29 protein-coding genes and 1 pseudogene (1 of these 30 only partly in view) are annotated in these 48,428 nt (G+C 63.2%); 7 read left to right on the top strand and 23 right to left on the bottom strand.

Annotated elements, in window-relative coordinates:
* The 5 genes and pseudogenes from G3446_RS04355 to G3446_RS04335 all read right to left on the bottom strand — a co-directional run.
* A partial coding sequence (locus G3446_RS04355; RefSeq protein WP_164451182.1) for a GDP-mannose 4,6-dehydratase occupies positions 1-371 on the bottom strand: 371 nt, incomplete at its 3' end.
* A gap of 61 nt (positions 372-432) precedes the next feature.
* Positions 433-4,425, bottom strand: coding sequence for a glycosyltransferase (locus tag G3446_RS04350; protein WP_164451181.1), 3,993 nt, complete (start codon positions 4,423-4,425; stop codon positions 433-435).
* Between the two features lie 424 nt (positions 4,426-4,849).
* Positions 4,850-5,692: an Rpn family recombination-promoting nuclease/putative transposase gene (locus tag G3446_RS04345; protein ID WP_164451180.1), complete on the bottom strand. Its 843-nt coding sequence runs from the start codon at positions 5,690-5,692 to the stop codon at positions 4,850-4,852.
* 20 nt (positions 5,693-5,712) lie between these two features.
* Entirely contained in the window at positions 5,713-6,021 is a 309-nt protein-coding gene (locus G3446_RS04340) for an RpnC/YadD family protein (RefSeq protein ID WP_164451179.1), read from the bottom strand.
* 439 nt (positions 6,022-6,460) lie between these two features.
* A pseudogene (locus tag G3446_RS04335) lies at positions 6,461-6,697 on the bottom strand (Rpn family recombination-promoting nuclease/putative transposase); the annotation flags it as partial.
* Here G3446_RS04335 and G3446_RS04330 point away from each other — a divergent pair.
* Positions 6,674-7,150 (top strand): transposase, encoded by a 477-nt coding sequence (locus G3446_RS04330; RefSeq protein ID WP_483414733.1) that lies wholly within the window; start codon positions 6,674-6,676, stop codon positions 7,148-7,150. The pseudogene G3446_RS04335 and the gene G3446_RS04330 sit on opposite strands and share 24 nt — an antisense overlap.
* Before the next feature lie 76 nt (positions 7,151-7,226).
* Here the strand turns inward: G3446_RS04330 and G3446_RS04325 are convergent, their stop codons facing one another.
* The 3 genes from G3446_RS04325 to G3446_RS04315 all read right to left on the bottom strand — a co-directional run bounded on the left by G3446_RS04325 (position 7,227) and on the right by G3446_RS04315 (position 11,517).
* Positions 7,227-8,183, bottom strand: coding sequence for a sulfotransferase (locus tag G3446_RS04325; RefSeq protein ID WP_164451177.1), 957 nt, complete (start codon positions 8,181-8,183; stop codon positions 7,227-7,229).
* Positions 8,183-9,811: a hypothetical protein gene (locus G3446_RS04320; protein ID WP_164451176.1), complete on the bottom strand. Its 1,629-nt coding sequence runs from the start codon at positions 9,809-9,811 to the stop codon at positions 8,183-8,185. The genes G3446_RS04325 and G3446_RS04320 overlap by 1 nt, the downstream gene beginning before the upstream one ends.
* Before the next feature lie 125 nt (positions 9,812-9,936).
* Positions 9,937-11,517 carry a coiled-coil domain-containing protein gene (locus tag G3446_RS04315; protein ID WP_164451175.1) on the bottom strand — a complete coding sequence of 527 codons (1,581 nt, stop codon included), beginning with the start codon at positions 11,515-11,517 and terminating at the stop codon, positions 9,937-9,939.
* 694 nt (positions 11,518-12,211) lie between these two features.
* On the opposite strand from G3446_RS04315, the gene G3446_RS04310 reads away from it, so the two are divergent.
* The gene (locus G3446_RS04310; protein ID WP_164451174.1) at positions 12,212-14,356 is read left to right on the top strand and encodes a glycosyltransferase family 2 protein; all 2,145 of its coding nucleotides are present in this window, start codon (positions 12,212-12,214) and stop codon (positions 14,354-14,356) included.
* A 3-nt stretch (positions 14,357-14,359) separates the two neighbouring features.
* Positions 14,360-16,669, top strand: a complete 2,310-nt coding sequence (locus G3446_RS04305) for a glycosyltransferase family 2 protein (protein ID WP_245232293.1) — start codon at positions 14,360-14,362, stop codon at positions 16,667-16,669.
* Here G3446_RS04305 and G3446_RS04300 read toward each other — a convergent pair.
* Positions 16,636-17,601, bottom strand: coding sequence for a glycosyltransferase family protein (locus tag G3446_RS04300; RefSeq protein ID WP_209262256.1), 966 nt, complete (start codon positions 17,599-17,601; stop codon positions 16,636-16,638). The two genes, G3446_RS04305 and G3446_RS04300, sit on opposite strands and share 34 nt — an antisense overlap.
* Before the next feature lie 256 nt (positions 17,602-17,857).
* On the opposite strand from G3446_RS04300, the gene G3446_RS04295 reads away from it, so the two are divergent.
* Complete coding sequence (locus G3446_RS04295) at positions 17,858-19,948, top strand: capsular polysaccharide biosynthesis protein (protein ID WP_342450034.1); 2,091 nt, start codon at positions 17,858-17,860, stop codon at positions 19,946-19,948.
* 257 nt (positions 19,949-20,205) lie between these two features.
* Here G3446_RS04295 and G3446_RS04290 read toward each other — a convergent pair whose 3' ends face one another.
* The 5 genes from G3446_RS04290 to G3446_RS04270 form a co-directional block, all read right to left on the bottom strand.
* The gene (locus tag G3446_RS04290) at positions 20,206-21,285 is read right to left on the bottom strand and encodes a chain-length determining protein (RefSeq protein WP_164451172.1); all 1,080 of its coding nucleotides are present in this window, start codon (positions 21,283-21,285) and stop codon (positions 20,206-20,208) included.
* Entirely contained in the window at positions 21,282-21,971 is a 690-nt protein-coding gene (locus G3446_RS04285) for an ABC transporter ATP-binding protein (protein WP_164451171.1), read from the bottom strand. The genes G3446_RS04290 and G3446_RS04285 overlap by 4 nt, the downstream gene beginning before the upstream one ends.
* A 477-nt stretch (positions 21,972-22,448) precedes the next feature.
* Positions 22,449-23,279, bottom strand: a complete 831-nt coding sequence (locus tag G3446_RS04280) for an ABC transporter permease (RefSeq protein WP_342450033.1) — start codon at positions 23,277-23,279, stop codon at positions 22,449-22,451.
* A gap of 9 nt (positions 23,280-23,288) precedes the next feature.
* Positions 23,289-24,968, bottom strand: coding sequence for a polysaccharide biosynthesis/export family protein (locus G3446_RS04275; protein ID WP_164451170.1), 1,680 nt, complete (start codon positions 24,966-24,968; stop codon positions 23,289-23,291).
* Between the two features lie 11 nt (positions 24,969-24,979).
* Positions 24,980-25,381, bottom strand: a complete 402-nt coding sequence (locus G3446_RS04270; RefSeq protein ID WP_342450032.1) for a DVU3141 family protein — start codon at positions 25,379-25,381, stop codon at positions 24,980-24,982.
* Between the two features lie 290 nt (positions 25,382-25,671).
* On the opposite strand from G3446_RS04270, the gene G3446_RS04265 reads away from it, so the two are divergent.
* Positions 25,672-26,133, top strand: a complete 462-nt coding sequence (locus tag G3446_RS04265; RefSeq protein WP_245232292.1) for a hypothetical protein — start codon at positions 25,672-25,674, stop codon at positions 26,131-26,133.
* Positions 26,134-26,623: 490 nt separating this feature from the next.
* Here G3446_RS04265 and G3446_RS04260 read toward each other — a convergent pair whose 3' ends face one another.
* The 4 genes from G3446_RS04260 to G3446_RS04245 all read right to left on the bottom strand — a co-directional run bounded on the left by G3446_RS04260 (position 26,624) and on the right by G3446_RS04245 (position 33,594).
* The gene (locus G3446_RS04260) at positions 26,624-27,925 is read right to left on the bottom strand and encodes a capsule biosynthesis protein (RefSeq protein ID WP_342450031.1); all 1,302 of its coding nucleotides are present in this window, start codon (positions 27,923-27,925) and stop codon (positions 26,624-26,626) included.
* 274 nt (positions 27,926-28,199) lie between these two features.
* The gene (locus tag G3446_RS04255) at positions 28,200-28,418 is read right to left on the bottom strand and encodes a hypothetical protein (RefSeq protein ID WP_342450030.1); all 219 of its coding nucleotides are present in this window, start codon (positions 28,416-28,418) and stop codon (positions 28,200-28,202) included.
* Between the two features lie 128 nt (positions 28,419-28,546).
* The gene (locus G3446_RS04250; protein ID WP_164451168.1) at positions 28,547-29,326 is read right to left on the bottom strand and encodes a SapC family protein; all 780 of its coding nucleotides are present in this window, start codon (positions 29,324-29,326) and stop codon (positions 28,547-28,549) included.
* 80 nt (positions 29,327-29,406) lie between these two features.
* A complete protein-coding gene (locus tag G3446_RS04245; protein WP_164451167.1) occupies positions 29,407-33,594 on the bottom strand; it encodes a DUF4214 domain-containing protein in 4,188 nt (1,395 codons plus the stop codon).
* 861 nt (positions 33,595-34,455) lie between these two features.
* On the opposite strand from G3446_RS04245, the gene G3446_RS04240 reads away from it, so the two are divergent.
* Together G3446_RS04240 and G3446_RS04235 are read left to right on the top strand one after the other, a co-directional pair.
* Positions 34,456-35,121, top strand: coding sequence for a hypothetical protein (locus tag G3446_RS04240; protein ID WP_164451166.1), 666 nt, complete (start codon positions 34,456-34,458; stop codon positions 35,119-35,121).
* A gap of 106 nt (positions 35,122-35,227) precedes the next feature.
* Complete coding sequence (locus G3446_RS04235; RefSeq protein ID WP_164451165.1) at positions 35,228-36,850, top strand: DUF4214 domain-containing protein; 1,623 nt, start codon at positions 35,228-35,230, stop codon at positions 36,848-36,850.
* Positions 36,851-37,367: 517 nt separating this feature from the next.
* Here G3446_RS04235 and G3446_RS04230 read toward each other — a convergent pair.
* The 5 genes from G3446_RS04230 to G3446_RS04210 form a co-directional block, all read right to left on the bottom strand.
* Positions 37,368-39,542 (bottom strand): DUF4214 domain-containing protein, encoded by a 2,175-nt coding sequence (locus G3446_RS04230; RefSeq protein WP_164451164.1) that lies wholly within the window; start codon positions 39,540-39,542, stop codon positions 37,368-37,370.
* A 1,503-nt stretch (positions 39,543-41,045) separates the two neighbouring features.
* Complete coding sequence (locus G3446_RS04225; RefSeq protein WP_164451163.1) at positions 41,046-42,935, bottom strand: glycosyltransferase family 4 protein; 1,890 nt, start codon at positions 42,933-42,935, stop codon at positions 41,046-41,048.
* Positions 42,936-42,939: 4 nt separating this feature from the next.
* Positions 42,940-46,329: a glycosyltransferase family 4 protein gene (locus tag G3446_RS04220; RefSeq protein ID WP_164451162.1), complete on the bottom strand. Its 3,390-nt coding sequence runs from the start codon at positions 46,327-46,329 to the stop codon at positions 42,940-42,942.
* On the bottom strand, positions 46,326-47,447 hold the full coding sequence (locus G3446_RS04215; protein WP_164451161.1) for a glycosyltransferase: 1,122 nt from the start codon (positions 47,445-47,447) through the stop codon (positions 46,326-46,328). The genes G3446_RS04220 and G3446_RS04215 overlap by 4 nt, the downstream gene beginning before the upstream one ends.
* A protein-coding gene (locus G3446_RS04210) for a class I SAM-dependent methyltransferase (protein WP_164451160.1) crosses the window boundary here: on the bottom strand, positions 47,444-48,428 show its 3' portion. Its footprint extends 599 nt past the window's final position; the window shows 985 of its 1,584 coding nt (coding positions 600-1,584); its start codon lies off the right edge, out of view; it ends in the stop codon at positions 47,444-47,446. Before G3446_RS04210 ends, G3446_RS04215 begins: the two co-directional genes overlap by 4 nt.

Below are 48,428 nucleotides of genomic sequence, written 5' to 3'. Positions count from 1 at the left end.
TCGGTGAGGCCTAAAAACCGGATGGCCTCGAGCAGACGTAGGGTGCCGATGGCATCGACGTCGGCGGTGTATTCGGGAGCCTCGAAGCTGACCGCAACATGGGATTGGGCGCCGAGGTTGTAGACCTCGTCGGGCTGCACCTGTTGGATGATGCGCGTGAGGTTGGAGGTGTCGGTGAGGTCGCCGTAGTGCAGGACGAACTGTTGGTCTTGCTGGTGCGGGTCTTCGTAGAGGTGGTCGACGCGCTGGGTGTTGAACAGCGAGGCCCGGCGCTTGATGCCGTGGACTTCGTAGCCTTTCTCGATCAGGCATTCGGCGAGGTAGCTGCCGTCTTGGCCGGTGATGCCGGTGATGAGGGCTTTTTTCGACATCTAGGGCTGTCCTTGGGCTGGATTCAGGGTCTGAATGATACCAATTTCGCGGGGCGATCGATCACCAGCGCGCGGGGGTTGGAGGGTCATCAAGCGGCGGTGGCCACGCTGGCGGCGGGGCACCTGCATTTGGGCTTGCGCTGGCGGCACTCTGTCGGTTGGCCAAGGCGCACAGGAAGTTGTACAAGTGTTCGCCGCGCTCGCGCAGCGCCTGTTGGTAGAAATCACGGGCACCGGTGGCCAAACGGGCCTTGAGCGCCGGGTCTTGCATGATGGTGCGCACGGCGTCTGCGATAGGTGCGGCGGTGGCGTCATTCAGCACGAAGGCATGGCGGCAGTGAACGGCGCGCAGACCCAGATGGCTGCGAGACAGCACCACGGGCCTGCCTACCGCGAAGGACTCCGGGAGCTTGCTTGGGAGGCGTTGGTCGTTGAAGACGCCGGGGCTGCCGGGCTGGACCAGCACGTCGGCGGCGGCGAGGATCGCTGGCAGCTGCTCGCGTGGCACCCAGCCGAGCTCCAGTACCTGCGGCGCGGGGCGGATAAGATCCTCGGTGCCCTTCTTGTTCAGGCCGGTGCGCAGCAAGCTGGTGGGATGACCCTGGCGGTTGAGCTGCTGCACGGCATGATAGAGCTCAGCGACCTCGGCCTGGTTGGCGGCGTGGACGTTGCCGGTGTAGACCAGCACCCAGTGGCTCTCTGGGATCTGGTGGGCGCGGCGCAGGGCGTGGTTGAGCGGGCGCGGATAGAACAGGCGCTCGTCCACCGGCGCGCCGAGGCGCAGCAGCGGGCGACCGGCGGTGTTGAAGCGCGCGAGCGGGTCGACGATCACAGTAACACCGGCGGCTTGTTCGAGCAGGCGATGCCCATGGCGCGGATGGTAGCGGTGACCGGGGATGAGGCGGTCGAGCTCAGCGGTTGGGAGGCGCTCCAGCTCGGCGAAGGGCCGGCCGACGGCGACCTCGGTGAGGTGTTCTTCGTTGTCTTCCAGGTGCACCAGGTAGGGGCAGTGATAACGTTGGCACAGGGCGTCGACACAGCGTCTGACCTGCTCGCGCGGTGTCCAGGCGTAGATCAGGTCTGGCCCGCAGCCGTTGGCAAACAGGGCTGAGGGCAGACCCTGCAGCGCATCGGTGTAGGAGCAGATGCGCACACTGGGCCGAGACCTGGGACCGATGAGTGCAGTGGCTGGGTTGGCGCTGCTGAGGGGCTGGTGGTCCTTGTCCGGCACCGCGAGGATGCACGCAACACCTTGGGCTTGCAGGTTCGCGGCATGGAGCTGGACGTGGTAGCCGTTGTTGCTGTCCGCGGCCTGGGGCAGGACGAAGAGCAGGTTGAGACTGGGTGCAGGCGCGGTGGTCGGCGGCTGGCTGGCGAGTACCTTAGTGTGGGCGGCCCAGCGCGCTTTGAATTGCTGGTGGTTGCGCTGGATCCGGGCCTTGGTCTGCGCTTTGTCGCGGTTGCGGGTGGTCATATGGCCATGCCGCAACGCCAAGCCGATGAGGCACTCGCTGCGCTTGTCCAGCTCGCGCTGCAGGCGCAGGCAGAAATCGATGTCTTCCAGACCATAGTCATAGGCGCTGCTGAAGCCACCGAGGCGGTCGAAGTCATCGCGCCGACAGAGCAGGAAGGCGCCGGTGACGGCGGGCTGGGGGGTACTGGTCGTCTCGGCCGCGCTGGTTGTTGCCTGATGGTCGTTGTGGCTGTGGCTACTTACGTAGTCACGGCTGGTGCCGTTTGTCGGAAGGGCGCCGACGTGGCGGGCGCGGCCCTGGGTCTGCTCGGCGTTGTAGGCGCGCGAATCCGGGTGGCGGATTTGGCGCGGCTGATGGTAGCCGCGCTCGTCGCTCCAAACGAATTCGATGCCTAAGTGCTGCACGCTTGGGGTCTGGCCGGGTGGCAGGCGCTCGGGGTCGTCGTCGAGGCGGATGCCGACGGCGCCGATGCTCGGATCTTGCAGCCGATGCAGAGCGGCCGGTAGCGCATCGGCGGTGTAGCGGATGTCGTTGTTGAGGAACAGCAGGTTCGGGTAGCGCGCAAGCGCGGCGGCGAGGTTGCAGGAGTCCGAGAAGCTGTGGTTGCGCCCGCGGCGCAGGTGCCAGATCGGCGTTGGGCCGGCCGCTTGGGGCGCTGGCTGCGATGACGGCGCCTGGTGGCGGGCGATGACGGCGGCGGTCTGGTCCTCGGGGTCGTCGAGGGCGCCGTGATCGACGATGATCAGCTCCACCGGCTGATGGCTGTTGGTGGCCAGAAAGCTCACGAGCAGGCGCCCGAGCAGCTCGGCGCCGTTGAGGCTGAGAATGATCACCGAGACGCCCTTGCGCTCGCTTGGCGGTGCCTGTTGCAGGGCGCGCCGCAGCGGGTCGAGCGCGGGGAGCGCGCTGAGACGCTCGAGCAGCTGGGCGGTATTATCAGCGGCGGCTGGGTACCCCAGGGTGCGGCTAGAGGCCAAATAAGCGGCGTGCGCTGCGGCCGGGGTGGGATCGGGCGCTGCCCTGGCCGCTGAGGCTAGCGGCTGTGCCTTACCGGGTGCTGCGGTCCGCGCGGCGGCGATCAGGCGTTGCAGGCGCTGGCGGTTGACCTGCAGGCTGAGCTCGCGCTGGAAGACCGGGTGTGGCTGTGGCTGGCTGGCGCTGGCGGGCGCGGACTGTGGCGCGGTGGCGGACGACGGCGCAGCGCGGTTGGCGAGGTGCGCGCGCAGGGTGGTGGCGAGGGTCTCGCGGCTGACGGGGATGAAGGCGCACTGCTCGGCCAGGTCGGCCAGACCGGGGGTGGGCTCGGCGAGCACGGTCAAGCCCATGGCGAGCGCATCGCTGAGCTTGGCCGGGGTCTGCGCGCGGGCGGCGGCGGAGTCCGGGTCTTGCAGAAAAATGGCGATGTCGGCGGCGGCGAGCAGGTCGGGGATGGCGGCGAAGGGTTGGTCGTCGAGCAGGCGCAAGGCGAGCCGACCGCGCGCCTGTTCGGCTTCCAGGGCCGCGCGCAGCGCTTGCTCGGAGGCCGGGAAGCGCCCGGCGATGAGGAACAGCAGATTGGGCGCGGCCTCGCTGAGGCTGGCGAGGGCTTGGGCGGTCTCAAGCAGGCCTTTGTGGCGGCGCGGGGTGCCGAGGAAGAGCACCACCTGTTGCTCGGGGGCGATCTGCCAGTGCGCGCGGGCGCGGCGGCGACGCTCGGCGGAGGGTCGGAATTGAGCCAGGTCGCGGGCGTGGCGGATGATGGTACCGCCGTGGCGCTGCTGCAGCGCGCGGTTGGCGACGCTGAGGCCGTCAAAGGCGTGGCAGAGGCTCATGCTGAGCTCGGTCCAGGGGCGCCCGGGGAGGTTAGTCCAGTCGGGCAGGCCGTCGTAGCGCTGCAGCCAGTGCTCGAGCACCTGCTCGGCGCTGTGCGTGGCGAGATCGGGCAGCGGCTTGCCCTGCACGAAGGCAAGCTCGTCGTCGTCGATGTCGACCAGGACGCGGGCGTCCCAGAGCAGTTTGTAGAGCAGGCCGAAGAGGATGTTGGGCCAGCGGGGCTTGCACAGGTGCACCAGGTCGGCGGGATGGACGCTGACCAGGTCGATGGCCTGGGACATGAAGGTGCGCTCGTCTTCGACCAGGAGACTGTGGATGGGGATCGGGCCTTGCTCGGCGAGCTCGCGCAGCGGCGCCCAGAGTTGGCGGCCGCGACGGGCGAACAGGCTGCCGATGAGGCTGACGTGCTCGATGCCGGGTGCGGGCAGCTGCGCTTCGCTGGGCTGGTCCTGCTGATCGGGATGCTCGGCCAGGTCTTGATAGAGGCTGGCAAGCGTGTAGGCGCGCCCGGCGGGGTTTTCGGACAGTGACCAGCAGCTGACCACCACCTGCAGCTTGCCACCGGCCTGAAGCTGGGCTTGGCGCTGGCGGCGGCAGCGCTTGCGGGCAAGCAGGAGATTTTGGGCGTGCTGGTGAGTGATTGAGCCAAGGTGGCTCGGCGTGTCTTCATCCAGCAAGCCAAGCGCGTAGTGACGGATGGCCTCTGGGTATTGGCCGGCGCGCAGCGCAGCGTTGCCTTGCTGAAGGGCGGTCGGCGGTGTTGGCACGCTACCGCCTTGCCCTGTGGTTCGCGAGCATTGGCTGTGAGGTTGACTGTTGTGCCGCCTGGCATCGAATCGGCCGCGCTTTGCGGGTTGGCTAAGGCGCAAATGGTAGCACGGCTGGGGGTTGTTTGGGCCGGTGGTCTGTGCGCGAGCTTAGCGCTGCCGACCCTGCCGCGGTGGCTGGCGATGACGGGCAATGACGGGCTGGGGGGTTCTGGCCGGGCTCATCAGGCCGCATCGCACGGAGCCTTTTCGCGCGCTTCGACGCAGTGGCGTTCTTCTTCATCGGCGCTCATCTTGCGCCGCTTGCCGATGGGCTTTTTGCACGGGGGGATGGCTTAGGGTGCTCATGAGAGTCTCCTCGTGTCAGTGTTCGAAGTAGGCGTTCCAGGCCGAGAGAGGCTCGGTTGGTCGTTCGCAGCCGGGCTCATCCGGCCGCGCCCCGCAGCGCTTTGACCGCGGCCTCCGTTAAGCCGGCGGCGGTTGCAATCTGCTCATCGGTGAGCAGACTCATCGCGATGAGATTACGTGCCACTTCTTCGCGGCCTTCTTCGCGGCCTTCCCGCTTGGCTTCATTCAGAAACGAGACTTCATCGTTCAACGCCCGCTCGCGCACGAAGGCGAGGCGGCGGGCCTCCTCATCGGCGCTGAGTTGACGGATGCGGTTCATGGCTTGCTGGACGGGTTCGTGGGCGACGGTGGCCATAGTGAGCTCCTCTTGCCAGTGCTTGAAGAAGGTGATCCAGGCGCGCAGGGGTCCGGGCGGTAGCACGAGGCGGTCGGCCTTGTTGAGCTCGACCAGGTTCATCTGCGGGATGTTTCCGAGCGAGACCTGGGGCTGGAGCTCATCGCGCATCTCGAAGCGCCAGAGGGCTTGTTGGCGTTGGCTGTCGGTGGCGGTGAAGAGATCGAAGTCGAGCAGGTGCAGGCCGACCGAGGCGCGCAGCTCTTGATAATCTTCGCCGGCCGTGAGCTGTCCGCCCAGGGTGCGCGCCAGGTAGAACAGGCCGCGCTTGTGCCAGGCGCCGTAGCGGCGGACTTGGACCTCGACATTGTAGCAATGGCCGTCGGCATCGCGGGCCAGGACATCGAGGATGATGTATTTGCCGGTGAGCTCGGTGGGCTTGATGTTGGGGTTGAGGACGTCGACTGACGTCATATCGGGCAGGTCAGGACGGAGGTCGTTGATCAGCGCAACCAGCAGCTCGGGGGCTTCGGCGAAGATGCGCTTGAAGACGTAGTCATTGGTGGGGCTCAGGAGTGCGTGCATCGCTGATCGCTCTGCAGGCTTTAGCGTCCATCCTCCCGGGCGATAGGGATTGGGTCACCGTGGGCCTTGAGCTGGGCAAGCCAAGCGTCCCCGTCGGGGCTGAGCAGGAGTTGATCGGCGAGCTCTTCGAGCTGGTCGGGATCGCTGATGCGGGCCAGCAGCGGCTGGCTCTGCTCGGCCACCCCGGGACCAAAGCGGCGGCGGGCTAAGCGGGAGAGGATGTGCCGGGTGGTTTCACGACCTTCCTCCAGGCCCTGCTGCTTCCATTGGTCAGTCCAGGTTTCAACGTTGTCGGCAAGCATGTGATAGACCTCGCTGAGATCGCTCATAGGAGTCATTGAAACACCGGGTAGGCGCTGGGGGAGGAACACCCGACCGAACCAAACGGCGAACGCGCGACGCCGGCTGCTTTGCTCGGGCTCTTTGAGCCAATCGACCAGAGTCCGCACGATGGCCAGGGCGTCCTCGGCACTGCGGCTGGCTTCGAGACGAAAGAGCGCGGCGCTGAGATTGCGTTGTTGGCCTCTGTTCGGCCTTCGCCAAGCGTTGTTCGTCGAGCAGCAGATAGGCTTGCTGGGGACGATAGGCGGCCAGGACGGGTGGCGCAGGCTCGATCAGGGGATCTAGGGTCTCGGCGGCGTTCCAGACTTGGGCACCATTGAGTCCACTCCGAAAAGTCAAAACCCGGCGACGAAGCGCAACATATAGTGCCCCAGAACAGAGCGAATCTCCTGCATGGTGTGCGGCTTTTTCGAGAACGGGGTTTTCGGAGGGGACTTTCCATTGTAGAGCACGATCGGCAGCACCGGGGGCAGGCGTCCGTGAGCACTGAGCTGTTCGGCGCGGATGAGGTCTTGATAGAGCAGGCCGAGGTAGGTCTGGATGCGCACCGCCATCCAGGCGTCGATGATGGATTGGAAGTCGAGCAGCAGGTAGACGTAGAGCCAGTCCTCCCCCCCAGCGTAGGCGCCAGATGAGGTCATCGGCGCGGTCGCGCAGGTCTTCGACTGGCAGAACATCTTTCTCGACCAAGTCACCAAGCAGATTCCCGAGGAGCGTTTTGCCGTGCTGTTCGATGACGAGGCGGGGCGCCCAAATGCGCCGATTCGCGTCCTGGTAGCGATGCTGATTCTCAAGGAGGGCTTTGGCTGGAGTGACGAGGCGTTGTTCGAGGCGGCGCATTTCAACCTGCTCGTGCGTCGTGCGCTGGGACTGGTGAATCTCACCGACGCGGTTACGGTCGAATCGACCTACTACCTGTTCAAGCAACGCTTGTATAGCCACCAGTTGGAGACCGGCAGCAACCTGCTCGAAGAACTCTTTCAGGCGCTCACGGGCGATCAAGCGAAACGCCTTGGTGTGATGGGGGATCGCCTGCGCATGGACAGCACCCTGCTCGGCAGCAACCTGGCGGCCTGCACCCACCTGCAGCTGATCATCGGGTGCCTGCAAGCGTGAGCGACATCATGCCGAGGCCCCTCTGTAGGCATGTCCTTGGCCCACTGGGGGAGCAAGCCCATTCATGCCGGAGCCGTCACGCGCCCCCCATGGCGCAATCCAGGCTGTAATCGAGGCGGGTAAGCAGGGCCATGAAGGACTCGGAGTCACGGGCTTCTTGTTCGAGCGCTGGCGGGTGGGCGCGGCGCGGACGCGAGCTGATGACATCGCCGCGGCGACCGCTGTCACCGGAGAGCTTGATGGCGAAAAAGGTGTCCGGAAAGTCCAGGCTATATCCGAGCGCGAGGGTATTGCAGATGTGCTGCATGGTAGCCGGGGGATCCGCAACGAAGTCTTCGTAACGGATGCACTCGCAGTGCCGATAGGCGTCAAGAAAGGCGTGGTAGCGGCGCGCGTACTCATCGAGAGTGGGTGGCGTGAAGTGCTGCACCCAGCCGCTGTCTTGCAGGCTGAGGTAGGAATCGAGCGGATGGCGGACGCTAATCAGGGCTTTGACCGGAAAGGCACGGCCGACGATCTCGTGCAGAGAGGCGCGCTCTGGAACGGTGTCGCCGAAGTTGAAGTGGCCGTGCGTGTGCTCGCGCAGGACCAGATGCAGGCCTTCGCGCGCGGCCTGGTCGTAGAGTACACGCAAACCAGCGAGGAATAGCTGGATCTGGGTCTCTTGATCGGCCGGGCGCGAGCTGAAACGACTGAGCCCGATGAGATCGGTGGGCCCAAATCCGCTGGGCACGAAGGGGCTGAGCGGGTCGACCTCGCTGAGCACCTGGGTGTTGGGCTGGGCGGCGATGCAGCGGCTGATCAGGGTGCCACCAGTGCAGGCGAGGTGATGCAGAGTACGCACCGGCGGCGGGTCTTGGACCTCGGCCTCCGCGAGCAAGCCCTGGCATTGCTCGAGCAGGCTGGGGAGCGGCTGCGCGAGGACCTTGGCATCAGCGGGAGCGCTTTGGTCGCCATAGTCTTTCAACAGCCCGAGCGCACTGTCGATGGCCGCGATGAAATCTGCGGGGGTTTCGTCGGTGCGGTGGCTCATTAGGGCTGACCGTGCTCGGCCTCGCCAGCGGGAGCCGCACTTGTGGAGGCGGTGTATGCTGCTGCTTGCGTGCCATGGTGGCGGTCTGTTGCTGGAACTGCCGGCGATGCTGCGCCCTGCGCGGTGATCGCGACGCGCGATTCGCTTTGCCTTCCCGCCTTGTCTCCGGCACTTTCACCCATGTGCTCAAGCTGATGAAGGTAGCTGGAGGCGACGGTGAGGCGCTCCGTAAGCTGCTTGAGCAGCATGGCTTGTTTGTCTTTTTGCTCGACCACCTCGGCGTGGCGTTGCTGCAGATCCTTGAGGTCGGCCGCCCTCAAGGCTTGCATGCGCAGGGCGATAGCGTTGTCACGCTGGAGCATACTCTGAGCCTGCTCAGCGCGGTCGAGTTGCTCGGCACGCTCGGCAGCTAGCTTAGCCTGCGTGTCTACTTCGGTCTTGTGCTGAGCGGCGAGCTTAGCGTGTTTGTCGGCCTCTGCCTTGGCTGCCTCGAGCGTCTTGGTGAGCTCTTCGAGCTTGGCTTCGACCTGCTCGCGCGCACTCGTCTGCTGCTTGAGCTGCTCGGCGGCCAGACTGGCTTGCTCGTCGCGAGCTGACTGGAGCGCGGCCCGCTCCTTGATCAAGGTCTCCTTGTCGGCCCCGAGAGCCTCGAGCTGCTTCTGGCGCTCGGCGGCTAGCTTGCCTTGCTCGTCGCGAGCCGACTTGAGCGCCGCTTGCTCCTTGACCAAGCTATCCCGCTCGGCTACGAGTTTCTCGAGCTGCTTTTGACGCTCGGTGGCCAGCTTGCCTTGCTCGTCGCGAGCCGACTTGAGCGCCGCCTGCTCCTTGATCAAGCTATCCCGCTCGGCTGCGAGTTTCTCGAGCTGCTTTTGACGCTCGGCGACCAACTTGACTTGTTCGTCGCGGGCCGACTTGAGTGCGACTTGATCCTTCGCCCGGGCTTCGTTATCGGCTTTAATTGCCTGGATCTCTCGCTGCAGCTCGCGTATCTGGAGCTTCGCTTGGTCGAGCCGCAGGATCCAACAGGGCTGATCGGGATCTTGGCGGTCTTCCTTAGCGATGAGGCTGAAGCATTGGGCTTGGAGCCATTCCAGTACCGGCTCGGCAGAATGGCTCGATTGATAGAGTGGCTCGATGCCGCAGTAGAGATGGATGTGATGAAAGCGCCGCAGATCCCTCGAGCGCAGCAATGCCTCAAGCACAGGCATCTCTTCGCCGGGCAGGTCGATCACCAAGAGGTGCTCGCGATCGGCGTCCAGACCTAGCGGCCCAAGCAGAGTGGAGGGCTCCAGCGCCTCCGTGGGGAGCTGCTCACGCAGCTTGAGCCCCGGGAAAAGCTTCAGCAGCCCCTCGGCAGGATGCAGACTGTTGGCGTCCGGCAGGTTGTAGCGATGCAGGGTGACGGGACCGGCTTGCCCCGCCACGGCCGCGTTGATGACCTCGGCATGAGGGTGCTCGGCCGTACGGGCCTGGAGCTGCTCGCAGGTCTCCGGGTCGGCCTCGATCAGGATAAGGCGCTTCGGGTGCAGCGCCAGATGCGCATCGAGCTCATGGCATCGGCCGGCCCCCAAGTGGATAAGAGTATCCAAATCGCCCAAGGCGAGATTGGCGCTATCGGGTATGAACATGGTCGATTGGGTCTAAATCGGGTTCTGGATCAAGGCCCCGAGCAGCCGGGCCGAAGTCGGTCAGGCGATGCGTCGCCGCGACGCTCTACGGGCCCATAACAGCGACTCAGCAGCCACTTCGCGCATTACCATCCGGGCCGCGTCGGCCGCCCCTCCGCTTTACCGAAACGGTGATAGTGAACCAGGGGGTTCATAATGGAGGCGGCGACGTCCGGGTTACTGTCGAGGTAGAAGCGAGTATCGAACCAAGGCGCAGGATTGCGTCCGTCCGGGACACCGTGGCAGACATAATGCTCCACAGCATCGAAGCCGGCCGCGAGGACGTCCGAATACTGGCGCAGGTACCACTCCTCGTCGAAAAGCCCAGACTCCCGGATGATCGCAACATAGCGCTCAAGCCGGCGGCGCTCCTTGCGATTCTTGGCGAACGGGCCGCGTGGCTTGAGGGCCGGAGGCCGTTTCCGCTGGCCGCGCTTGCGTGTCCGCGACTGAGTTGCTGCCGCAGCCCCGCTAGAGGAGCTCGCTTCCGTTGCAGAAGTGACTTCAGCCGCCTCGGCGCGCCCCTGATCGCTCCTTGCCGCCAGCTCCTGGTACTTGAGGAAATATTGCTCGAGCTCTTCTTGCACCTGGTGCAGCTGCAAGAGCAGCAGCTCGTTCTCCTCTTTGGTATCTTGGTGCTGATCTTCGAGCGCCTGGAGCTTCCGCTGCCGCTCTGCCGCCAGATGACGCTGCTTGTCGCGCTCGGCCTCAAGGGCCGTCTTCTCTCGCTCGAGCCCGCTCTTTTCGGCGCTGAAGGTATCGCGCTGCCGCTTGCCCTCGAGAAACTGACTTTCGAGCTCTTCCTGGACCTGATGTAGCTGCGAGAGCAGCAGCTCGTTCTCCTTGGCAACCTCCTTGAGCCGCTTTTCGAGCGCCTGCAAACGCTCCTGCGCTCGCTTCGATTCTACCTCAGCCTCAGCGAGCTGCTGCCGCTGCCGTAGCTGCTGATGGCGATACTGCCGAAGCAGCTCCTCAGCGCCCAGCTCGGGTGTCGGCGGAGGCTCGCCCAATGGGTGGGCGCAGGCCTCGAGCTCGGCCTGCAGAAGCGCAAAATCACCTTGGGTCGCGAGCCAGCGCCTAGCGAGCAGACGCTCGAGGACATGCTGGTCCCGTGCCGGCGCCTCATGAGGCTCAACTGGCAGGATCAAGCCGATGCGTTGCGCGGCGACTGCCATGGCTTGCGGGTCCAGACGAGCCGCCTCGGCGTCCAGCAAGACCGAGCGGCGTCGATGGCGGCGTTGAAAACGCATCAGGTGCTGCGCCGCGGCCTGCCAATCGGCCATAGACCGCTGCGGCTCTTCACCTTGGAGCAAGGCCTCAACCAGGGCGGCCTCGGGCGCTGTGTAGAAAAGCAGAAATCCTGCTTCTGGGCGATGCTCGGCCCAGAAGTCGAGCAGCCAGAGATCACGCTCATCGGCAAGCAGCAATGGCTGAGCGCCAGCCTGCCGTGTCAGCCAAGCATCCAGGGCCTCGATAAGATCGCGCGACGGACGCCGGAAGCGGGAATCGTAGCCGACCCCAGAGGGCTCGGGCTGGGCGGCCAGGTCGCGGCGCCATTGCTCAAGGGCCTCGACATCGCGCAGCTCGAAGTGCGCGCGTGCCGACACCCCCAGCGCCAACGACCGCCCATCCCCCAAGTAACCTGTTGAAATAAATAATTTTTCCATCGAAACGACAAGCATCGATCAAGAAACGCTACTGCAGCCGTTCATGATACCATGCGCGCCGCTCCAGTTATTCACCGGTCCCAATTGATTGATGCTTGGATTTCGCTTCAATCCGTCCTCAGGTCAGCGCTGGCTTCGCCCCAAGCTCCTCGCCAGACAACGAAAATCAGCGGCCTTGATCGGCCAGAGCCAGTATTTCGACGCCGATTTCTACCTGAGCCACGCCCCAGATGTCGCCGCGGAGCCATGCTGGGCTCGAGATCCAGCCATGCATTACTTGCTGCACGGCGGACGCGAGGGGCGACGACCGAGCCCTTGCTTCGACTCTGCGTGGTACCTCGCGCAGTATCCGGACGTCAAAGCCGCCGACATGAACCCGCTGCTGCACTTTTTGCGCTTCGGCCGCGACGAAGGCCGCATGCCTCGCGCGCTGCAGGCACAGACATGGCATGAGCGCCTCTGGTCCGGCGCCGGCGAGTCCGAGACAACCGCGCTCGCCGGGCTGGAGGCACTCCTGGAGTCGAGCAGTGCGTGCGCGGAGCAGGAGGCAAGCCTCGCCGCTTGGTCGTTGGGGCGCTGGTATGCCTGGAGGGGGCAATGGCCGGACGTGGCGCGCGTGATGGCGCGCTTTCGCATGGTCGAGGACTCCGTCCCCGGACACCTGGCGCCACGGCTACTGGACATCGATGCCGCCATGCGCACTGGCGATCTGGGGGGCGCCCGCGAGCGGCTCGACCAGATGCTCGCGCTCAGGCCCCATGAGGCTGACCTGCATCTACTCGGGGCCAACCTCATACTAGTCGAGGCAGACGGTCAAGAAACGCGCGAGGTCGCGCATCAGCGGCTAGCATGGATCAACCGGGTGTACCTGGCCAACGATCTGGAGCCCCTGCGCAGCGCAACCGATGCGGCAGGCGAGAACGGCAAGCTATCACTGGATGAGCTGGAGACGAGCGAGCCGAAATCACGGATGCCACGAGATAGCCGCAGGAAGAGGCAGCTTGAAGCCCCTCAAAAAGTGTCGGTCATCGTTGCCGCCTGGAATGCGACAGAGACATTGGAGACGGCGCTCAAGAGTCTTGCGCACCAGACCTGGACAAATCTCGAAGTGATCGTGGTAGACGACGCGTCCAGCGACGACACGGCGGAGCTGGCCGAGCAATTCGCCGCGCGCGATCCGCGCTTTCGCCTGCTACGTCACACCAAGAATCAGGGTGCCTACGCGGCGCGCAATACCGGTGTCGCTGCAGCACGAGGAGCTTTCATCACGACTCACGACAGCGACGACTGGTCGCATCCGCGTAAGATCGAAACGCAGGTGCTCCCTATGCTTGAGTCGCATGAGCCCGTGGCAACCTTGTCGCATTGGGTACGCACGCGCAGCGACCTCTGCTTCGGACAATGGAGCACGCCATCCGGCTGGATGGGGTGGATCCACCGCAACGTCTCGTCCTTGATGATCAAGCGCTCCGTCTTCGAGCAGCTTGGCTATTGGGACCGGGTGAGCGTAAACGCGGATACGGAATACTACTACCGGGTCATCCAGGCCTTCGGCACGAGCCGGGTGAAAGAGGTCCTTCCCGGTGTGCCACTGGCGTTCGCGCGTCATCTTTCGACGTCTTTGACACAGAATCCAGAAACCAACGTGCAATCGGTCTTCGGCGGCGTCCGCAAGGCCTACCAGGACGCAGCGGATCAGTGGCATACACAAGCGCGAACGGCCGATGATCTCTATATGCCCGCCTATCCGGAAACACGCCCGTTTCCGGCGCCGCCGGAGATATGCCGGAGCGCAAGGTCGCTGCAAGCGTCAGACGATTCCGCCTCCACGCGCACGACCAGCCCCAATTGCTCGTCGATCATTCTGCCCAACACGCTCTTTTTCGTGCACATACCGAAGACAGCCGGGACGAGCTTTCGCCAGGCCGCCAGCGATTTCTTGGGTGAACCCGCGATCCAATGCGACTACGGCATAAAGCAACGCCAGACAAGCCCCCTTGTGCGGACGTGGGTGCACGAAACCGCAGATCTATTCGAGCTCGCTCAGCAGCTCGGTAAGACGCGGTGCCGGCTGATTTGCGGACACGCCCCCCTCGAGCGCTTCGGCCCGCTCGTCGGACTGCTCAACACACTGACCTTCGTTCGCAGCCCGGTAGAGCGCGTCGTTTCCCATTTCGAGCACAGCGTCCGACACGCCGGCTACGAAGGCACCCTGGATGACTTCATTACCCAACCCACCAACCAGAATCTTCAGAGCCGCTTGCTCGGCGCTGCGCCGCTGGAAGCCATTGGGCTAGTGGGTGTGACCGAGCGCTACGAAGAGAGTCTTGCCCTGATCAACCAGACCTACCACCTGCGCCTGTCGGCTCTGACGATCAACTGCCACCCAGATCGCGACGAGCAAGACGGCTATGCCCTGACGCCTGAGCTCCGCCAGAAGATCGATCAGCTGAACCGGTCGGACGTCGCACTGGTCGCGCGCGCCAACCGTTTGCTCGACGCGCGACGGGCGGCCTTCGAGTCAGGCCAGAGTTTCGTGCACGGGACTATCCAGTCGGTGAAACCGAAGGCGGTGTCCGGCTTCGCCTTCACGCATCATCATGGTCTGCCGGTCATGGTTCAGTTGCTGGTCAATGGTGCAGCCGTCGCCAGCTCAAACGCGACCGCAATGCGTCCGCCACTGCGCGGGCTGGGGGCGCCGCGCCATGGCTGTGTCGGCTTCGACTTCATCCTCGCGAAGCCACTCGCACGAGGCGATCACGTCGAGTGCATTGCACAGCCGAGCGGCCAGAGCCTTGGGACACGACGATGGCAGCCGCCCGCGAAGAAGGCCAAGTAAAGGATGCATAGCGGTCGCTCGGGACCTGCAGTAGCGCTCCACGCCGGGGCCGGTGAGAATGTCGTCGCTCAGAACGGAGGCTGGCGTGTCGCTGCCCTACCCGCTTGGATCGAGCTCACTTGGGACGGCGACCTACCGGCCGGATGGGTGCTCCTAAGGGGACGACTGATCCGTCGCGGGCGGGATTTTTCGGCGCGACTCTTCATCGAAACGGCCGCCTTGGAACATCAGCAGGACCTACCCGTCTCGCTCAAGGGCACCCTGCTGGAATTGATCCGGCTGCCCAAGGCCGTCAAACGCCTCCGACTCCAGCCGATGTGCTCGACCGGTGAGCTCGAGCTGCATCAGTGGACGCTCGAGCCGGTCGGCTGGCTGAAGCGCACGGCCTATCGCTGGCGGCGAATCCTACCCGTGTATTTCAAGCTGTCGCGCGCCCAGAGGGTAACGCTCGGCCTCAGGGGCTATACGCCACTCATCGACTTGAAGCACGCCTATTATCTCGCCGGCAATACCCGCTTCTACGCGCCTCCACTCCCTTACCCCCAGTGGTTTGAGCGTTTCGGCGGTGTGGACGAGACGGCCCGCAGACGCATCTGCGGACGGCTGAGACGCTGGCCGAGCACAGGCCCGCAATTCGAGATCACCCTCGTCGAGACCTCGGAGCAAGGAGGCAGCGCCTTAGATGTAACGCTCGGTGCGGCGCAGGCGCAGCTCTATCGGGATTTCGTGCTCACGCGGCGCAACAGCGAAGCATCAACGCCGCCGTACTGGAAGAGCGTACAGATGACCCACCGCCTCCAGTCCCAGCGTTTCTGGAGCACTGCCCACCCAGCTCTCTTGCCCCACTTTCAGGCGACACTGTCTCGAAGCACAAGCCGACATGCGCGGAGCGCACATGGCCGGAGCGAGCCTTCCGCAGCAAAGAACAAAGCGGCCCCTCCCAACCCCTCATGGATTCTCTTCATCCAGCCGGGCGTGACACTCTCCGAGCACGCGCTCTACTGGCTCGCGGAAGTGATCCAGGCACATCCTGAAGCACGCCTCATCTACTCCGACCACGACTACCGGCAAGCAGACGGAACCCTCTGTGCCCCGGCATTCAAGCCAGACTGGTCACCCGAGCTGCTGCGCTCGACGAACTACATCGGACCAGCAGTGGCTTTGCATCGCGAGACGCTGCTGGGGATGATGAGTATCCATGAGGCATCCGAGACCTTCGGAAGCGACCCGCACGACCTTTTGCTGCGATTCTGCGAGCATCTCCAACCGAGCGAGATACGGCACCTAGCCGCACCGCTCTGGCATCTGCCAATCGCGAGCGCGAAAAGCGCAAGCACGTTAGAGGACGCCTCAGGCCGCAATCCGGTCCAGGCGCACCTAGACCGCCTCGGCATTGCAGCGACTGCTACCCGAACGCACCGAGGCCATTACAGGGTGCGCTACGCAATCTCAGATCCACCGCCTCTGGTCAAGGTGCTGATCCCGACACGAGACGCCCTCGAATACCTAAGGCCCTGCGTCGAGAGCCTGCTGTCACGCACGCGCTATCCGCACTTCGAGGTGCTCGTGATCGACAATGGCAGCGAGCAGGCAGAGACACTCGCCTACCTCGAAAAGCTCGACGCCACCCCGCGGGTGCACGTCTTGCGGGACGCGCGCCCCTTCAATTTCTCCGCCCTCAACAACGCTGGGGCACGGCAGGCCAGAGGCCAAGTCCTCTGTCTGCTTAACAACGACACTGAGGTGATTAGCCCCGATTGGATGGAAACCATGCTCGGCCACCTGGTCCAGCCCGGCGTCGGCGTCGTCGGGGCCAAACTCTACTATTCCGACGGCCGCGTGCAGCATGCCGGGGACACGGTAGGCCCCGGCGGCTGCGCACATCACCTCCACGCCTTCCTCGAGCGTGAGGATCCGGGCTATTGCGATCGCGCCATCCTGACACAGGACCTATCGGCCGTAACGGCAGCCTGCCTCATGACCTGGCGAAACCTCTACCTAGGGCTCGGCGGTCTCGACGAGGAGCACCTGCCAGTAGCCTTCAATGACGTCGACTACTGCCTGCGGGTGCGCGAGCACGGACAGCGGGTAGTTTGGACGCCTCATGCCGAGCTCTATCATCACGAATCAGTATCCCGCGGCAAGCAAGAGGACCCGAAGAAGAGCGCACGCGCGGCACGAGAGCTGGCGTACATGCGCGCGCGCTGGGGCCAAGCCATGCGGCACGACCCCTTCTATAACCTGAACCTGAGCTATCAGCGGCCGGACTTTTCCCTGAGCTACATGCCAATGGTTGAGCGCCCGTGGAGATGAGCCAGGCACGCCTTAGCATTATCCACAAGCCGCCTTCGCAGCTCGGAATCACGCGTCAAGAGCAGAATAGCCTCGACCCAAGCGTCGGAGTCGAGCGGAGCCATCCAGCCATTGACGCCATGCTCGACCACATCCGCACACACTGGCCCGGGGCTGAAGATTCCGACCGCTCCAGCTCGGGTGATATCAAGGAGCTTGGTGCAAGAACGGGCGCGATTGAAGGGCCGATCAAGCAATGGAGCCAGTCCGATTTGCCGGCTGGGTGTACGGATGAACGCCTGATAGGTCGGCCAGGACATCGGGTGGACGACCGTCGTGCGTGGCAAGCGTCGGTACCTGCGATTGATCTTCTTGGTGCCAATGATCTCGAAGGTCAGCCTCGGCTCCGCGCTCAGCGCCGCGGCCATCACTGGATACAACCAGTCAATTTCTGCCGCATGCGAAGCGCTGCCGTGGTAGAAAACCTGTACGAGATCATCTGGGCCAGGTGGCTGCGAAAGGACCGGCTGAACCAGTCTAGGCCGCCAGTCAGCGTATTTCTCATAGAGGTAGGGCGTCGACACCCAGAGCATGGCGCCCTGGTCCCGTAGCCAGCGACGACGCAGAGTGGCCAGATGAGCGAGCTTCAGGCGATATCGCAACGGCATGCCACGCGCCGCAGCGAAATCGAGCAAATCATCGTCCATGAAGAAGATCAGCTGCGATAGCGAATCGCGGACACTGGCGACGAGCCTAGCCCATCGCCGTGGCACATAGCGCACAAAGATGACCGTCGCGTTTCGCAGCTCGGCAGCATGGGGAGTGTCAAGGAAGTCACAGCGAACGATCGGCCGGCCACTCGAGCGCACGACGGGCAGCACGAAAAAGTCGCTGGAAGGATTAGCACGCTCCTCGACCAGATAGATTGGGGGCGCATTGGAGGAGAGCTGCACGCAGCCTCGCTATCGACCGATGACGATGGTGGTGACAGACTAGCCGCATCGCGGCAGCCTTGGCAATCATCGACGGCCCTGCCAACACTCAGGCGATGCCCACTCGCCCTCATCCTGGAAACGGATCGACGCGCCCGCTTGATAGCCCGGCCGAGCCAGGTTACCGGGTCGGCCGCTCGATCCGTGGGAGCGGCGCCCCGCCGCGACCAGGGCGGTCTGAGCAGGTGGCATCGCGCCAGGGCAGCGCTCCCACATCATGCCAGCCCCAAGGCGTGTCATCGAATTGCCTTATGCCCAATGGCGCGCGCCACGGGGCTCCAGTCAGACCCTCAGGAAAGTCCGGAAGGAGACATGCATGATTGGGATTCTCTCACGCGGAATTCTAGAGATTCCCCATCTGGAAGCCCTGCTAGGCGAGCCGGTAGCGGCAACATCGACGTGGCGAAATCCCGCTGCAATAAGGGCGGTCGCTGGCTGGGGTCTCAAGCCGACCTCGGCAAGAGCACGCCGATACGCCTTGCGTCATGGACTGCCCTATTTGGCACTTGAGGACGGCTTTCTGCGCTCCGTTGGACTCGGCAATCAGGATCCGCCGCTGTCGATAGTCGCCGATCACCTTGGCACCTATTACGACGCGACTCAGCCATCAAGGCTCGAGCACCTCATCAGCCGCCCCCTAACCGAGCGCGAAAGGACACGCGCAGAAGCACTCAGAGCAGCTTGGCGCGCGGCGCGCGTTTCGAAATACAACCATTTGCCCGAGAAGCGGGACCCACTTCCCGAATCGAGCATCCTTGTCGTCGATCAAACCCTTGGAGACCCGGCAATCGGCTATGGGCTCGCCAGCACCGCATGCTTCGAGCAGATGCTGCGCGCCGCGCTGCACGAAAACCCTGAATCAACCGTCCTGGTCAAGATCCACCCGGACGTCTTCGCAGGACGCAAGAAAAGCCATTTCGACCCGAGACAGCTCGAGCGACTCGAGCGGGTGGAGGTACTCGCAGAAAATGTCCATCCCGTATCACTGCTCGAGCAGGCTCGAAAGGTCTATGTAGTAACCTCCCAGTTAGGCTTTGAAGCACTGATCTGGGGTAAACCTGTGCGCACCTTCGGCATGCCGTTCTATGCCGGATGGGGTTTGACACGAGACGAGCTTCCAGCGCCGTCGCGCAGGGGCACTGCAAGCCTGGCGCAGCTGGTGCATGCTTCCCTGATCGACTATCCCAGATATCGCGATCCAGAAACGGGCGAGCACTGTGACGTCGAGCGCGTGCTCGCCTGGCTGGGGCTGCAAAGGCACATGCGCGAGCGGTTTGGCGGGCCGATTCGAGTCTTGGGCTTTTCTCCCTGGAAAAGGAAGCTCGCGCACAGGTTCATGCAGGGAAGCGAGCTGCATTTCGGCGAGCGAGTCATGCATTCGCAGGCCATGCATTCGAATGAAACTGTCGCAGTGTGGGGGAGCACCAAAACGCCGCCCGGCGTTCAAGCACTTCGTCTTGAGGATGGCTTTCTGCGCTCGGTTGGGCTCGGGGCAGACTTGGTTGAGCCCCTGTCCTGGGTGATCGATGGGCGCGGTCTTTACTACGACGCCCGCCATCCTTCAGACCTGGAAATCCTTCTCCAGAATCACGAGTTCCCCACGAGTCTCCTCCAGCGAGCGCGGCGACTTCGCGAGCGCATCGTTGCTACTGGGCTCACCAAATATAACGTCGGCACCACCCCCTGGAGACGCCCTGAGTGCGCAGCGCGCGTGATTCTAGTCACTGGACAGGTCGAGACAGACGCATCCATTCTTTGCGGAGCCCCCGCGATTCGTCGCAATATCGAGCTCCTGCGCGCGGCGCGGGAGGAAAACCCTGATGCCTACCTGATCTACAAGCCGCACCCCGACGTCTTGGCAGGGCTACGCGCGAAAGGCGACGATGAGACATGCGCCCAGGAGTGGTGTGACGAAGTGGTGATCAACGTCCCAATGGGTCCGTTGCTCGACGCCGTCGACGAAGTACAGGTTCTTACCTCACTGGCGGGATTCGAGGCATTGCTGAGAGGCAAAGCGGTCGTCTGCCACGGCATCCCCTTCTATGCGGGCTGGGGGCTTACGGCAGAGCGAGCTCCAATCGAGCGGCGCAGCCGCCGCTTGACCCTCGACATGCTCGTAGCCGGCAGCCTGATTCTCTATCCAACATACATCAGCCGCACGACCCAGCGCTTCACCACGCCCGAGCGCGCGCTCGATGAGCTCCTAGCCTGGCGCAAGACGGAAAGGGTGCCGCCCTGGTGGCATCGGCTGCTCTTACGACCAGTCTTGGGATGGCTAGCCGACAGACGCGACGCGCGTATCGGCTGAGCCGGAGGACAGGCTCGCTGGATAAGGTGATTTCCGGGAAACAGATTCCACGAGGATGGGCAAAGCGCAGCGTGCCCATCGTCCAGTCGCCTTCACTGGGTGGGCACGCCCCACAGACGTCTTCCCCATGCGCGCCGGCGTGCCAGGGGCTTTGCCCATCCTGACTACTGGAGGCGCTGTCTGGGTAGGATCATTTCAGGAAATCACCTTATCCAGATCTCTGATTTCGTCCGATCGCCCCCGAAGTCAGGCTTCGTTCAGTCCTTATGGTCGCGAATGATTGCAAGCAACAAGTGCAAGATAAGCCCCGCCAGAACCGACATCAGCGCGAATACCGTGATGTTGTAGACGCGGCGGGGGCGGGTCGGATATTCAGGATTCGTGGGAGCCTGAAGGATCGAGACCTGTTTCAGGGAGCGCGCTGCCTCGACGCGCGTCGTTTCAAGGGCCGTCAACGCCGTTGAATAGAGCTCGCTGGCGAATTCAGATTGCAAACGGAGCAGCTCATACTCGGCGGAAAGGCGGTTGAGCGCATCCCCGGAGCTACGCGCGAGCCGGGAGCGCTCGACGTCGATCTGCCGGCGCATCCCTCGGATCTCACTGCTGAGGCGCATCATCTCGGGCGAGCTCTCGCTCTGAGAGGCGCTGAGCGCCGCCTTGCGCGCTTCCAGCTTGGCCAGCTCATTTTCCAGCCCAGCGATAACAGAGCTGACACTTTCGACCGTTCCCGTTGGCGACACCAGCCCATGCGTGTTCTGATAGCTCAGTAGCTGGTTGCTTGCCTTGACCATTCGCTCCCTGAGCTCCGTAACCTGCACTTCAATGAAGCTCACTTGCTCCTCCGCCAGGCGATGCCCCATTGCATTCATATGCGCCTCACCCAGGTCGAGCATCAGCTCAACGATTCTGCGAGCCGTTGCTGGATCATAGGCTTGTGCACCAATACGCAGAACCTGCGCATACTCATCGAGTACGACCGACACACGACTGAGAAAGTAGCGGTGAAATTCCTCCGTCGCGACACGCGGCGACGAAAGCCGTGAAAGCCAATCGATCGTCTCGCTGGAGTAGTGGTCACGTAGATGCAGCGCGGCGTCAAGCTGGGCAAGCATATCCGTCGAGAGCATATAATCACGCAGCATCAAAAGATCATTACCGCCGGGCCCAGGCAAGATGGCCGCGAGCCCCGCGCGGGGCTGGCTGATCTCAGCACTCAGCAATACAACATGGGCACGCGACACATAACGGTCAGTCGCAAGCCCCCCCCAGTAGAGGATGGCGGCGACTATGGCCGTCAAAACGAGCGCCCAGATCGGCTGCTTCCGCAGAATATTCACGCGGCCTTACGCCTCTTCGCATGCTTCACGCTGTCGTGGTAGGCAGCAAGCGCATCGGCAACATCGTCGAACCAAACAGCCTCGCCCTGATGAAGCCAAAGCCCGGCTTGACAGAGATCGCGCAGAATACCTTCGCTGTGCGAGACCATCACGAGATCAGCCTTGCCGACACGCTCGTTGAAGGCCTGTTTCGCCTTCGCCTTGAACGATGCATCGCCCGTCGCAGTCGCCTCATCGGAGAGGTAGAGATCGAAATCGAACGCGAGCGACAGACCGAAGGCGAGCCGACTGCGCATGCCGCTTGAATACGTCTTGATCGGCTCGTCAAATGCCTTTCCGATCTCAGCGAAATCCTGGACAAAATCGATGACCTCTTGGATCCGCAAATTGTTTCCATGAATTCGAGCAACGAACTTCACGTTCTGCCGACCGGTCATCGAGCCTTGAAAGCCGCCTGTCAGCCCAATCGGCCAAGAAACGCGCCCATGACGAACCACTTCACCACGATCGGGATGGTCCATACCACCGATCAAGCGCAGCAAGGTGGACTTCCCCGCGCCGTTACCACCGATGACGCCGAGGCTCACACCCTTCGGCAAGACAAAGTCGACCCCGCGAAGCACCCAGTCGCTCGCTTGGTGATTTCGCGTATGGTAGCGCTTATAGACATTCCTAACTTCGATCATGCAGACGTTCTCTCGGACCAAACGGAGGGAAGGGTGTCGCGATCATCCGCCCTTCGCCCGTCACGGCGGGGAACCGCTCTTGTCAACCGCAGGCTCGGACCAAAGGATGACCCAGCCCCGCACAGGCGTCGATCATGGGTTTCGTCCGCGCCACTTCGGAGGTTGGATGATTTCCGGGAAACAGATTCCCCGTAGGATGGGCAAAGCGCAGCGTGCCCATCGTCCAGGCGCCTGAGCCACCTGGGTGGGCACGCCCCACAAACGTCTTCCCCATGCGCGCCAGCGTGCCAGGGGCTTTGCCCATCCTATTGGAGGCGCTGTTCTGGGTAGGATCATTTCAGGAAATCACCTTGGACAAGCGCAACGTATTGCACCAGCGTCGGCGCGGGATTCGGTGGACTTCGCTCTCGCTCGTCCACCCTACTGGTCCAACTGATGATCGAGGCCGAACAACCTCATACCGAGCCCTCACTCCGACTACTTCGCTTTCAGGCGCTGCTCGAAACGCATGTGCAAGGCCAGCCCGAGCGCCACGGTTATCAGCATCCAGCGATATAGATAATCGATACTCACACCTTGGATCGGCTTGTAGCCAGCAAAAAACTCGACTCTCAGCAGCTCTAGACCATGCAAGACGGGGTTATACAGGAGGTACTGCAATAGACCGTGAGGCACGTTTTGAAGAGGAAAGATGGCCCCCGAAATGATAAACATCGGCAGCATCAGCATCTTTATCACATGCTCCACATCAGGGACCAAACGCGCGATTACAGAAACAATAAGCCCCCCCCCGAGACCTAAGAGCCATATTACGCACCACAGCAGGAAGGCCCCCAGGGGATCGGCCGGAAGCACATCCAGACCGAACAAGACGCCGAAAGCAATAAGGATCAATAGAACGATGCTCTTCAGCAGCCCCTCCATCGCGCTGCGAACAAGAACGGGGTCGATCGGCTTGACCTGGCGATACGCAAATAGCGCCTGATTGCCTTCAATCGCCGTCATTGATCGAATGAAGGCCTCACGAAACAGGAAGAATGCCGTGATCCCAACAACGAGCCAGGGAATGAACTCCGCCCCGAGGATCAAGCGAGCACGCCCCATCAACGACCGGACGGCTGCCATGATCGAAATGAAGGCAACAGGCTCGCCCAGCATCCAGAACCAGCCCAAACGGTCCCCGGTCGTGCGCGCCAAGACCTCGCGCAGGAACAGCGCATGCCAAACGCTCCAGGTGACTTGCCACGCTGGCCGCGCCTGCCCGCCCGTCATGTCCGCCCGCGATGCATGATTGTCCGCAGCAGTCACATCTGGGCCTTAGAGATCCAATGCCACCTTCGTCGCCACGGCAATCTGATAGACGATCTGGGAGAGGGTCTTCGCCAGCTCCAGGTTCTTCGTCGGCACTTCGGGCAGAACCAGAACCTCGTCACCCGGGCGCAGCGCAACATCATCTGCCGCGACCACCTCGCCGCTTTGCCTCGCGAGCAGGATATCCGCGGTATTCGCGCGGTCTGTGAAGCCGCCAGCCCGCTGAATATAGTCCTCCACGCCTTCCCCGCTCTGGTACACCATGGCCTGCGGAACCAGCACCTCGCCGCTCACGAGCACCGAGTCGGAGCGCGCTGGAATGGTGACGACATCGCCATCCTGCAGGCCGACATCCTTCACGCGCCCCCCCTGTGCCACCACCAGTCGCCCACTCACGTCAAGCTGGCGCGCACGCTTGACGAAATCCTGGATCAGCTTGGCCTCCTCCACCCGAATCTTGCTCTCGTCCACGGTGGCCGACGAGGCCCCCAAATAAGCCGTCTCTAGCCGACGCAGACTTTCATCGAGCGAGTCACGTTGGCGCACCATCACGCTCCTACGTCGAATGGACACACTCTTCACATCGGCGGAGCGCGGGTCGACCCGGATACTGTCGAGCAGCTCCATCAAGCGCGCGTCACGCGGGATACTGAAGCGCGATGGCCCCTCGAAGCTGCCCTCCACTTGCACCACGATGGTATCGGAACGCCGATCCGCTGAGAAAAACAGCTCATCGCCACCTTGCAGCCAGGTATTGTGAAATTCGTCGAGCGACACATAGGTGGAGAAAGGACCGACGTCACGGATCCCTCTTAGCAGAACATGGGAAACGCCAGGCTTGAGCTGCAGCCACCGCATGACCTCATCGACCGACTCCGTCATTGACGTCAGCTCGTAGCCATGAGGCCGAGCGACATCCCCGGAGACCGCAACCATGGGACCACGCCGACCCACCACGATGGTGTCGCCTTCCTCGAATTGCAGCCGAGGCAGCTCGCCATCAAGCAAAAAGGGATAAAGATCGACGCGAACGATCACCCTCCCCTGGCGGGTCACGCGGATATCCCGAAAGCTCCCGGTCTCCACATCAATCCCGCCAGCCTGGTCCAGATAGTTGAGTACGGAATCGCTCGGTGCCCCTGAGTAACGACCAGGGCTCTTCACAAAACCGGTCACGAAGACGACGACAGGCTGAATACCCTGAAGATTGGTGTAAACGGAGACATTGTCCGTGTAGACCTGGCGGATCGCGCTGCTGACCTGACGGTTCAAGTCAGCGGCACTCACTCCCCGCACCTGAACCGGCCCGACCTGTGGAATGAAGATATTGCCTTGCGTATCGACCGGCAGGACCAGATCGAGCTCCAGCGCACCCCAGGCCCGAACCGTGATCTGATCGCCAGGCATCACGCGATAGCCCGGGTTCAGCCAGGTCGTCTGTCTCGCGCTGAAGCCACCTGCAAAAAGGCTGGCGCCGAAGGGAGGAATGTCGTCGACGCGGACCTGAGCCGCAACGTCACGCGGCGCCACGCTCTCGAGGACAGGCCCCGCCTGCTGACTAGCGGGGACCTCGACCTGCGCACTGATGCCCTGCGCCATAACCTGTATGGCGGCAAACTGGCAAAGCAGCGCGAGCAGAACAAGGCGAGCGGACTGCGCGCGCGCGGCGCAAATGAACCCTGACATGAGACTCACCATCACTGCCGCCCACCCCAGGTCGGCGTCTTGCCGACCGCCGAGTCCAAAATCGGGTATCCATCGACCTGCAAGAGACGCACAGCCACCCAGGTTCTCGGCTGGCTCTGTTGCCGGCATGCAAGCGCCGGAAAAGCCGCGCCGTTGGGGTCGATCGTCAAGCGCCGGCAGTCGCGGCCGCTAGCCGCCGCGTATTCTTCATGCAGCAACGCCTGTATGTTATCGCCCCAAGGGCTGTGAGGCAGCAGGACGACTGCCCCGGCGGGCTCGCGTGACAGCAGCTCCTGTACACTCGGGAAAGGCCCGGCCCCTGGCGTCGCCGGGTCGCCGTGCCCCAGGAAGCCCTCCGGCGGCCAGGCAGCGCAGCCGCCCATGAGCGCCACGCCGACAGCAATCGACGTCACCCCGATCCATCGAGCGAAATGACGCACGCGACACCGGCCGACGCGCTGACCGAGGCTCGCACCTGCCGCCCCCAACATCCTAGCCCCAGATCCACGAACCATTGAAACCAAAATTGTTCCAGCAAAAAAAAACCGCCATAGTGTAGCAGTTACGGCCAGCCGGCCAGAACCCTGCCTGGTGTGTTGCCAGGTCGCCAACCAGCGACGCTTCTGCAGTTGCCGACACATCGGTGGCCCGGCGATCGCGACCATCTTTCACGATTCAATAGGAGGCCTACGTCTGGATCGTTATGAAGGAATTCGGTGCCGGTCTTATCTTGTCACTCGTTTTGCTACCTCTGGCAGTGCTCGGCTTAGCGCTCCTGCTAGTCTTCGGCTTCGCAGGGCGTATCGAGCGCGCTCGAGCAGGTGTTCGCGCCCTCGACCACTTCGTCAACGCGTCCGTATTCGACGGCTACTCATGGGAATCCATCTCGTCGCATGCCTGGCGCGAGCGCGACAATAAACGCTGGGCGCGCCTTGTAGTGCGCATCGCGGATCAGTTCCAAAAAGACCATTGCAGGCGCGCGAACAAACGCGAGCAGCACGTCGTCAATCTTGTGCTCAGGCGGAATCTGCACGCCCAAACCATTGGCAGAAAGCCCACGCCCGGCCCCGGCCCCGGCCCCGGCCCCGGCGCGGCAGGAGGAAAGCCCGATGACGCAAGCGGCAAGCCGCCCGCGCCGCACTCGCGCGCGCAGCCAACGCCCTGAGCCCAGCCCAGCCCAGCCCAGACAAAGCAGCAATCAGCGAAGACACACCCAACGCAAGGCGCTCAGAGACGCCTTCACGGCGGGCATGGACCAAGCCATCGGCCGCGCTCAAGAAGCATCCTGAACAGGCAAGCAGAGGTAGAGCGGCATGAGGAAGTGAAGAAGGAGGCCGCCATCAGGGATCGGCAAGCAATTCGAAAGCCGGCCTCTTGGAGGGGCGGCTCGCATCACTTCTCAAGCTCCGAGCGTCAAGCTCCGAGAGCACCATGCCCCTCGGACGGCCGCCTCGATCAAGAGTACTGCGAGCAACGGGGCAGGGACGCAACCGGGGCGCAGGAGCGGTGGAGCTCGCTCAGGCGGCCCCGCGGGACAACGAGACAGTGCCGCCCGAGCCTACAACCCAGGTCACGGCGCTCGAGGAGCGGCTGGTCAAATCAGCGCCACCGCAACCGCCAACATCCCGGCCGAAAACCGCCTAGTCGACACCCGCTCAAATCTCGGAGCCGGCTTGCAAGGGCCCGAACCTGTCCACGGGACGACCGACCTCTCTTCCTAAGCGCGCAACCTGTGCGGCAAGGTTCGAGCCCGCCTTGGGGTCGGTATCGAGACCCAGATTTGGAGGCCAAACCACGCCGGTATGGTTGACCAACTGGCTCAAGCGTCGATAGAAATTCCCGTTCGCTTGGTTATCAGCGATCAGCCAGCTCCGAAAGCGCGAATACAGCTCCCGATCGATCGTACCTGGGTCAGCCCAGAACTGATCGAGCCGCCCCTGAAACGTCAGCCCCGGGATGTGGTAGATCGGATCGCCAGTCACACAGACGGGCGTGTCATGCAAGAGTGACGACAACCCAACTGTACTATTGATGACGACCGTGCCGAGCGCATTGTCAAGCAGCGTCGGCAGGTGGACATCGTGCACGTAATAGACACGCCCCTCCAGACCGTACTTTCCCGTCATCCGCCGCATAAAGGCCCCGTAGTCACAGTAACCGCGATCGAGCGGATGATGTTTGAAGACCAGGGCGCAGTCAGGCGAGGCATGTGACGCAAAGGATGCAAGCACATCTTCAATGAACTCCTCGATACAGCTGTAATCGGAATGAACACTGATCTGCGCGTCGTTATGGGTCTGCAGGGGGACCAGGAAGAACTTCTTGGCGAGCGACCCGAAGAGCCGTCGCGCGACAGGCCGCTCACGATACCCGTACCAGTACTTGCGCCAGCCTGCACGCAGCCAGAAAAACGCCTGCGCAAGCGGCTCGAGGGGTCTGTGATGGCGGTAGTGCGGGTAACGCCCGCGTAATAGCGCGTTCGCAATGGCATAGCTGATGGCGAAGAAGGCCGCCCGCGAGAAGGCATGGCGCACCGGAAGGGCCTCCTCCTGTTCAGATACCGGGCTGGGCTGGGAGCGGTAGAACCCCGGATCGCGCGGCAGGGCAGAAAAACTGTTGGTGCCGCCTTTTTCGATGGTGATGTAGTCGGGCCGAATATAGCCTTCTTCGAAGACATAGAGCGCAGTGTGTCGCCATCGCACGACCTGGGGCACGACAATGTGGTAGTGCCGACAATCGCCGAAGAGGAAGACACCGTCGATCTTCAGCCGATCGATAAGCTCGGCAAGAAAGTCAGGCCAGTCGTCAAGGGTACCCCGGTAATCGATGGCACCCGTCGGATAGAAGAGCCGATCTCCCGCACAGAAGTTGACCTTGAAGACCTCTGCACCGGCCGCTTGCAGATCGCGACGCAACCGCGCGAAGAAGCGCCCCATCGGCCCCTGCAGCAACAGCACTCGCTTCCCGGAAAATGCTGATAACACGGACGCCCCCCTGTTTGGCGTTTCCATTCCGAGACAGTGGCGATTGGCGTGCGTGACCGAGCCGCGCGCCCAACTTGCTAGGGATTAAGGATAACACGGCCGCCTAGATGCGGACATGGCAAATGCAAGACATGTTCGTTTCAGGCGACGCCTGACGGGGTGCGGCGCGGAGCGACGTCCGTGCCTCAGTATCAAGGTCGCGCCCCAGAAAACAGGAGCCCCGCAGCCAGGAGCTGGACACAAACAATCAATGCTCGACCACCTCGGCCGACGCCAACGCCTTCCTCAGCCCACTGGCATAGGCGGCCCGCGCGGTCTGGGCAATGGCTAAACGCTGCTTGAGATGGGCGATCTCTTGGTCGCAAACACGCAGATTCACGACCTGATTGCGAGCCTCCTCGCTTAACTTACCCACAGCGTAATCCTTGCCGTCGATGGTGATCTTCTGTGTCATCGCTTCAGTCACGAGTCATTCGCTCCATTGTCCGCTGCGGCATCAGGCTGGGCTTGTGAGCTCACAATGTCCGCGTCACGCAATCGGTGCCTGACCGCAAGACAGCGGCCATGGTCGCCCAGCTGGTCATGCAGCGCAGTTTAGTGAAGATTGAAATTGAGGGGGTCCGCCAGAGAGAAGTCCATGATATCGATCTGCGGTGCCGCTGAGCGCTTGGCGAGCCAGCCATCCCTCAGGTTGGAAAGAGAGAGGAGATGCGCGTACGCAAGCTCCAGCGCGCCAGTCGTGTGCAACGCCTTCAGGGCGTCGGCCGTCAAGCCGTTCAACCGCTTGGGATCGATGACGCGCAAGCCAGAGACCTGACGAACATCCTGGCCCGACGGCTGAATCTTGACCACACGGTCCACCAAGAGCCCCTGCTGATCGAGCTGGGAGACCAAGGCATTGGTCCGCACCCGCTCCTGCTCCAAGGCCGTCAGTACCTGCTGAACCCGTAGCAAGGTCGCGGTCGGCTCACCCGCGTCAGTGAACAAACGCTCACCGGCGGTCTCGGCCAAATGAGGCGCGGACTCGTCGATGAGAATGGCGAAGCGGGTCTCACCTGCCTTGCCTTCGTCCACTGGACCGCGCGAGAGGAGCTGAAAGGGATAACGGCGTACGACGGCCGGAATGTAGCGTCCGACCCACTGCCCCTGCTCGTTGACATAGGCGTTGACGCCTTCTTGGGCGCCCAAGAGCGCGGCGGGGAGCCCCGACTCACCACCTGGAAAGACGATGACGTACTCACGGGCAATCTGAGATGCTTCTGCGGCCACCACGGAAACCAGCATCTCCTTGGCTGCGTGCAGAAAGGGCTGATTCGGAGCGAGACGTAAGCACCGATGCTGGTCCCGATCCAACGGTTTCATGTCTCGGAACATGAGCACCTCCAAGAAAAAAGGCTGCGCCCAAAGGCGCAGCCCAGTTCAGGACGACGGGCTTCGGAAGCCCGCCGGATAGCTTAGGCGATGCCCTGGAAGTTCTCGTTCGCGAGATCGTTCCAGTCGACACCAGTCAGCAGGATGGTGAAGTCCAGACCCTCGTTTGAAGTCACCACCGTGTTGCCGGCAACATTCAAGCCCGGATTGGCGACCAGATCGAAGTCGGCTTGCTCTTCCGCAGAGAGCGCACCCCACCAGGTCGCCGCGTCCGCGATATCGATATCAGAAGCACTATCGACACCCAGATCGCGCAGGTCAATCACAGAGGCGTTGCCAAGGTTGACATTGCCTTGCACATCGAACGCTTGGAAGTTGTCGATCTGCCAGACCACGCCCGCTTCGTTCGCATCCTCCGTGAATTGGAACGTTGTAACGAAATCGGACAAGGTCGTGACGATTTCGTAAGGAAGCGTCGCAGGAGCCAACTCGCCGGGAGTAAAGAGAGCTTGAGCGGTTGCCACGGCGGATCCAGGCTCGAGCGTCACAACCGGAGCCGCGGCCGCCATGTCTCCCGGGTTCGTTGCTGTCAGCTGGATATTGGCACCGTTGGCAGTGATGTCAAAGCCGCTCGGCGCATTGGCAGCGTCTGCGATGATACTCGCGTTGATGGCCGCCGCGGCGATATCCGCTCCGGTATCGTTCGTAAAGACGTACTGGCTACCAGCAAAGTCGATCGTGATGGACTCGCCGTCAGCCAAAGCTCCAACTCCAAAGGTCACCAACCACTCTTCTCCAACATCAGCAGTATTGGCACCCACACCGACCGGGATGACGGTATTATCGCCACCGATATCGAACACGAAATCGTATTCGTTGGCCACGATGGTCCCATTGCTGCCCTCGGTCGAATCCCAGCCCAGCGGCACGCGGAACTCACCCTCGAACTCACTGAAGTCGACCGTCGTCAAGGCGGTATTCAGCGCATTCTCAAGCTCCATGGTGATCGCCACGTCTTCGTTTCCGCCTTGAAGCGTCAGCGTGCGAGCATCGTCATTCAGATCCAGGGTCGAGAACAGGTTCTCGGGCCCGACCGAATTGCTGCGGTCAAGATCGACGTTGATGGTCTCGAAACCTTCAACAACAACGGTGCTTGCCCCTGGCCCGAAGGTGCCCGCAGCCACCTCGGGGACAACATTGAGGTTCAGTGCCCCCGGTGTGCCCGTGGCAACGAATTCCAACGTCGCCGCAGCGGCAGCCAAGACCTGGCCGTCGTTACCAGTATCGTCACCGATATCCACGGTGATATCGCCGGAAAGCGCTTCGAGACGCAGATCGCCATTGAGGCGGGCGATCACATAGCTGCCCGTGTCCGTGTTGGTCGCGTCGAAGGTTCCAGTCGCTCCACGAAGGACGGTATCGGCAGTGGCGCTTCCGACACGGGTCACCAAGCCCAGATCACCACGCTTACCGAACTGGATCACATCGAAGTCGGAAATGGTCGCGTTGGTATCGACAGTGCCGTACAGCATGAGCACGTCGTCGTCGCCGGCCGTTGCGGTGAGCGTGTCGTCATCCTCGTTGTCGAGCAAGGCCGCGTCCATGCCGATGGTGAGATCCGCTTCCAGAGCCGCGCCATTCACCATCATCGCCGGGGTTTCGCCGGACTCGACCGGCTCGGAGGCCAGATCGGTGATACGGACGCCCAGATCCTGCGAGCCGTCCAAGTTGAGGGCCGTAACGCGCTCGCCCTGGAAATCGACCACGCTATTGACGGTGTCGCGCTCGCCGCCGGAGGTCAGGTTGACGGTGCGAACCGCGCTCTCGTTGGTTGCTGGGAGAGGCTCATCTTCGACTTGCAGGGAGTCGATGCGCAGACGGCCATCGACGCGCGCCGTGTTGTCCAGATCGATATCGAGCGTCTCGCCGTCGGCGCCCTGAATCTGGAGGGGACCGAAGAGCTGATCGTTGTTGCTGTTGTCTCCGAGCGTCTGATTCTTACCCGAGACGGTCACCATGGTGCCGTCTTCGAGATCGACCAGGGTGGTATTGTCGCCGGCGTTGGCGACGACATTATCGAACAACGGGAAGCCTACCGAGACACCGTCTGTCGCGATAACGACATTCTCGACGCCCGACATGCTGGAGAAGTCATGCGTCGTGTTGTCGAAGACCAATTGCCATAAGCCGCCGATCTGCTGGATTCCGGTACCTTCCACTTCATAGATCTGGAAGTTGGAGAAGCCTTCGAAGGTCGTATCGGTCGTATCGCCATGACTGCGGCTAACCGCGATGACATTGTCGCCTTCGCCCCCATCCACAGTCGTGGTAGCGGAATTGGGCAGGTCGATATTCAGCCGATCGTCGCCCCCCCCCATGAGCACATCGAACCCGAAGTCGGTATCGCCAGTCAGGGCGACCGCCTGCGAGCCATCAATGGTGAAGTTGTCGTTCTGCTCGCTGCCTGTGTAGATGAACGGCACCTCTTCGGTGGCTCCGGCGAGATAGCGATCAATGGCGTCATCGGTCAGGACAATGCCGAGATTCAGCTCACCCAGGAAGCCGCTGCCATCAATGGTCTGAAGATCGGTGAGACCATTCACGACACGACCGTCCAGCTCGCCGGTCTGACCTTCGACCGGAGTGCCGACGGTGAGATCGCCAGCATTCGCCCCGCTCGCGAGGTTGACCGTCTCCAGGTTGCGGTCACCAGCACCCAGGTCGCTCCGCGACTCCATCCTGGTCAGCCAACTGCTGCGATCGACAGTGACATTGAAGACGTTGACGCCGCCGTCGCCCATGGAGCCGATATCGAGGATACCGCCCTGGGAGCTGCGGCCGACGAAGTCCAAGACCACATCGGTCTCGATCGGGACATCTTCCTGAACGGGTGCGCCAACGACGAGATCCCAGTTCAGGGTCCCGGCAGGCGGCACGATGTCATCGATCCAGGAATAGCCGACCGCCTCGAACGATCCGCCGTTGGGGTCGGTGATGGTGAGGGAATTGTCCGCGTTCAGGGTTGCGGTCAGGCCACTGAGCGCATCTTCGGCTGCCAGCCCAGCGTTCACCGCCGCCAGAAGGGCGTCATAGGTACGCTCCGCACCTTCACCCAAGTCGAGGTCGATGGTGTATTGCATCCCGTCGAACGAGAAGATCACTCCATCGACGGGGAAGTTCTCCAGCGAGCCCGGATTTGCGGTGTCCTCGAGACGCAGGGTCAGGCTGGAGTCGATATCCTGCAGCCGATCCTCGGACACCTGAGCCGGATCGAAATACGCAGTGTAGCTCACGCCCGGATCCGTCTCGCGCATCCCGAAGGTCGTCTGCTCCGGGATCGAACGGATGTCCTCGATCTGGATGCCGGAGCGGCTGTTGTCGCTCCACCACTCCTGAACACCGAGCATCTTTTCCGCGTCGATCGTCGAATTGTTGACGAAAAAGTCGGTTTGCGGACTCTGCTGACGCAGAAAGACGCGCTCGACCTCGTTCGTCGTTGCAGAGATCGCAGGCGCATCTCCAACGTCCCCAACGTCTCCCGAGTCGATCAAGTCGACCTGCAAAGTATCGACACCACCCGCGCCGTTGACCACGTCACCGGTTTCCAGGGTGTTGGCCAGAACGCCCTCTTCGGTTTGCACGACAGGCGCCATGAAGGTGTTGTCGAGCCCGTCACCCACGATGTTGTCCTGGCCGTAGGTCAGGGTGAAGTAGGCGTCGGAGGTGATCGCATCCATCGCGGTCCAGACCGCGTTCTCGATGTCTTGCGGAGTCGAGGTCTCGTCGATCCCGTCGACCAGATCGGAGGCCGCCATCAGGAAGGCGGCTTGATCGGACCGGCTCAGCTCACTGAAGGGGGTCAGATCACGCTCTTTCTGCTCGTCGTAGAACTGCAGACTGGCTTCGATCCAGTTCTGATAGAGGACCTGAACGGTGTCGACGTTGTCTTCGTTGGCCCACATGCCATCGATCATCTCCATGACCAGGGTGCCAACGTCGGCGCTGTCGTAATCGGTAACGCCAAGCTCGGCCATGCGGCCCTGCCAGTACTCGAAGCCTTCGGTATCCGGTGTATCGACCTTGAAGATATTCTGGTAGAGGGCGGTCAGGAAGTCATCGCCAGCAAGCGGGGAGCCGTCGCTGTTCTCGTACTCGTTCTGGACGCGCCACTGGTCGAAGAAGCTGGCCGCAACGTCAACGTAGCTCCAGCCTTCGCCAATCTTGGCGACCCAGTAGTCGGCGCCTTCCGCGTCGGCGGCAGCGCCCCACACTCCGGCGTAGATCTCCAGGACGCGCTCGAGGGTTCCATAATCTTGTGGTCTTGACATGTCAGGTAACTCCGTTCAGTGCGATGAATGCTTTGGGTGAGTGATAGCGCAATCTGCTCAGGTAGCATGATGTAGATTACACCACTCGGCCGCGACCGCCAACGCTATCCCCGGGCTGCGCGACGCCGAACTGCTGCCCGCCCTCCAAGATGACGCAACCGCTGGGCTTCTCGCAACTGTTGCATCTTCACAAAAGAGCTTTCCTAAGCCTAATCGGCACGCCCAGCCTCGTCAACCTTGGACGAGGCGAAACAGGCCCGTAACTGGGCAGAAGGACAACTAGAGCCGGTTGCGGAAAACGGCGCCCGCAACAGCAGCGACGCTGGGAAGCCTCCTCACCCCGCCCCGCAGATGCGTGGGCGCGACACTGTCGGCACACTGGTCTGCAGGCATCAATGGGCGCGAAGCGCCCCCCCCCGTTACCGCGCCCGAAGCCGCTCGCAAACCCAATCCGGAGCCGGACGCGTCACTTTGCGTGTCAGGGCCTCGAAGTTCGGCGGCGGCGCCTTGCCGCACCCGGCAGGATGCGACAGGTCACAGAATCTGGCGAGACATCGGTCAATAATTGGCACGCCGGGTGTGCAACGGCGTACCTGGCCCGGTTTCATCCGGGGTTGGCATGCGTCCCACGGCCCTAAGATCGCAAGCATGTCCGCATTTCAGCATCAGAAGCTGTCTGGAAAAACGTGTAGGGGCGAATTCATTCGCCCAACCGCCGGACCAGGGGCGAATGAATTCGCCCCTACAAATGTCTCGACCATGATTTCCAGACAGCCTCTCAAACCTTTAGACAGGATGGACAGCATGAACCATTTCCAGGCTGGCGCCGAATCAGCCAAGCGCGAAATCTTACAGATTCTGGGCGTCGACAGGCCCCGGCTGGAGGGGCCGCGCGGCCGGCGTCGCTCCGCGAGGGCGGCTGCGCCGGCGCTCCTCGTCTCTCTCACGCTACTGACGGGGATGTCGGGCGCACAAGAGGCCCCGCCCAGCGTCCTTCGCGCGGTCACGCCGAGCTATTTGGCGGAGGTCGTGAGCACTAGGGAGGACAGCATGAGTGCCGAGCCCTTCGTCACGCGCTCGGGCGGCGTCCAGCTCCAGTCCGAGATTTTCTTACCAGAGGTGGTGGCTGCGGCTGGGTCCGCTCGTACAGCTCAGGCAGCCAGCCTGCCGTCGAGCCTGGCGATCGAGCTCTTTCCGGATGTCGCCTGGGTCGTCGACATCAATGCCGCCTCTCAACCTGCCGCGGGCATCTTGTCCCTGAATGGCAGGATCACCGGGAGCGACCTGGCGACCTTCTCCATGACGGTGACCCGCGACAGCTTCCTGATGACGGTCGACGCCCCGGGGGGCGATTACCGCTACCGCGTGGTCGGCGAGACCGCCTCAGGTCTTGGCGAGGTGCAAGAGATCGACCGGCGTCTGATGGGGCCTGTCTATCACCTGCCGCCGCGCATTCCACCAGTCAATTGATGGGGCGAGTGCTTTGGAACATCTCAGACGTTTTCGAAACGAGGTTAGCACCGTGAATTACCTAGGCATGGCAAGGTTATCGCTTCATCGATGGTTGCTCGCAATCATGCTCGTCGTGCTCGCGCTCCCCTGGGCGCGGACGGCTCAGGCGACGGTCGTGGATATCTTGATCGTGTACGAAACAGGGGCTGCCTCCTGGGTCGGCTCGAATGGCGGCATGGAAGGCTTTGCTCAAGATGCGGTGAACCGTATGAATCAGGCAGCTCAGAATACCGGTCTGGATCTGAGCTTTCGGCTGGTGCACCACATGGCCGTCAGCTACTCGGCCGTTTCCTTGGACAAGGACCTGATCGCCCTGCAAGCAGGCTCCGGCGTCTTCGCCGATGTCGCGAGCGCGCGCGACACCTACGGCGCCGATCTGGTCGCCATGCTCATCGACACCGGAAGCGCCTATGGCTATACCGGGCTGGGCTATCTCCTGGCCAACTGGTCTGGACATGCCGACTATGCCCATACCGTAACCTCGATTCGCGCAGTCGCCATCGGGAATACCATGACCCACGAAGTCGGCCACAACCTTGGTGCGGATCACTCGAAGTACCAGGCGTCCGGCCCTGGACCGAACACCTATCTGGATGGCCAGTACTCCGCCGGTTGGTATTTCGCCGGGACCGATGGCAAGGACTACCACACCATCATGGCCTACGACTCGGACGGCTTCGGCGGCTATTACGACCCCGCGCCACTCTTTTCGACGCCGTCGAAGACCTATCAGGGCACGCCCGCCGGCGATGCCTCGGACGGAGACAATGCCCGCCTCATTGGCCAGACCAAGGACATCATCGCCGGCTACCGCGCGAGCGTTCAGACCGCGCCCACGGCCCCGATTGCCATGTCGGCTGCAGAGGTGGCGCAGACCGGCTTCACCGCGATGTGGAGCAGCGCGGACGGCGCTGAGGGATATGCGCTGGATGTCTCGGAGAGCGCCGACTTCGTCGATTTCGTCTCCGGATTCGCGCAGCTCGATGTCGGCACTGCGACGAGCCAGGCGATTACTGGGCTGTCACTCGACACGGACTATTTCTATCGCGTCCGCGCCTACAACGGTCAGGGTGTCAGCGAGTATTCCAATGTCGTTTCCGTAACGACGGCCGCCGTCGATCGCGACAGCCTGTGGCGGGTGACCGAGATCTACATCGCGACCATGGGCTATGCGCCGGACAACCAAGGTCTGCAGTATTGGGTCGATCAGATCGAGGCCGGGCGCGGCTGGACGCCGACCACTGTCGCACAGAGCTTCTTCGATCAGCCCCTGGTTCGAGAGAAGTATCCGGAGACGCAAGGCTTCGGCCCGCTGATCGAGGCCCTCTATCAGAATATCTTCGGCCGCTCGGCGGACGCGGAAGGCTATGCCTATTGGCTCGACGAGCTGGAGTCTGGGCGCGTCGCGCGCAACCAGATGATCATCGCCCTGATCAATGGTGGCTGGGCCAATCCTGATGCCGCTCAAGACATGGCGCGATTCGGCAATCAAGTGGAAGTGGCCTTGGCCTTCGCCGACTATCAGGCCGACAACGGGATCGTCTACGGCGACTTGAGCGAGGACGATCAAGCGCTCTTACGTCAGATCGGACGCGATGTCATTGCGGACGTGACCTATGAGGCCACGACACGCGATGCCGCAATCGCGAGCATTCCGAGCCTATTCGCCTCCTTGACTGGCTCATAGCTGGTGGGGGCGGTCTGCCGAGTGTGGCGTATCGCTCTCTCAGGCGGTTTCCAGAAATTGGCACACCTGTAGGCCGGGCAAACAGGGCGACCGAGTGATGCGGGTTGGGGCGTCGATCATGGTTTCGGCTGGTTGTCGCCCGTAGGGTGGACAAGCGCAGCGCAGTCCACCAACGCTGGCGCGGGATTCGGTGGACTTCGCGCTTGAGACTGTGAAGAAATTCTGCGTAGGTTGGGCTGAGGTACGAAGCCCAACATGGCGGCTAGCCTAACGCTCTGATTGTTGGGCCTCCTGCGTCGGCCCAGCCTACAGCAATCTGCGATCTTCGCGGTGCGCTTGGATTACTCTCATAGTCTAGCAGCGCAGTCCACCAACGTCGGCGCGGGATTCGGTGGACTTCGCTCTCGCTCGTCCGCCCTACCGGCCCAACTGATGACCAAGGCCCGGTTTTGCCTTGTTGCTCGCCCCCCTCGGGAAAAGGCCCGAGGGGGCATCTTCTTCTTGCGGTAAGCTCGACTCAGTCGAGGGAATCCAGCAGTGCCGGGATTTGAGCGATGGCGGCGTCACGCGTTGCCGGATCGGCCGTGAGCGCGCTCAAGACGTCGCTGCCCATTTGGCGCAGTGCCTCCTGATCGGTGCCGCTCAGTTGGCTGTAGACGATGCCGCGCTCGGCTTGCTCGGCGACGAAGCGGAGCGCGACTTGAACGCGGTTGCTGAAACGCTTCATATCTTGAGCGGCGTCCGGATTTGCCCAGCCGCCATTGATCAGGGCGATGATCATCTCGTTGCGCTGGGTGCTGCCGGATTGCAGTTCGTTCAGCCAATAGGCATAGCCGGCATCATCCGGACTACGTCCGAACAGGTTCTGGTACAGCGCGTTGATGAATACGCCGTAGTCTTGGTCGGGTGGGTACATCGCTTCGACCAGAGGGGCGTCGAAGAAGCTCTGTGCGACAGTGGTCGGCGTCCAGCCGATCCCTGCGCCAAGATTCTCCACCCAGTACTGGAGTCCTTCGTCGTCCGGGGCATAGCCCAGGGTTGCGATATAGATCTCCGCGACCTGCCAGTCGAAGCGCTCGCGTGCGCCACGCACGGGATCGAAGAGCACGCCGACCCAGCCGTTGCCGACCATGGAGTTGTTGCCCTTGCCCCAGGGGGCGCCGAGGGCGATATCGGCGTGGCCATCGCCATCGAAGTCGCCCAGCCCTAGTGTGGATCCCATGCGTCCGGCGGAGAGTGGATCAGATGGCGTGGGGGTGGACTCGGGCGCGACGACCGCAATGTCGGCCTCGACGTCGAGCTCGTAGCTGGAGGCCCAGCTCGTGCGGCCGTAGAGGACGTGAGTCCAGCCGTTGGTGCCGCTGCGCGCGAAGGCATTGGTGCTGGAGATCATCAGGTCCTCGGTGTCATCGCCATCGACGTCGCCGACAAGCAGGGCATTGCCGGTCTTGAAGCCGATGCGCGCGACCGATTCGCTCAGCGCGAAGGTTGCGTCCGCCTGGTCGTAGAGATCCATCTCGGCTTCCTGGTGTTTGCCGAGTACGAGATAGACACGTCCCTTTCCGGTGGTGCTCGTCTCGCCCCAGCCCGACAAGGGCGCGCCGATGATGATGTCGTCGGTGCCGTCGCCATCGATATCGCCGCTGGCGAGACGCTCGCCGGCCTGATCCCCCTTGACGCCGCCGTAGATGCGGCTGGTCGCGATCGCGTCGATGTCGAGCAAATAATTGATGCTCCCGCCTCCGGGTACCACGTAGGTAGCGCCAGCCTCTTCAAGGGGCAGGATCCCGCTATCTTCGGCAGGTGCGCCGAGGAGGAGATCGGCCGCACCGCTACCATCGACGTTACCAACCGCAATGCCCTTGACCTGGAAGATACCCTCGCCGCCATTACGCATGATGATGGCGTCCGCCGTTTCTTCTGGGTCCAACTCACCATCGAGTCGGCCTCCATAGTAAACATAGACTGCGCCATTGATGCCGCGCGGAAAGCCATCGACGCGGGGCGCGACAGGCGGGTGGGTGACGGAGTCCGTGAGGTCGTCGCTGAAGACGAGATCGGCAACGCCGTCTCCACTGATGTCGCCGATGGCGATGGCGGCGACGTGCATGGAATCCTGGCGGCGGATCACGGCATTGGCGACGCCGCTCAGCGTCTTGGTGCCGGAAAGGCTCGAGGAGCCGAAGAGGACGAAGATCTCGGCGTCTTCCGGATCGACCGGGGCTCCGGTGTCGTTGACCCGTTGGGCCACGATGGCGAGGTCATCGATACCGTCGCCATTGAGGTCGCCGGCGGCGAGCATCTGACCAACGAATCCGTTGGTCTCGGCACCCTCCAGGACGACGTCCTCGACGCCGTCGTCGACAGTTTCCACTACCCCGAGGTCTGGTGCCATGGCACCGCCACCATAGAAGATCGAGACGACGCCGGCCTCTTCGATACCGCGACTGGACGCCTGACGCGGTGCGCCCACCGCCAGGTCGGCCATGCCGTCTCCGTTGAAGTCTCCGACCGCCATGCCGGATCCGAGCTCAGCCTCGCGCTGGGGGCTCTTGATCACGGCGCCGAAGCCGATGAGACCATCCTGCTCTCCGACCTCCACCGGCACGACTGCGCCGGCGGTCGAGGCCGCCAAGATCCCCAGCAAGGGCAGGGCCGCCAAGGGCCGAGTGATGTGTTTCTGCTCGTCCATCGATACATTCCTCGATCGATTGTCTGTGCTTTCAACAAACGACTGGCGCGCCTCGGCCCACGGGGCCATGCGAGGATCTTCGCTCCTGGAGACCAGAGCACGCCGATCCTGGCTGACGCGACCGCTCGCTCGAATCGCGAGCCTGGCGAAGGCTTAGAGGCCGTGAAGGCTTTCCGTGTCTGTCGGGCTTTGCTAGGAAGCCCAACGTCGCTGCCGACGGAGCGCTTTGACTGTCTGGCCTCCTGGGGCGGCCAGGCGAGGATCGAGCAGGGTTCTCGCGTCGGGAGCGGAAGACGTTCCCAATCTCTTCGTCTCCCCCGCCTAAGAGGCTAACTCAATAAGACCGTACTTATAAGGGGTGTTTGCCGTTGGAAGCCGTCCAGCGCTTGTCTTCCGGTCTTGGCGGTGCTACGCGAAAAGACCGGCTGAATCGCCCGCAAGCGGGCTTCTACGCGAGCGGCGCCGTTGTAGGAGCCCGCTTGCGGGCGAGGTGCTCGGCGCCGGCACCCCCATGTGCGACGACACCTCAGCGATGCCGCTTGTGGTATAGGGGGAAGCGAATAATGTGCGATCCCTTCCTCAGCCGTTGGCGTGAGTGGCGATGGGCGGCAGCGACATCACTGCTCGCGTCCCTTGGGCGATTTCCGAGAGTCCTCTTACCAAAGGCGATTCGATCACGCGCCATCGGGCAGGCATTGCGTGGGAGCGCCGCCCCGGCGCGACGGGTCAGCTCCGACCGCCTCAGTCGCGGCGGGGCGCAGCTCCCACGGATTGAGCGGCTGACCCGACCCGAGGTCGCTCGGCCGAGCTATGAACCTAGATTCGGCAATCGGAACCGCAAAGGCGCGAAGGACACGTCAGGGGCTCGACCTGTGGGAGCGGTGCCCCACCGCGACTGGGGCGGCCGGAGCAGGCTTCGTCGCGCCGGGGGCGGCGCTCCCACGCAAGGCCCGCCTGACGACGCGTCTCGACGCACCTTTGGTACGAAGATTCTCGGAAATCGCCTTAGAAGCCGTCCAGCGATGGTTTCCCGGTCTTCGCGGTGTTACGCGCAAGAGACCGGCTGAATCGCCCGCTAGCGGGCGAGGCGCCGGCACCCCCATGTGCGACGACACCTCAGCGATGCCGCTGGTGGTATAGGGGGAAGCGAATGATGTGCGATCCCTTCCTCAGCCGTCGGCGTGAGTGGCGGTGGACGGCAGCGACATCAGTGCTCGCGTCCCTTGGGCGATTTCCGAGAGTCCTCTTACCAAAGGCGATTCGATCACGCGCCATCGGGTAGGCATTGCGTGGGAGCGCCGCCCCGGCGCGACGGGTCAGCTCCGACCGCCTCAGTCGCGGCGGGGCGCCGCTCCCACGGATTGAGCGGCTGACCCGACCCGAGGTCGCTCGGCCGAGCGATGAAGCCGGCGCTTCGACCTCTTCCCTGGTATAGGCTTCCCTGGAAATCGCCTTGGGGCTTCTGTCATCGAAGGGGGCTGAGCGGGCCGCCCTGGCGCTGCCTCAGGCGCGATGGCGTCCCGCCAGGCGATCCCACAGCGCGTCAGCGAGCTGGCCGTCTTCAAGCCCGGCAAGCTGTGCGATGCCGTGCTGCGCCAAGGCCGCTTCGGCCTGACGCGAGCGGGCGAACAGCCCGTCGCAAAGCCCCAGAGAATCGATGAGCGACGGGGCCAGCGGCTCGCTGATCGCATGCAGCATCAGATAGAGTCGTCGGCCGGTGGCGATCATTTCGCGAAGAAAGCCCGCGAGGGGCTGCGGCAGAAAGAGCTCGTCATGGATGTGAACGACCAGGGTGTCCAGCTCCTGAGTCGCCACGCTGCACGCCAAGGCGCGCAGATCCGATGCCCTGGGGCTCCAGCAGGCCGTGACGTTCGAGGCGTCGAGCAAGTCCTCGGTCAGATTCTCCGGGGCGAGGATGCGGCACTCCGGGAGCTTGTCCCCCATCAGGGCCTTGGCGTCCCGGGCGATCGCGCCGTTGCCGCCCCAGGGGGTGATCCAGCCGATCCGGCGGACAGCCGGACTGGTCTCGATCAGACAGCGATCGTTCGCGGCGAGCGCCGCTGCAATGCGTGCACGCACGCGCGCGCGTCCGATGCGGCCGAGCTCGAGTTTGCGCAACGCCTCGATCCGATCGGTCTCGAGTGCACCAGGTGCGGGCTTGGGGGCCGTGCCTGTCTTGTCATGACGAACTTCGATCGCCTCCCAGGCGCGCTTCGCCACGGCATCCCAGGTGAAATGCCGGCTTTGAGCCAGGCCGTGCTCGGCGAGCGCGCGGCGGAATCCCGCGTCCTCGAGGGCTTGCGCGATCTTGGCCGCGATGGCGTCGACACAGTAGGGGTCGAATAGCGCATCCTGACGGCCCACCACCTCCGGAATGCTCGTGGTATTGGAGGCGATGACCGGGATGCCGCAGGCCATCGCCTCGAGGACCGGAAGGCCGTAGCCTTCTGACAGGGAAGGGAAGACGAAGAGCTCGCAAAGATTGTAGAGCTCCAGCAGCTCTTGGTCGCTCACGTGCCCCGTGAAGACGAGCTCGTGCTCGCCGAGGCCCGCCGCCTCACCCAGGCGACTCAGCTCTTGATAGAGGCCCTGCCAGCCGTTGCCGATGATGACGAGCTGACGCCCGTGGCGCAGATCCCGGGGGACTCGCGCATAGGCCTGAATCAGGCGCGCATGGTTCTTTCGGCTGTCGAAGCTCCCGGCGAAGAGGGCGAAGCGATCGCGGATGCCATAGCGATCTCGCAGTGCCGCGATCCGATCGGGCGGCAATGCGAGCGGGCGGAACTTGGGATCGACGCCGGCGGCGATGTTGACGACGCGCTCCGGGGCGATGTCGAGTGCGTCGATGCATTGGCGCCGCGAGAATTCGGAGATCGCCAGGAGCCCCCCGGCCCGCTTGAGGCTGTCGAGCTTGCGGAAATAGTGTCCACGCGTGCTCGGCGTCGCGAGGTATTGCTCCTGGGCCATCAGCGGAATGAGGTCGTACAGGGTTACGACCGTGGTGTCGCCTGGCACAAGCTCGCCCACGGAGCAGGCCACGTCGTCGAGAAATCCCTCGAAGAGACTGGCGACATGCACGATGTCGGGCTGCAGGCGATGAATGCAGGCCTCGCGAATCAGCTCTGCCGCGCGCGCGCGCGGCAGATTGGCGGGATTGCTCTCGGCCACGGGGCCGGGGAGCTGCAGCACTTGGATCTGGTGGCGCGGCAGCAGCTGCGAGAAGTGCCGGTAGAGCCCTGGGATGCTGTCCGGAAGCAGGTCGCTCAACAGGATGCGCAGCTCATGCCCGCCCGCGTGGCGGGCCATGGCCGTCGCGAGGTCGAGCGAATAGCGGCCGATCCCGCCGAGGCGGCTGATCGACTGGCAGGCCTGCAGATCGACGAGCAGACGCATGGTCTCAGGCGCCCGCCTGACGATCGACCGCTGTCGCGTCCGCGGCGTTGAGGCGAATCGCCGTGCAGAGATTCGCCAGACGGCGCGAGAGCCTTGCCCAATCGTGCTGCTCCAGCCATGCCTGCTGCCGCGCCTGCAGCTCGGCCTGTCGCCGAGGGTCGCGAAGCAGCGCCTCGACCCCGGAGCGGATATCGGATGGCGAGGTGCCGGCGAGGAAGTGCACCGCGTCCGCCACGTCTTCGAAGATGTCCAGCGGCGTACAGAGGACCGGTCGGCCGGTCGCCAGGCCCCAGCGCACGGCCGCGCTGGACGATTCCTGGGTCCGCTGATAGGCGAAGACGATCATCTCCGCCAGCGAGAGCCAGGCAAGCGACTCGCCATCCTCGAGATAGTCGTTGATGAGCGTAACGTCGTCGTGGAGGCCAAGCTTTCTGATGAGCCGCTCGCAGTGTGCGGTGACCTCCCGTGACTCGGGGATAGGGTACTCTGCGTTAAGGAGCAGTAAATGCGTATCGGGACGTTTCGCGTGCAGGCTTGCGAACGCTTCGATCAACTGCGGAATTCCCTTGTGCGGGAGCAGGAAGCCGTAGCTGGCGATGATCCGCTTGCCGGCCAGCCATGCCGGCGGATCATTGCGGGTGGTCGAGCGATCGGGATCCACGCCGTGCGGAAAGAGTGTGCAGTTGGCGCTCAGCCCCCAAGACTTAAGGCGATTCAGATCTTGAACGCCGTGCACGAAGATGCGTGTGCAGTGCTGGAGCTCTGGCAAGAGCGACCGCAACGAAAGCGTCTCCTCGCCTGCATTGACGTCTGCGGTGGAATGGAAGGTGATGAGCGTCTGAATGCCGTTGCGACGAAGAGATCCAAGGAGCCGCTTGAGCGCGTCGAGACGAAAGAATGCGAAGTTGAACTGGATGAGAACTTGGGAAAGCCCAGCGCGCAGAATGCTGTGCTCCAATCGTTTCAAGTTATCGCGCTGTCCAGATGTCCAGCATCGCTCGACCTTGTGCGGACTATCGGTAGCGGTTAGCGTCGCATCGTCGTTGGCCAGGATGACGACGCGATCGAGCATCGCGGAAAGGAGCTTGCGACTGTAAACGGCAATTCCGCACTTGCTGTTCCAAGTCGTGATGCAGCCAAGCGAGAGCTTGGGGTCGAAGAGAGGGCGCCTGCGCTCCCGATCGAGCGCGCCATCGACGCGCGCCGCAACGGCATCCCAGGTGAAGTCGCGGGCGACGAGATCATAGGCGCGCTCGCGCTTCTCCGCCGTAAAGCCGCTCAGGGTGCCTTCCCGATGATGGCGATGGAATTCGCCCAGCAGCCTGGCGAGCTGATCGGCGTCGGGCTCGACCCACAAGGATGCGCTTTGGCCCATGTGGGTGCGCGCCCTCGCGAACTGGTAGTCCAGCAGCCAGCTGGTCTCTTCCGTGCAGAAGTCGCTCTGCCCCCCGTAGCCGGTGGTGATCACGGGCAGCTGATGGAGCATGGCCTCGGCCATGGGCAGCCCGAAGCCCTCGCCGCGGCTTGGTGCGACCAGGACGTCTGAGAGCTGATAGAGGGCACGGATGGCGCCGTCCGCCAGGTCGCGATTGATGAGCGTGACATGGGGAGCGCGCCGACGTGTCTTGCGCCACTGTGCGAGCTGTCGCGCGATATCGTGGTGCGGATTGGGGAAGGTCTTGATGATGAGGGTCACGTCGTCGTCCGCGCTGAAGGCCTCCGCATACGCCTTCAGCAGGACGTCGACCCCCTTGCGCGGAAAACACGAAGAGATGTGCAGCAGCTTGAAGCCCTGCTTGATCCGCGGCAGTGCGCCTGGATCCGGCTGCGCTCGCAGAATGTGGTCCGCTCCGATCCCGACCCTGTGCACCGGAAGGCTCACCCCATTGTCGATCAGCACGCGCGAGACGTAGTGCGACATGGTGGTGATCCATTGCAGGTGCTGGTTGAAGTCGCTGACCGTTTCCCAGGGCAGAAGCGACTCCTCCCAGCCGTAGCAGGCGAGTCCGTTGTAGAGACCCTTCATACCGGTGACGCGCGGTGGATAGAGCAGGCGCAGCGTCGCCTCCGCCACGGCGTTGTCGCATCCGGCTCGGTACAGCTCCTCGAGGAGCGGCTCGGCTCGCAGGAAGCCGGCGTCGGGCACCAGGTCTCCCGGACCCTCGGTGGCGTAGAGGCCGACCGCCTCTGGATGGCGCGCGGCCAGCGCCTTGGCGAGATTGCGATTGACGATCGCCAGGCTGTAGCTGCTGTCGAAGGGGCCTTCGATGCGATACTTGAGCGGAGCTCGGCGCGAACTGTGAAAGTCGGCCCGAGGCAGCTGGATATCGAGCTTTGCGAGGAAGCGGGCGAGCCGCTCGTAGAGGCGCTGCGGCTGGAAGGACTCGAGGTGCCGCTCGCCGAGATCGACCATCCGCGCCCGCAGCCGCGGGCTGTCCATCAGCTCGGCGATGCAGGCGGCGCAGACCAGCGGGTCGTCGCGCTCGAGCAGGAGACCGCCGCCGTCGACCGTGCGGTCGACGTTGCTCTCGGGCGGATTGTAGGCGAGCACCGGCAGACGGTTGGCCATGGCTTCGATGAGCGGCATGCCAAAGCCTTCGTGGTGGCTCAGGCTCACGTAGAGATCGGCCTGCTGGAAGTGCCGCGCCAGCTCCGCTTCGTCGACTCGGCCCGTCAGCGTCACCGCTTGCTCGAGCCCGCGGTCGCGAATCTCCTGCTCCAGACGGGCCAGGTAGGCCGCATCGACCGGATTGCCGACCAACGTCAGCCGCGCGTCGCGACCTGTCATGCGCCGCAGATGGTCCAGCGTCTCAACGAGCCCCAACTGATTCTTGTGCGGCATCACCCGTCCGACGAAGAGCAGGCGAAAGCCATCGTCCAAAGGGCGGCAGGCATGCTGGGGCTGAATGGCGCCGAGCCGCTCCAGGTCGACGAGCAGGGGAATCGCCTCGCAGCCTTCGCGGTCGTAGCCGTGGCGCAGCAGCAGCTCCAGATTCTGCTCGGAATCCGCGATCGCCCCGTCCAGCCAGGCCTTCCAGTCCGCGACCTGCCGCCAGCCGAGCGCCAGCATCGGCTGGATTGGGTCCTCCGGGTCGAAGAACTCCGCCGGTGTGATGTTGTGAAAGACCATGAGGCAGCGATCGGCGAGCCGGCGCAGGCGCTCCTCCACGCCGTTGCCGATGCCGTGATGGATGAGCAGGATCTGATCCGGCCGAGAGACATAGTCGTCGAAGGGACGGGTTTCTTCCCGCAGCGGCGCGTCGCACTCCTCGCAGTAGATCTCGGAGGGGATGCCGGCGTGCCTTAGCAGACGCCGCGTGAGCAGCATGCCATTGGTGATGCCGTCGCCGGCGTGACAGGCGATCGAGAATTGGTGGATGGCGCTTGGGATCATGAAAGGGTTTCGATCGAATGAGGTTTGGCCGAGTGCGTCCTGGAGCCCATGACCTCGGCCAGAAACTCGGCGAGCCGCGGCAGCAGGCTGGCCTCCGAATAGCGCTCGAGATTGCGCCGGCCGGCCGCGATGAGCTGCTCGCGCAAGGGCGCTTGCTCCAGGGTCTCCAGCGTCGCCGCCGCCATGAGGCGGGGGCTTGGCTCAGGGATCAAGAGTCCAGCCTCGCCCAGCGTCGCCGGGATATTGGACGTCGCGAAGGCGAGCACGGGCACGCCGAAGAAGCCGGCCTCGACCAGCGGCATGCAGAAGCCCTCGTGGGCGCTCGCACACCAGTAGCCAGCGGCGTGCTCATAGAGCCAGCGCAGCTCGTCGTCCGTGCACTTGCCTGGAAACACCACATCGCGCTCCAGATTCAAGCGCTCCGCATAGGCTTGGAGGGCCTGAGCATAGTCGGGACTGGTGGTGCCGCCAACCAAGACCAGCTGTGGTGGGCGGCCGTCCGGGCTCATCCGCTTGAGATGCCAGAGTGCCTCCAGCAAGAGGTGCTGGCGCTTGTTCTCGACCAGGCGCCCGACACTGAGCAGAAGCGGACGCCGCGGATCGAGCGTCCAGCCGGAGGGCTCGCGGCTGGCCTTCGCCACGAACTTCTCGAGCTCGATCAGCATCGGCAGGGTCGCGATCCTCTGATAGCCGATGGCCGCCAGCTCTTCGCTGTTGTAGGGCGAGAGCCCGATGGCAGCGACGAAATGCTCACGCCAGCGCGCGAGCTGCTCTCGGCCCTTGAGCGAATAATGGAAGTTGGGGCTGCCGCGCTCGAAGAACTCGGCTGGCGTGATGTTGTGGTAGACCAGGACCTTCGGGCAGCCGCGCCGCTCGATCAGGTGGTCGTGATCATGCCCCATCGAATGATGGATCAGAAGGAGATCCGTTTGGCCCTGGTTCAGCCGCTGCGCGGGCAGTATCTGCGCCCCGAGTGCCGGCGGGATGCTGCACGCATAGATCTCGGAGTCATGGCCGAGTGCGCGCAAGAGCTTACGCGTGAAGAAAATCCCGGTGGTGACCCCGTCGCCGACGGCGGTCGCCGCGGCGAGCTGATGGATACGGAGCACTCCGCTCATGGCGGTGTGGGTTGCGCGCTTCCCTCAGCACCCGGCTTGACGGCCGTGATGGCGTAATCCTGAGGTCCGTAGAAATAGTGGTTGCAGCGTTTCGCGGTCTCTGAGCCCTCCTGCAGGGCGAGCTGGTCGGCGACCGGATTCAGGCGGTGCAGACGTATGGCGCCGAAGCCGTAATAGTCGACCAGGAACTCCACCAGGGCCGGGGGCAATGGACGGCGATGGGTTGGGTCGATGTAGAAGTTGGTCGCCCCCGTGACCAGGTTCTCCGGATTGGGCGTCTCCAGAATCATCAGGCCACCGGGCACCAGGACCCGCGCCGTTTCGCGCAGCAGCAGAAACAGCCGCTCGGGCTCCAGATGCTCGATCAGGTGGAATGAGGAGATCAAGCCGACGCTGTCCGCCGGCTGCGAGGCCAGCCACTGCAATGCGTCCGCTTTCATGATGTGCAGCCCGGCCTCCTGGCAGGCCTGCACATTGTGCGCGTTCAGATCGATGCCGAGGCAGTCGATCCCCTCCCTTCTCAAAAGCTGCAGCCATTCGCCGCGACCGCAGCCGATGTCCGCCGCCGCTAGGCTGGCTTGGCGCCAGGCAGCGTGCTCTTTCAGCAAGGGCAGATAGTAGGCGAGTCGTGCCTCGATGGCTTCGGGCGAGCCGCGGAAGTGCGCCTCCAGGGCGATATAGAGCGCCTCGTCCGCAAGAGACTCGGGCGTTTGCCCCGCCTCGGCGCTCGCGTCCGTCGAGAACTGTGAGGGGATGATCGCGGCGCTCTCGGCTCGCGGAGGCCTGTCGGCCTGTGAGACGCGCAGCTTGAGCAGGGTGGTTTCTTGCTGCATTGCCTGCATTTTCCGATCGCGCTCGGCGAGCCGCTGCTCGAATGTAGCGCGCTGCTCAGCGAGCTGCTGCTCGAATGTAGCGCGCTGCTCAGCGAGCTGCTGCCCGAATGCGGCACGCTGCTCAGTCAGCTGCTGTGCAACCTGCTCG

This window comes from Thiorhodococcus minor, from assembly GCF_010820565.1.
Classification (GTDB): Bacteria; Pseudomonadota; Gammaproteobacteria; order Chromatiales; family Chromatiaceae; genus Thiorhodococcus; species Thiorhodococcus minor.
Note: the sequence above shows the minus strand (reverse complement) of the source record. Positions and strands in the feature narration are given on the sequence as shown.

Bases quoted from the DNA above. Each gene is read 5' to 3' on its own strand.
- G3446_RS04315 (WP_164451175.1), bottom strand. From the start codon at position 11,517: ATGGAAAAATTATTTATTTCAACAGGTTACTTGGGGGATGGGCGGTCG.
- G3446_RS04325 (WP_164451177.1), bottom strand. From the start codon at position 8,183: ATGAGCCACCGCACCGACGAAACCCCCGCAGATTTCATCGCGGCCATC.
- G3446_RS04310 (WP_164451174.1), top strand. From the start codon at position 12,212: ATGCGCACTGGCGATCTGGGGGGCGCCCGCGAGCGGCTCGACCAGATG.
- G3446_RS04235 (WP_164451165.1), top strand. From the start codon at position 35,228: ATGCTCGTCGTGCTCGCGCTCCCCTGGGCGCGGACGGCTCAGGCGACG.
- G3446_RS04340 (WP_164451179.1), bottom strand. From the start codon at position 6,021: ATGAGCGATCTCAGCGAGGTCTATCACATGCTTGCCGACAACGTTGAA.
- G3446_RS04225 (WP_164451163.1), bottom strand. From the start codon at position 42,935: ATGCGTCTGCTCGTCGATCTGCAGGCCTGCCAGTCGATCAGCCGCCTC.
- G3446_RS04345 (WP_164451180.1), bottom strand. From the start codon at position 5,692: ATGCACGCACTCCTGAGCCCCACCAATGACTACGTCTTCAAGCGCATC.
- G3446_RS04275 (WP_164451170.1), bottom strand. From the start codon at position 24,968: ATGTCAGGGTTCATTTGCGCCGCGCGCGCGCAGTCCGCTCGCCTTGTT.
- G3446_RS04305 (WP_245232293.1), top strand. From the start codon at position 14,360: ATGCATAGCGGTCGCTCGGGACCTGCAGTAGCGCTCCACGCCGGGGCC.
- G3446_RS04265 (WP_245232292.1), top strand. From the start codon at position 25,672: ATGAAGGAATTCGGTGCCGGTCTTATCTTGTCACTCGTTTTGCTACCT.
- G3446_RS04220 (WP_164451162.1), bottom strand. From the start codon at position 46,329: ATGATCCCAAGCGCCATCCACCAATTCTCGATCGCCTGTCACGCCGGC.
- G3446_RS04250 (WP_164451168.1), bottom strand. From the start codon at position 29,326: ATGTTCCGAGACATGAAACCGTTGGATCGGGACCAGCATCGGTGCTTA.
- G3446_RS04285 (WP_164451171.1), bottom strand. From the start codon at position 21,971: ATGATCGAAGTTAGGAATGTCTATAAGCGCTACCATACGCGAAATCAC.
- G3446_RS04295 (WP_342450034.1), top strand. From the start codon at position 17,858: ATGCCAGCCCCAAGGCGTGTCATCGAATTGCCTTATGCCCAATGGCGC.
- G3446_RS04320 (WP_164451176.1), bottom strand. From the start codon at position 9,811: ATGTTCATACCCGATAGCGCCAATCTCGCCTTGGGCGATTTGGATACT.
- G3446_RS04230 (WP_164451164.1), bottom strand. From the start codon at position 39,542: ATGGACGAGCAGAAACACATCACTCGGCCCTTGGCGGCCCTGCCCTTG.
- G3446_RS04215 (WP_164451161.1), bottom strand. From the start codon at position 47,447: ATGAGCGGAGTGCTCCGTATCCATCAGCTCGCCGCGGCGACCGCCGTC.
- G3446_RS04240 (WP_164451166.1), top strand. From the start codon at position 34,456: ATGAACCATTTCCAGGCTGGCGCCGAATCAGCCAAGCGCGAAATCTTA.